The following is a 57,671-nucleotide window of genomic DNA, read 5'->3' on the forward strand; positions in this document are numbered from 1 at the left end:
CGCTTGCGCGCGATGGGGGTTACCGCACCCCATCGCGCGCAAGCGCGCTCCTACACACGGGACTTAGAAGAACTTGTAGTTGAACGAGACCGTCCAGGTGGCACCCGGCGCGTAGTACAGGTTGCTGTAATCGTCCAGCACGAAGTACTTGCGGTTGAGCAGGTTATCGCCGTTGAACTGTACCGACGCATGGTCGTTGAAGGCGTAGCGTGCCATCGCGTTGACCAGCGTCTGCGACGACTGGTACAGGCGGACCACGCCGTAGCCATCATCGATATCGGCCTTCGATGGCCCCTGCCAGTTCACGCCACCGCCCACGGTCAGGCCGCTCCACTCGCCAGGCAGCGTGTAGGTCGTGAACATGCGGACCAGCGTGCGCGGCAGCGACGGACGCAGCGCACCGCCTTCCGGCGCCTTGACGTTGAAATGCGACCAGCCGAACGTACCGTTCCAGTGACCCGACAACGCGCCCGAGGCTTCAAACTCGTAACCGCGTGACGTGGTGCCATCGACCGAGCGATAGGCCTGGGTGATGCCATCGGGCAGGTATACACCGGGCAAGGCATCCGCCACGTGGTCTTGCTTCGTCTCGAAGAACACCAGCGAGGTATTCAGGGCGCCATCGAAATGCCGACCCTTGATGCCGACTTCACGGCTCGTGCCCAGCACGGGTTCGAGGAAGCTGCCGTCCTGCTTTCGGTTGTTCTGCGGATCGAAGATCTGCGTGTAACTCGCGAAGGCCGAGTAGTTGGGCGTGATGTCATAGATCAGGCCTGCGTACGGAATGGTCTTGCTGGCGGTCTCGTGATAAATGCCGGCGGTGCTGTCGTTCGTGTCGTTCTTCCAGCGTGAATAACGTGCGCCGACGATGAGCTTCAGCGGATCAGCCAGCTGCAGGCGCGCCGCCGCATAGGCACCGCTCTGCTCCGTGCGCGCAATGGATACGCGCTGGGCCGTCGACGAGAAGTCGGGATACGGGTAGCTGCCGTTCCACTCAAGGAAGTTCCCGATATCCGGAAGGAAATCGCCGTGCGGGTATTCGAAGTAATCCGTGCGGTAGTGCGAATCACTGAGGCCCACGACGAGCTCATGCTCGCGGCCCCAGGCCTGGAACGGGCCCGAAGCAAACAGGTCGAGGTTGTTTTGGCTGCCGCGCTGGAAGCTCTTGTAGGCGTACGGTATCAGGCCCTCGCCCGTCTCGCGGTCTGGCGCGCCGTAGACGTAGAACAGCGACGAATCGGCATCGGTCTTGCGATGGCTGGCCAGCGCATGCAGCTGCCAGCCGTTGTCGAAGCTGTGCTTGAGGTCGGCGAAGGCGGTCTGCGTCGTATTGTTCCAGTGCGTCCAGTCAGCCGCTGAGGAGAAACCGCGTGGCCACTGGATGAAGCCGCCGTCCTGGTAGAGCACCGGGTACGAGCCCCAGGTGACACCGGTCGGCCGGGTCTTCTGCCAGTCATAGCCGACGCTCAGCGTCGTGTTCTCGTCGAGGTCGGCGTCGATCACGCCGTAGGCCACGTTCTTCTGATTGTGGTATCGATCGATGTAAGAATCGCCGTCTTCATGCGCGGCGACGAAGCGTCCGCGGATGCTTCCCGATGCATTCAACGGCGTCGACGCATCGACGGTTTCACGCTGCGTGTTCCACGAGCCATAGCTCACCGACACGTCGGCTTCCGGGGTACGGCTATCAGCATGCTTACGCACGAAGTTGATATTCGCGGAGGGGCTGCCGGCACCGCTCAGCAAGCCGGTCGCGCCGCGGATGATTTCAATGCGCTCATAAATCGACGGATCCAGCGAGGAGTCGGCCGAACTGATATTCAGGCTCGAAGCGATGGGGACGCCGTCGTACGACATATTCTCGACCTGGAAGCCGCGCGACCAGAACACCACACGTTCCGAGTCGTACGCCGTCGAAAATACGCCCGTGGTGTTGTCCAGCACCGCGCGCACGTTCGTCAGGTTCTGGTCCTTGATCCGCTGCTCGGTGAACACACTGATCGACTGTGGCGTGTCCTGCAGGGTTAGCGGAAGGCGCGTCGTCGAAGACGACTGGTCCGTCGTGTAGGTCGAGACGGCCTGGCCCTGGACGTTCACGGTGTCGAGGGTGGTGGCCTTCTTCGCCTTATCATCCTTATCGGCGTCGTCAGCGTTCGGGCCGGACTGGGCGTGCACCATGGCAGGCAACGCGGCGGCAAGCGCAAGGCAGAGAAGCGAAAGGCGCGGACGCCCGTGCATACGATGAGTCATGCTGAAAAACCCCAAGGCTAGAGAAACCCTGGACGCCCCAATGCAGGCGCCCGTGTCTGAATCACGACTAGGGCTTGCCTGGAGGCTGGCTCATCGATCTGGACCGCTATCTTAACAGGTTGAGAACATTCTTGTGCATTGCGGTGCTCGACCTGGTTTTTGCAGATGTCGTATGCAAACGCCCAGTGCCTCCGCGACGGGTCTTTTGTAGGAGCGCGCTTGCGCGCGATGGGGCTTGTCGCAAGAGTCATCGCGCGCAAGCGCGCTCCTACAAGGGGGCGGCGGGCTCTTGTCCAGGGGTAGTGCACGCATCTCATTTTCTCTCCTGTGGCTCATCCGGACAGCTAGCTGTCCTCCCGCGGGGTCCCCCTCTGGCGAATCCGTGCCTACCCTCCTGCGACATTCAGGACAGCACAGGGGCGCCCTCATGAAACGTTCGAATCGAAAAATCGTCAGCCGGGCCTGCACTGCCCTCCTCGGGAGCTTGGTGTTTCAGGCCACCGTGCAAGCGGCCACGTGCGTGCCCCAGTGGAGCAGTTCCGCCAAGGCCAACACCACCAGCCTCCAGGCAGCGATCAACCAATGCTCCGCCGCCGGCGGCGGGCTTGTCGACCTGCACGCGAACAATGGCATCGCTACCGCTGTGATCACCAGCGTCAACTTGGCTAACAACGTCGTCATCAAACTGGCGAAGGGATTCACACTTCAGGGCAGCACAGGCCTCTCGCCGAACAGTGCCGTCCTGGTCGGCAAGAAGGTGAGTAACGTAACGATTACCGGAACCGGTGCCATTGATGGCGATGGATCCGCATACTGGGCGTCTGCCGTGGGGCAGGACAACACGGAGCGGCCCAAGCTGATTGCGATCAGTGGGTCCCATATCAACATCGGGGCGAACTTCACGGACACCGGGGCGCCGCAGTCGCTGGTGACCTTCCCCAGCCCCTCGAACGATACGACGAACGCGCTGATTATCCGGAACTCGCCGAAAGAACAGCTCGTCATCGAATCGGGGTCCAGTGACGTCACTATTGATGGTGTATGGATCTATGCCAATCCTGCCAGGAACAGCAGCGGGGACAACCTGGCGCCCAATACCGATGCCATCGACATCATCGGCACCCATGTCGCGACCATCCAGAACTGCGTCCTGGACACGGGCGACGACGATATCGCCATCAAATCCAATGCGGGCGGTCCCCCGACCGCGAACGTCGCCGTGACCCATTGCGTCGTGGGCGGCGGCCACGGCATTTCAATCGGCGGCCAGGAGGCCGCGGGCCACACGCTGGCCGACCCAGGTGTCTCGGGAGTGATCGTAAACAACATTCTCTTCAACGGCACGGACTACGGTTACCGGATCAAAACCGACCTCACCAAGAAGGACAGTGGGGCGACCAACGACATCGACTATTCGGACACCTGCATGACCCATGTGGGTCAACCGTTTCTGTTCACCTATGCCTACGCTTCCGGAAAGGGCGGCCCGGCACCGATCATTTCGAATATCACCATCGATAACGTGATCGCCACCGCGACGAAATCGCAAGGTGCGATTCAGGGCGTGAGTGCTGACGAAATGGGGCGCCCAACCACTGACAATCTCGGCATTCGCATGACCAATACGCGGATCACTGGCGGAAGCAAGTTCAAGGTAACGTTCGGCGAGTTGCAACTCGGGTCAAGCAGCGTAGCCAACACCACCGTGGGTGAAAGCGGCCAGGTCATCCTGATGAAGGACAACGGACCGACGATCCAGTGCCCTGAAGAAATCCGCATCCCTGCCCAGATCTAAGTTCGGCAAGGGCATCCCAGGGGTGAAAAAATGAGAAGGCAGTCCACCGACTTACGCGCCCGGCGCCTGATGGCCGCATCCATCTGGACGGCGCTTGGTGCCAGCGCGGCGCCCGGTCTTTCGTCGGCGCGCGATTTCACGCAGACCATCACCGGCTCGCTAACCGACGACACCGCATACAGCGCGACTCAGGACAGCCAGGGCCGTCTCGTTTATCGATTCAATAGTGGCGACACGGTCACCGCATCGACCACGTTACCGCAGGATATCAGTGGCGTTCGGCTGATCGGGGTGGTGAATCCGCTTCTCATGCAGGTGGGTGATGGCTCCGGACAACTCAGCATCTCCGCGAAACGAGCCGCTGTTGGCGCATGGGGCGTCGCGCTTGGTGTGGATGTTGAACAGAGCGAGCTGACAGTCAATGGGGCTACCTCGATCGCAGCCGAGTCCGATGATGCCGTCCCCACGAGTTCGTCGATTGGGCTCCGTGTCTACCAAGGCACCGCCACCTTCAATGGGCAAACGACGATCCGGACCCAGACCCCCGGCTATTCCCAGGGAATATGGTCCTACCAGGGGGTTCTCACCTTCAACGGGCACACGACGGTCAACGTGGCGGCGCGCGGCGAAAACACGGCCGGGGTGTATAACTCGGGCGGTGGCCGCAGCAACATGCTCTTCAATGGCGGACTGACCGTGTCCTCGTTGGGAATCTATCCCAGCGACAATGTGCACGGAATCTACAACGACAACGTAAACACCCGCCTCACGGTCGATGGCGCGCTCGATCTCACGGCAACCTCGAATGGTTCCACGGTCTTTGGCATCCGTAATCAGGGCCGCCTTTCCGTCACAGGTGACGCTGCTATCACGGCGACCGGTCCTCGATCGTCTTTTGGCATCGCCAATACCTACCGAACAGCCACCATGAACCTGGGTGGCAACGTCGATATCCAGGTCAACAACGGTACCGGCTACACCCCTTTTGGTTTGCCGGCGGCCATCAGCAACACGTATGGCATGGGCTCGTCCATGACCTTTGCGAAGAACGTCACGGCATCGGTCCACGCGGCGACCGAGGCCTACGGCATCATCAATACCGGGGTGCTGAACTTTGTTGACCCCACGTCCCTGGTGACCCTGGATGCGCATACCCACTGTGACCACTGCAATACATTCGCCATCAACCAAACCGGCGGTCAAGTTACTTTCGCCGGTGGACTGGTCGCGAGCGCGACAACGGATGGCGACGGCAAGACGATCGTCCTCGCGAATACTGCCCAAAGTGACAGCAACGCGCGGGTAGACATCAACAGTACGGGCGCGGGTCGTGTCGCGTTGGTTGGTGATCTGGTTACTATCGATACGGCCGGTGCAAACAACGTTGTCCAGACCGCCACGACTCATGTCTTGCTGGACACCCTCGATTCGTCCTTTAAAGGAAGGGTGCTATCCGCCACCGATTCCGGGTTGGCCGGCACCGCATCAGCACAGACCACGGGCGACACCTCACTGACGTTCCTGAACGGTGCGACCTGGGTGCCCACCGGCACAGGCGTGGTGGCCAACGACTTCGGCAATGGCACGCTTCATATAGGCAGTGGCGGTGGCATCGATCTCGCATCGGCCTGGGGGACCTTTCTCCCTGGCGCGATTCCTTCTCACGCGTTTCGCACACTGGAAATCGGCAGCGCCGCGACCAGTCACACGACCGTAGCGCTGGGCGACGGCGCGATTTTCACCTTGCTCAGCGACGTGCGTGGCGGCGTAGCCGATCGCATCGTCCTGGGTCCCGGCGTATCGGCACTCCAGGTATCAGGTAAGGCAAGTGTCAAGATTGCGTACGATCCGGCCCTCGACGATACCCGCTGGGTCAATGCGTCGACGCTCAAGACGGGCGTAGTCATTCCCGCCTCCGCCCCTGTCACCATCCTCGACGCCAGCGGCCTCCCCGACGAAGCGGCCCGCCTCGGGGCGATCCAGGGCGCTTCCAGCCAGTGGACGAGCAGCTATGAGAATGCCTTGGTGCAGTTCAACTACGCGCCGCAAGTCGCGTTGAGCGCGGATCAGCGGCGTGTGCTTCTGACCGGACTGCAAATCTTTGGCGACGGTCAGCCGCAGGCCCCGACGTCGCCCACGACGAATGACGTGACCACCGACCAGACACCTCCACATAGCGCGAACACCGCCGGCATACCCTCCTCCGCCATCCGGCCGGCCAACAGCGTGCTGGCGGCGGGAGAAGCTGCCGCGATGACTAGCGACCTGTGGCTTATCGATGACCAGACCCTGGCTCGACGCGCCGACGCATTCCGAAACGACATCAGCCACGTCAACGGTGTCTGGATGGATGGCTCACAGGGAAATAGTGCGGGCTCGGCGGGTGACGACCAGGCCCATCGCCGGCCCTGGACTACGCGGAACGTCGGGCTCGACACGGCCTGGGAGACGGATCAAGGCAGCAACCTCTCGGGGTTGGTGTATTCCCATGCGGAATCCGATGCCGTCCTGAATGAGGGACGAGCACATCAACACGATCATGCCCTGGGCCTTTACGACACATGGCTCTCCAACCAGGGCTATTTTCTTGATGCCAACGTCCGCTTCGGTCGTGCCGCTTCTACCTATCGATCCGTCAGTTCGACTGGCGAAGTCATTCGCGGCGGATTGGGAAGTCATGCCGCAAGCGCTGCGGTGACGGCAGGATATCGCCTCGGAACGACGGAGAGCGGCTATATCGAACCCCAGGTGCAACTTGCCTACGGTACCGTTTCCGGCGCTACCTACAATGCAAGCAACGGTGTTCGTTTTCGACGCGCGCGATTCGCTTCGATGTCATCGCGTGCCGGCGTGTGGTTTGGCAAAGGCGTTCCGCTACCCCACGCCGCCATGGCAGATGTCTACGGCCGCCTGTCGGTTGTGCATCGCGCGGACGATGGCATGCAACTAGAGGCCTCGTATGAGGGCGGGACCCTGCCCCTCGATCTGCAGCCCAGACACACGACGGCCCTTGAAGCCGCACTCGGCGCGCGCGTCGCTGTCTCCCGTCGGGTGAGCGGCTTCGTCGAAGGTGCCCGCACGTCTGGCGATCGGCTCGCCAAAGGCTGGCGTGCGACTGCGGGACTCCGTGTGGCCATCTGATAAACCACCCGGCCCTGCCGACTCGGGGTGGCGGCGACCTCACGCGTTGACGCAGTTCTCACATATCGAACCGCCAACCCTGCGACACTCCGCGAATTCGCACGATCTAAATGGGGAAATTTAGACGTTTAAATGCGTTCGTGCGCGCGCTGTGCCAGGTCGGGTCATCGCCCGCGGTTCGGCCGGGGAGTGGCGGGGAGGAGGTGCTACCTCTAGCCCTATCGTGGGTATCCCAAAGGAGTGCTTCTACTCATGAAGCTCGGTGCATTACGCATGCGCGTGAAAACGCTGCTGGCTGTCGCCAGCCTGACGGCCCTGGCGGCCGCCTTCCCCGCCGCCGCGGCCCAACAAGCCCACCCAGCCAACGCCTTCACTGATGGCCCCGTCGCCATGGCCCGCGCCCGGGTGGCCGCGGATGTCCTGATGAGTTCGTATGAACCCAACAAGGCCTGGTTCCCTTCCAGCTGGTGGAATTCGGCGGTGGCCCTGCAAACCATCGGCGATTACATGCAGCGGACCGGTGACCGCCGTTATCTCGGCCAGTTGGACAACACCTTCGAGAAGGACAAGGGCGTCTTTCCGGCCGGTGTGCTGTCCGGCGATCCGCTACTGGGTAACTTCACCAGCCGGGCGATCGACGATTCCGAATGGTGGGGTCTCACCTGGATTCAGGCTTATGACCTAACCGGTAATCCCAAGTACCTCAACATGGCGGTGACTATCGCCAACTACGTGAATGGCTATTGGGATACGAGCACCTGCGGTGGTGGCGTTTGGTGGGATGGAGAGCGGACCTATAAGAACGCCATCACCAACGGCCTGTGGATCCGGCTCACTGCCGAGCTGCATAACCGTATCCACGGCGATACGCTGTGGCTGGGCCGTTCACGCACGGCCTGGAACTGGTTCCAGGGCAGCGGCATGGTGAATGCCAATGGCTTGGTCAACGATGGCCTCACCAACGCCTGCACCAACAACGGCCAGAACGTGTGGAGTTACAACCAGGGCCTCGCCATCGGTGGTGGACTCGAGCTGTACCGCGCCACGCGCGATCCGAAGGTCCTCGCCGCGGTGAAACGCCTCGCGGATGCTGCCATCGGCCCGAACGCCCTGGTCACCAACGGCACGCTGACGGAAATCTGCGACGCCACTGACCAGACCTGCGACGACAACGGCAAGCAGTTCAAGGGCATCTTCATGCGCTACTGGACTGACCTGGTCGATACGACGCACGACACACGGTATGCCGACTTCCTCTCGCAACAGGCCGAAGGCATCTGGAACAACGACCGCGACGCCGCCGGGCGACTGGGTACGCGTTGGTCTGGTGCGACCAGCGACGATCACCCCAATGTGTTCGACTGGCGCACGCAGGCCAGTGCGCTCAGCGCCCTGATCGGCGATGTGCCGACCTTCACGCCGATCACCTCGCTGGCAGGCACCCTGTCCCCGGCCCAACCGGTGGTTATGCCCGCTGCCACCGGCACCACGACCCTTCCTGTCACGCTTAGCGCGTCGGCCACGGGTTACATCCCGTTGCTCACCCTGACGTCAGTGGATGTGCCGGCGGGCTGGTCCGCCACGCCGCGTGCTTCGCTGCTGCCCCTGCAGCCGCGTGGCAATGCCAGCCCGGTAAGCAAGACCCTGCCGCTCAAGATCACTGTGCCGAGCTCGGCAAGCGACGGCCACCACATGGTCGCCGTAAACCTGACCGCGGCCGGGCTGCGCTTCACGACGCAGGCTGATGTGCTCATCGCTCATGCCATCGACTTTGATACGGGGACGGTGGATGAAAATCCGTGGTTGTTCGATCCCGATGGCTCGCAGAGCAACGGCGTGCAGAATCGTTTCGCTGATGGTAATGCGCACTTTACGTATCGGTTTCCGTTCCCGGGCGATACGAAGGCTGCGACTGTCACGCTGACGATCGATGCAGAGTTCATGGTCCAGGCCAGTTCGGATAACCAGACGTGGACGACCGTGTTGGAAGAGACACGGCCAATTACTGATGGGTCGAATAAGGAAGACCGGACTGTGGATCTGACGCCGTTCCTGAAGGCTGCGGCGGATGGGTCGAAGCCGGTTTATCTGAAGGTGTCGGATTCGTTTCCCAACGATGGTTGGGGTGGGCGGGTTTATCATGTGACTGCGAATATTACGCAGTAACGGATGGTTGCGCTCCCGCCTGTGCTTGTCACGGGCGGGAGTGTAATCCCGTGCATTCGAGATCCTTCTTTCGCTGACTTCGGCGCTCTTGCGTGTCAATACCCACGTTTGGTCCATCGATTTTGTGTTTGACCGCACCGCCGAAGGGCGCGTTATCAAATGCCTGACGATCGTCGACGACGCGACGCATGAGGCCGTCGCCATCGAAATCGAGCGGGCCATTTCGGGTGTAGGCGTAACGCGCGTCATGGACCGCCTGGCCGGAACGCGCGGTCTGCCAAGGGTGATTCGTAGTGACAACGGAAAGGAGTTCTGTGGCAAGGCCATGGTCGCCTAGGCGCACGAACGCGGGGTGCAACTAAGAGTTATCGAGCCGGGGAAGCCGAACCAGAACGCCTACATCGAGTCATTCAACGGGCGACTGCGCGACGAATGCCTCAACGAACACTGGTTTCCCAGCCTTCTGCACGCCCGAACGGAGATCGAAAACTGGCGCCGTGAATACAACGAGGAGCGACCGAAAAGAGCACTAGGCGGGCTGACGCCCGCTGCCTACGCGAAACAGTTACAGTAATTCTGGGCTCCAAATCGGACACTACTGAAGGTGGGGGGACGTCGAGAGATCCGTATCAAAGATCGCGTCTAAAGCAACGTGTAATGAAATTTGTCCGGCCATCGGGCAGCCCTATCAAACTCAACCACCCTATCCAACACTGCCACAATCGCCTGGAATTCTTCCCGCAGCACATCCCTGGATCGCTCAGAATCCACCCACGAAATGCTCAACGGCCGCTCAACGCTTGCGCTCAAGAGGTCCCACAGTGCATCTAAGTTTCTTCCGTACGAGTGTAGGTCCAGCCCAGCCGCCAACTGCCGGTAGAAGTCATCCGACGAAGTGATCTTTGAGCCATCGAGAACTACATTCATTTCCAGCTTCCAATCGGGGAGTCGACAAACAATGATGTTCATCGCCCAGGTTCGCCACTTATTCCCTTGACCGGGTAGCGCGCTTCATTTCAACTACCTTGCCAATAATGAACAGAATGGCAGTGTAGAGAGTGCCAACAATGATTCCGAAGGCCACGAATATGGCAACCCGCCGTGGGGCGTGATCTAACCAGAACCACCGCGTTACCAACTTATTCCAGTCCTTCGGAAAGATCGGGGCATCCATAAGTATCCAGAAGACAAGACCATATAGCGCACCACCAACTATGTAGCGGCCAATGAAGTTAAACCACAGGTCTACGATATATAGAAGTGGCAGGCCGATGAACGCAGTAACGCCGACACCGATGCAGAAGAACGCTAGCAAGCCCCACCACTCGCCAGGCTCTGCTTCCGAGCTGATCAACGCCGGGATCCATATCAGTGACGCGGCAAGGCCGCCGATTACCAGCAGTGCAATCTGGCGCTGCTTACGAGATGTTGGATGCCTCCTCATTACTGACATACCCTTACCGAAGCGAACTTACTTTCGATTAGCACACACTACCCTCCAAAGCTGGCTTGGAAGTTAGCCTAACTACTCTTTAGGTTATCCAACGCAGAAATCAACGCAGCGGGGGCAGACGTCTCCCCGCCCAGTAGGGCGTACACGAAGCACACCCATTTTGCAGCGATGATGTACTGGCCACGCGACAACCAATCATCCAGATCATCCCGTAACACCTGCTTACCCCAAGCAAACAACTCTTCGCGACTATCGCCATCCCCATCACGACTCCATGCCCTAGCCACGGCATATCCGTACTTGCGGGGCGAAACAGACGTCCCGCTCTTAACTGGGACCGCGCTATGGCTGGCCTCGTACTCCCTGACCGCAATGGACGGCGCGTTAGCCAACATAGCTACTGGAATAAGCTGATCCAGTCTCAACGTCCTTAGGTCACCCTGACAGTATGCATTGGTTTCACGAACAGCAGATATCTCGCCATCTAGTGTCTCTTGCCAGAGAGCTTCCTCGATGCGACCGGTAGAAAGCCAGCTCGCTACCGCCCTTGCCTCTCGCAGCTGATACAAATGAAACTTTGGCGCCATCCCAAAATTCTCATTCGACTCAATGGCATCTTCAAGCCATGATTCGCATTTGGGCAAGCTCGACTCTATATCAGAAAATAAACCTACAAATCCCGCTGACACAATGAATCCAACCAAACTCTTGGCCACGTTCACGACATCAAACGCACCATTCACCAAATTTGGCGCGATCTGCAGTCCCTGATAGTACGAAATGACGTCACTTCCCGTCCTCGTGAAGCCATCGTCACGATCGTGGCTTCTTATCCCACACGGAGCGAAACTGCACCATACTCGGTTCTGATAGATCGTGCTTATCGAAGAAATCCTCGAAGATAGTCCTGACAGTGTCAAACGAGTAGCACACGGTCCTGTTGTCGAAGGGATGATCGTTGAACACCATGGTTCCCGAGAACGGCAGATCGTTTGACTGCCACCACTCGTGAATCCTGCTCTTCTCACCGAGCTCCTCCACTGGTGAGTACACGATCCGACAGTTGCCCGGGTGGGCATTCATGGTCATGGACAATCCCAGCCTAATCCTACTGTCCGTTTCGGGATAGCCAATTTCTAGTTGCACGCCGCCGCCAAATGTAAACGCACGCCGAAGACGGTCTTCAACATGCGACCACACCGGGGATTTAACATAGATCCCCATCTGCCCCGCCACTTCGCGGTCGACAGCGCTCATCAAGATAATCTCGTTCATCATAGTCGCTTGGCCTTAGGCAACTGCTCTTCCTTAATAGTAACCCAGTCGCTTGAACCTCTGGACCACTGCATCACCTTACCAGTGGTTCCGTCTACCACCGTTAAGACGTTCAGACCCGCACGGTCAGCCATCGCTTTAAGGTTCTTTGCACAGTAGCCACAAGGGTCCTGGCCCCGAACAACGATTGTCATGTCCTGGCCCTTCGTCAATCCAGCGTCGTAAGCCTGCTGAATTGTCCCGATCTCGGCATGAGCGTCCGCGTAAGTACCATTCGGTGCATCTTCGCCGATCAAGTCGGCAATTAACGTCGGCGTGTTCGACTGATCAGCTAAGGGGCGTGCCGTCTGATTAACATCGGAGAATGTCTTCCCTCCTACGCTACCCTCGGCCGTAACCTTAACAGGTGCCAATGCACCCGGTAACGTGGTTCCAATCAGGGGGTCCACCGACTGCTGCGCCGCGAGCGCGAGGCTCAGCCGCCAACCTGCCATGGAATCCGCCGTTCCCATGGAGGTTGCGATCTGAGAAAGCGCACCTGCGATCTGCCCACCATTTGTTCCCCCGGTGAGCAGTAGCGGGACATCTCCCCCAGCAGAAGCAATGGGGTAATAGCCCAAAGTAGCAGCCCCGCCCCCTGACCAAGTGGACGACGACCATTCTGAAATCCACGAGGGGGTCTGGTACAACGCACCTGCACCACCGCCTGATGCCATGGCGGGTGCGGCCAGAGCGGCCGTCAATGCTGTCGTGTACGCCATGACCCCACTGTTGTAGGCCGTCGGCACTCCATACTGATCGTGGGTCTGCTGTGCCAACGTCCACGCCGGCACATCGCTTGACAGATAGTCTGCCGCATTACTCGCTGCTTTCTTTATGCCGCCATATACAGCGCCTACCACCGCACCAGGTATTTCGTTCGGATAGTCGCCATAGTGATCTAGCTTAAGATCTACCGCTTTTCGAGCATCATCGAAGCCCGCTACAACCTGGCGAAACTGGTACATCAAATCATTGGAAGGCTCGTATTCAGCATCAATGCGTGCACCCGGAGAAATGCCGTAGTACGAGTAGTACGCTTTCGCTGCAGCATCCTTGTCGCCTTCAGTCAAGACGCCGTACTTCTGAGCCACGTTTGCAAAATAGCTATTCGAGAATTGCTCGCGCTCATAGTCTCGCTCGAGACTTAGCTTTTCCATGGCCGCAGTGATCTGATCTTTACACGCCTGATCGCTGCCGCATTCAGCTCTCTTCTTGTCCGCCCATTCAACTTCACTGTGAAGTAGCCAGTTGTTCTGCGTGGCCGACTCGGCGACAACCGCACCCGTTGAACCGCCAGCTGCCAGACCTATGGCGGAACTCCCGAGCTTCATTAACGAAGCGAATTCGGGGGTTCCCGGTAGGTAGCCAGCATCCTGAAGTGACTGAGACAACGCATTGATCGCCAGCTGGTTTGCCGTCGCACCTGCTACCGCCTGTCCCACGTCACCACCGCCCAAGCTCGCCATCGCGGCCGCGACAGCACCGTGCAGCGCAACTTTCTCGGGGCTGCCTTCCTTAAGATCAAAGACTTCGCCGATATCACCCGCGACACGAAAACCGACCTGCCCAGCGACTTGACCTAGTTCCTCGCGCTCCGCAACTTTCTTTGCATCGAAGATCGGCCTAAGGCCACCTGCATCGAGGTCAGGGTTGCGGTCTAGGCCGCTGAGATCAATGCTCGGCTGGTTGCGCACATCTAACATGCCATCGGCAATTCCCGCGCGCGTAGTACTGCTGGCATCCTTCGATTGCGGAACACTCATACTTCCGGAAAAACTACCGCCGCTTCCCACCGAGGCCGAGCCGCTTACTGAGTGGTAGTCGGCCTTATTCTCGACATCACTGAAGCTGAGCGAGCCAGTGCTTAGAGCATTCTTCGCAGCGTCAGCCGCGCTGGCGATAACGCCACCCTTAAGATCAGTGTTGCCGCTAACGTAGATATTGTATCCACCGCTGCCTGCCCCAATACCGCTGATCTCGTCGACGCTCTTATAGTTGCTTGTCGTTTTTCCTGCGGCGATGTTGACCTGGCTTCCGTACCCATAAACATAGGTACCACCGACCTGCCAGTACTGGCTCGCGTAATCGTTAGTCACCTGTTGGCTCGCAATATTGAGATCGCCCCCGATCGCCGCCACCACCGACTCGCCCTTTGCCTGGGCGCCGCGGATATTGGTGTCGTTGCCGGAGACAAGGCTTAATGTGTCTGACGCGTTGACCGATGTGTTCGCGTTCGTGGTGCCGTTGCCATGGGTAATCCCCTTGCCAATGCTCGCGGTAACGTAGATACCAGTTTGGCTACCAACACTGATCCCGAACTCACCGCTCGCATTGGCGCTATTGCTCTTTTGCGTGTGCGCCTCAAGTTGGCTCAACAAATTCAGGTCGCCAGTGGCGGCAAGAGAGACATTCTTACCATCTATCTGGCTTCCAATGACGTTTAGATTGCCGTTCATTGCAGCAATAGTGACGCTTCCGTCGCTCCGGATGGCGCTCCCGGTGGTCGTGTCATCGTGCGTGTTCGTGTGGCTGTTAACCGTGCTGGCACCGAGGCCCACTCGCACGCTGATTCCATTCGAGTTTCCACTGTCGCCATCTTTAGGTGCGGATGGACCCACGCCAAGTGCGTCCATCACGCCATAAGTGGTCTTCATCGCATACAGCGCCTTCAACCGGTCATCATCGACCTGGCCGGCACGATGCGCGGATGCGTAGATACCCTGCGCCGTGTCCACCACGCCCCCCGTGAGGCCGACGTTGATACCCCCAGAATGCGCAGACTGCGTCTGCCGCGAATCCACCGTCCCCAGCCCGGCATCAATCGTGACGTTCTGCCCCACAATCGACGTGCCGGTGTGGCTAAGCACATCCGACCCGGTGATATGCACATCCTGCCCGGCCGCCAGCGTGACGCGACCATCCGTGCTGCCGATCAGGCTGCCGGTTGAATCGATCTGGGTGACGTCCAGCGTGCCCTTGGTCTTCTGATTGCCGATCGTGACGTGCAGACCGTCCTGGATGAAGCCCGAAGTGGAGACCTTCTGTTCATGGCCTTCGGCGTGCGTGCTTAGCGCCGTCCCGATGTTCAGGTCGTGACCCGCCGCCAGGGTCACGTCGTGGGTACCCGCGATCTGTGCCGCCTGGGTGTTGATGTCGTGGTTGGCGCTGACCGTGACCGAGTCACCGCTCAACGTCGTACCCACGGCCACCCGGTCTTCGCTGGTATCGGCGTTGGCCTTGGCCTGCGTCTGGTAGTTCCAGTCTGCTGGCAGCGTGCCGCGGGTCATGCCCGAGCGCTTCACCGTCCGGCTGTGACTTTCGTCGTAGACATCTTCGCCGGCCAGCAGATTCACGTCGTGGCCGGCGCTGAGGGCGATGCCGCCATCCGCCTTGACCGTGGCGGCCGTGGCCGTCAGATCGTTGCCCGCGATCAGGTGCACGTTGTCGCCGCTCAGCGACGTGCCGATCCCGTAGGTCGACGACACCTCGTCATGCGTGGTGGTGGTCTTGCTGCTGAGCAGGCCGCTCTTCTTTTTCTTGGTATCGGTGACGACCGTGTGGTTCTCGTCCTCGGTGGTGAGGGTCAGGTCGTGGCCCGCCGCCAGGGTGAGGTCACCGGTCTTGGTGCCGATGGTCGCGGCATCGAGCGTCGCGTCGTGGCCTGCCACGATCTGGACGCCCGTGCCCGCATCGAGTGTCACCCCACGCACCGTTTCGTCGGTGGTGGTCTGGGTGATGTGCTTCTTACCTTCCTTCCAGCTCGCCGTCGTGGTCTGGCTGTCGGTCACCGTGGTCAGGTTGAGGTCGTTGCCCGCCTGCAACGCCGCAGCGCCGCCCGCCTTGAGCTGTGTACCTTCAAGCGTGGCGTCGTGACCCGCGACGATGGCGAGGTTGCCGCCCGCATCGACCGAGGTGACGTCGTGGGTGACCTTGGTTGCGCTGCCATTCGTCGTCGCAGTCAACGCGAGGTCGTTACCCGCCAGCAGGGCCACATCGCCGCCCGCCTTGAGCGTCCCCGCCTGCACACCGAGATCATGGCCGGCCTGAAGCACCAGCGAACCGCCCGCGTCGATCGAGCTGCCCGTGGTTTCGGTTTTCCAACGCGTACCGCTCTGCACGGCACCGACCGTGAGGTCATTGCCTGCCTGCAGCGCTGCATTGCCGCCGGCCTTCAGGGTGGATGCCGACAGACTCAGGTCGTTACCGGCGACCAGCGAGAGATCCTTACCCGCGCTGAGCGTGATGCCCGAGGCCTGGGTGCCGGTGAGCGTGCTGCTCCACGCGTACGGATGCGTCGTGGTGAGGCTGGATTCCAGCGACAGGTTGTTGCCCGCCGCCAACGCCAGGCTCCCGCCCGCGGAGACCCCCTGCCCGGCCAGTGTCAGGTCATGCCCAGCGGAGAGAAGCGCATCGCCGCCTGCATTGACGACGGTGTGATCCAGCGAGAGATTGTTGCCCGCGCTGATCTGCAGGCCCTGGGTCGCTGTGATGCTCGCCCCATCCATGCCGCGGCCGACCAGACCGCCCACATTCTCCGAACGAATATCGCCGCCAGCGACCAGGCTGACGCCCGCGCCGTCGATGCGCCCATTGAGGTTGGTGATATTCCCGGACGTACTGATCGCGGTCAGGCCATCACTCGAGATGCGCCCGCTGTTAAGCAAGTCCTTCGCCGTGAGCAACGTGCTGTTCTCACCCCGGATCGTTCCGTCGTTCGACAGCGTGCCCGTGGCGTTGATGCTCACATCGCTACCCGCGATCACCGCACCCTGCGTGGTCAGCCCCAGGTTGCCGCTGGCCAGGTACACCACCGGCACCAGCACCTCATGACCATCCACGGTCTGCTGCACCATCCAGACCATATCCTGGGTGAGCGCGCTGACCTGGTCGGCGGTGAGCGCCACGCCGACGCTCAGGTTCATGGCCTGGGCGACATGCGTGGCGTTGTTCATCAGCGACGGGTATTCCTCCAGGCCGCTGCTGTAGTCGGAAAGGTACGCACGGCCCGTGAGCTGGGTCACCTGGTTGGTCACCAGCTGCTGCTCATAGAAGCCATCGCCAAGGCGCATCATCGTCCGCGCCGGATCGATACCGAGCTTGTCGAGCAGATAATCACTGCTGATGAACTGGCTGAAGTCGGTGAAGCGCGAGTTGGTTTCGATCAGGTAGTTGCGGCTCGGCGCATGGCCGAGCAAAGCGGCGAGGAAGGCGTTGCCCATCAGGCCGACGTAGCGCGCCGAGGCGCCCGTCGCCGATGCGGAAAGCGCGCCAGCATCCACCGTACCGACGGTGCTGCGCTCACCCGCCGACGCGGCGACGATCTGCCCGCCCGCAGTGGGGCCATCCACGGCCACGCTGTCGCCACCACGGACGCTATAGATGCCGCCGGTCGGCAGGGTCACACCCGCCAGCGGCTGCCCTGCGCCACCAAGCACCTGCGGCGCATGGCCGGTGGCCGGGTCCACCTGCGCGCCGACCGGCAGTCCGCCCGCACCCTGTGCGTTGCCCTTGTTCACCGAGGCCAAGCCGATGGCCTGCGCGTTCGGATCCAGGCGTGAATTGCCGACCGAACGGCCATCCGCGGTCACGCCGCCATTGGAAACGTTGACACCGCCAATGGAGACACCTTGCGCGCCGGACATCACCGCGCCAAGGGCGGTGTAGTTATCGTGGATGTACGTCGACGGATCGGTGTTCGGCCGGCGGGAGTACGACTCTTCATCGCCGCCCGCGTTGTTGCACAGGCTCTGATCCGTGCCACAACCAATGTGGTGTGTCACGGCCACGGTCTGGATCGTGCGGCCAGCCGCCAGCGACTGGTTGGCGACGTTCTCGTTGCCGGCGATCATCCCGGTACCGCCGCCCGCACCTTGCTGGTTCACCGCGAGGAAGCCGCCAGCGGCGATCGTCGAGGTGTTGTTCGTCACCGAGCCATACAGCGAGATACTACCGCCCGCCACGATCTGCGACTGGGCGCTCGCGGCGTTCACCACCGTCTCGTCGATGGTGTGGTACTCGGTCCAGGTCTCGTACTCCTGAACCTTGTTGATCGCGTACTTGTAATCCGAGCGCGGCAGCGGCTGTGACGCGGCGGATTCATCGGCGGTGAGCGTGTGGCTCGTCGTATTCAGCACGCGGCGCACGTTGTTGATCTGGTTCGCTGCGAGAAGGATGTTGCCCTGCGCCTGGATCGAACCGGAGATATTGTCGATCTGGCCTGCGCGCGTATCGAACAGGCCTTGCCCGTTGCGCCCCGCACCCGCCACGTTGATGCTGCCGAGGCTGAAGATCTGTGCGTCGCGGTTGAGCAGGTAGTTGGTGTAGATATCGACGCTGTTAGTCGCGGCGATCGTGCCGCTCTGGTAGGCCGCGTTACCGGTCCCCTGGCCAAAGTCCGCACCGTTGATCACGGTGCCGGCCTGGATCGTGACGTTGCCGCCCATGATGCTGCCGGTGTTGTTCACCACGCCCGCATGCAGGCCGACCGTGTTGCCTTCGATGTCGCCGGCGTTGGTGATCGTGCCACCGGTGTTGAGCTGCGTGTTCGCCGAGTTCAGCAGCGCACCTGCGTTGTTGGTGATATTCGCGGCGCTGATCGTCAGCCCGTTCACCGCCTGGATGCTGCCGTTATTGGTGAACTGGCCATCCACGGCCAGGTTGAAACCACCGTTCGCCTTGATGCTGGAACCCGCGGCCTGGATGTAATCGCCTACCAGATGCATGCCAAGCGTGTTGTTGGCGATGATGCTGCCCTGGCCGGTGATGTTCCGCACATCGAGCGATACGTTGCCCACGCCACCGACGCCGTCGATACCGGCCTGTACGGTGCCGCCCGCGTTATTGAGTGTCGCAAGGGTGAGATTGAGCTGATGGCCGGCGGTGATCTTGCCGCCCGCGTTCACGGCGGTGGCGCTGCCGTTGACGAAGTTGAACGTGTTGCCCGCATACACCGTGCCGCTGGTGTTATCGAGCAGGCCCGTGCCGAGAGTCAGGTTGTTCGCGGCGACCAGGGTGCCACCCTGCGCATTGGAAATCGATGTACCCGACAGGCTGACATCGCCCTGCCCGCCCAGCGTGCCACCGCGGTTGTCGATGCCACCGCCGGAGGTCACCTGGGTAAGCGCGGCGCTGGCGTTCGCGATGCGGCCGCCGACGTTGGAGATCGATGCCGAGTTCAGCGTGGTCGCGCCGTTGGCTTCGATGCGGCCACCGTTGTTATTGAGGCCGTTGGTCGCGCGTAGATCAAGGGCACCCAAGCTCTGCAAGGCCCCCGTGTTGGCGACGGTGTCGGTGGCCTGCACGCTGAGCTGCCCACCGGAGATGGTGCCCGCGTTGATGAGGCGAGCCGCGTTGAGGGTCGTCAGACCACCGGCCGCGATGACCCCGCTGCCGTTATCGAGCACGCCACTGACACCCAACGTCGCCGCACCCGGCACCGACTGGATCGTTCCGCCACTGTTCGTCAGGCTGGCGGCGCTGATGCCGATGTTGCCGCCGGTTGCCTGCAACAGGCCACCCGCGTTGTTCACGCCGTTGGTGACAGTGAGGCTGAGCGTCTTGCCGGAGATCGCGCCGTTCGCGGTGTTACCCAGCGATGCCGCCGTGATCGTCGTCGCGCCCTGAGCATTGATGAGGCCGCCATCGTTGGCGAGCGCCGTGGTGGCCACCACGCGGGTGGCCCCATTGCTGATGATCGTGCCCTGGCGGTTGTCGACGTCCTGGTCGGCGCCTACATCCAGCAGGCCGGTGCCTGCGAGCTGCACATTGCCGCTGGCATTCACCACGCGGCCACCATGCAAGGTGAGGTCACTGCCGTTGCTGGCGATCGTGCCGCCCGTGTTATCGATCGTCCCCGCCGTACGGATCGCCAGCGCGGAGGTGCCTGTCTGCAGCAGCTTGCCGCGACTGTTGTCGATCGCCGCCGCCGAGAGCAGCAAGGCGTTCGCCTGCAGGCGGGCGTCATGCCCATCCAGGCCACGATTGACCAGCGTGCCGCTGGCTTGCGCGGTCAGCGCGCCACCGATGGCGAGATCGCCGCCCGTATGATCGATGTTACCCGCGCGGGCGATGAGCCCGGCATCACCGCCGGCACGCTGCGTGCCATACGAGAGATCCAGGGCATTGCCCTGCACATCGAGCGTGCGCCCGGCAAGCAGGCTGCCATGCGCAGTCAGCGCGGTATCCGCGAGCACATGCAGGTCGCCGGCCGTATCCAGCGTACCGTCATCCTTGACGCCTGCGGCGAGCGTACCCGCGACGTCGATCGTTTCACCGCGCGCGGTGAGGTTGCCGGACGACAAGGTGCGGCCGGCGTTGCTGATCGCCTTGCCGTCGAGGGTGATGGTGTCTGCGCTGAGGGTGCCACCCTGGCTGAGGGTAGCGGCGCTGGAAAGCGAAGCCGTCTTCGCGGCGACATCGCCCTGGGTCGTCAGGTCACCCTCGGCACGCAAGGTCAGGCCGGTGGCGTTGAGCTGGCCACTCTGGCGCAGTGCGCCTGCGGCGGTCGCATCGAGGTCAGAAGCAGAGACAACGGTCCCGCCAAGCACCAGGTCACCCTGGCGGGTGAGCAGATGCACATTGCCCTGCTGCGTGCCTAGCGTACCCGTGTTGCTGAGGCTACCGCCCTTCAGGTCCAGGGTCTTTGCAGCGATCAGCTTGCCCGCATTGGTCAGGGCGCCCGAAACGTCGATCGTGAGATCGTCACCACTGGACAGCGTCGCGGCTGCACCCTGGGCGAAGGTCGCGCCGCCGAGCGTCAGCGCCTTTCCGGTGTAGATGTTGCCCTGATTGTCCAGCGTGTCGGCAGCATGCAGCCCGAGCGCCCCGTCGGTCGAGATGTCGCCGGTGTTGCCGATGGTCGCCGCATGCAAGGTCAGGTCGGACGATGCAAGCAGCTTGCCGGCATTCGTCAGTGCACCCACGGTGTCGACACCCAGCGTGCCGCCCGCCTGGGTCGTGCCGGAGAGAACGGTGTCACCCTGCGAGGTCAAGGACACATCGTGCGCGCTCGCCAGCAGGCCGGCGCTGTCGATGCGGCCGGCGGCAACAGTAAGCGCTGCGTTCGACTGCAGCTTCCCGCTCGCATCCTGGGTGAGGGTGCCCTCCGCGCGCGCTGTCAGCGCCTGCTCGGCACCGATACTGCCGCGGTTGTCGATATCGCGGGATGCATGGGCGTCAAGGGTACCCGCGGCATAGACGCTACCGGTGTTGCGCAAGTCACGGCCCGCCTCGAGGCTTAGTGCACCGTCGACCGACGTATCACCACCCAGCGTAAGGTCGCCCGATGAGCCAAGCGCGGCCGCGGCTGCACTCAGCGAACCCGCCTGCGTCAGGTCGCCTGCTGAGGTGGCATCGATCCGGCCGGCCGACACCGTCGTACCAGCCAGGCTCAGGGCACTCTGCGTCGTGGTCAGCGAAAGATCGCCGCCCGCAGTGCCTAGCTGGCCGCCACTACGAAGGCTGCCCGCTCGCACGGTGAGCCCATTGCCACCGATGATGGCGCCATCGCTATCGACAGCGCCAGCCACCGTAAGTGACAGGCCCTGCCCGCCATTGAGCTGGCCCGTCGCGGCCTGGGCGAAGCTCGATGCATCGAGGTTCAACACGTTGCCGGCGTAGAGCAGCCCGGCATTGGCAATGTCCTGCGCCGCGTTCAGCGTAAGGTCGTGGCCGGCCTGCGCCCGACCCGCGAACGAGAGACTATCCGCATGCAGTGCGAGATCCCGTGTGGCGTCCAGCGTACCCTGCGTCGTGATGCTGGCCGCCTGCAGCGACAGATCGCCACCCGCATGGGTCGTGCCCGACTGTGCGAGCGTCGTCGCCGCATGCAGGGTCAGCGCGCCGTCGGCATAGGCGTCACCACCCAGCGCCATCGCCTGCCCCGCATCGAACACGGCGTTGCTGGCGGCATAGAAGGAACCCGCCAGCGTCATGGCGCTGGCCGAGGCGACATCCAGCGTCGCACCAGTGAGCTTGCCGTCGATCAACAGATCGCGCGCGGAGCGAACCTGGAAACTGCCGGCCGCCGAGGCGAGACCGCCGAGGTGGATGTCACCGCCGGTCGTCGTCAGCGTGGCCGCACCCTGGGTGCTACCCAGTGAGCCCGTGGAATCGATCGATGCCGCGGTGATGCGGAGTGTGTTGGTCCCGACGACGTTGCCCGCGTTCTGCATGCCATCGCGAACGCGCAACGTCACCGCATCGCCTGCACTGACCGAACCGCCGGTTCCGACGGCCAGCGTCCCTGCATCTGCCGTGAGTGCCTGGCCGGCGTAGAGCTGACCTGCCCCCGCAAGGTCCCCAGCAACGGAAAGCGTGAGGTTATGGTTCGCCGACAAAGCGCCCGCGTTCGCGACCGATCCGGCAGTCACCGCCATGTCACGACCCGCGACGACCGTGGCGGCGTTATCGAGCGTACCGCCAGTAACAAGCGCCACGTCGCGGCCACCCTGCACATTGCCCGCCAGCTGGATCGACTGCGCGCTAAGGGAAACGTCGCGCGCCGCGTCGATCTGCTTGCGGTTGTCGAGCGTGCCCGCCTTAAGCGCGAGGTCGGTGCCCGCGTGCAGCGTGCCCGTATTGCTCACCGCGCCGTTCGCGCTAAGCGCGAGGCGGCCATCGGCATAGAGGGAGCCGTTGTTGCTCACGTCACCGGCGACCTGCACCTGCCCATCGCCGCGTGCGTAGAAATCACCCTGGTTGCCGAGCGCACCGACGTTGGCGTCGACGCCGCCCGCTGTCAGCTGGCCCTGCTGGGTCACCGTACCCGGCGTGCGAAGACTGAGCGTGCCAGCGGCGACCGTCGTGCCTGCCAGCGTCATGTCCGCACTACTGGCCAGCGAGGCATTGCCCTGCTGGGTGCCGAGCTCACCGCGGCTCGCGATGCCGCGCGCCGTCACGCCAAGGCCGTTCCCGCCGACCAGGATGCCATCATTGATGAGGTCGCCCGTGGCGCTAAGCACCAGCTCGCCGCCCGACGACACGACGCCACCCGCGCGGTTCGTAAAACCGCCTGTGCGTATGTCGAAGCGCCCGCCCGATACTGCGATACCCGCGTTATCGACACCCGACGCAGCATCCAAAGCCAGCGAGCCCGCTGCAATCACACGGCCGCGCACGGCGAATGGGCCGAGCGCAGCAAGGTACACGTTGCCAGCCTGGGTACCGAACGTGCCATCGATCGTGACCGGTCCGGCGGCACGGAGCGTCGCGTTGTTCAGCGCCACCGTCGTGCCACCCAGGCGCACTTCGCCCGCACTGGTCAGTTCCAGATCACCGGCCTGTGCGGCGATGGCGCCACTGCTGACCACACCCACACCCGCCTCGGTGCCCACCAGACGGATCTTCTCTGCATACATGCCACCCAGCGCAGCGACGTCGATCGCCACGCCCGGACGCGCCGCGTCCGCCGCATTCGCACGTACGCCGGCATCCGCGTAGTTGGCGTCGTTGGCGCCCGCGACAACGTTGAGTTCCTTGGCCCAGATCTGGCCGTTTACCTGTACCGCGCGGGCGATCAGGTCGGTGCGATCGACCACCGAACCGTCAAGGCCACCGCTGCCGATCGCGATGCTGCCGCCGGCAACATGGAAGGCATCGAGGCTGCCGCTGCCGCCGAACACGGGCGTGCCGGTGGTCAGGGTAAAGCGCTGGCTGTTGATCACGCCGCAGCCGTCGCAGGTGATGCCGTAGGGGTTGGCGATCACCACCGGCGCAGCCTTGCCGCCGACTTCGATATAGCCACGCAGGCTGCTGGGCAGTGCCGAGGTCACCTCATTGAGGATCAGCGAGGCCTCGCCACCCTTGAGGTTATCGTTGCCGGCGATGTATCCGCCGAGCTGCGTCTTCACGATCGAGGCGCTGTTATTGAGGATCACGCCGCGCTGGTCGACGTCGAAGCGCTGGTACTTGTTGTGCGATACGCCGCGCGCATTCGGCGCGACGATATCCACGACCGGCACACCGTTCGCCGCCGAATCCATCTTCGGCCGATTCGCCCCTGCCGCGGCATCGGGCACCTGCTGCGCCCACGACACCACCGGGATGCCTACCGTCGCGAAGGCGACCGCGAGCACGAGGGCCCGCATCGCAGCCATCGCCGTCGCGCCACGCGGGCGCGCCATCATTTCCTTGATCGTCATCATGACTCTTTCCTGTGTCGGGCCACCCGCCTTGGGCGCCCCTGCCCGTGCTTAGTACTGGTAGATCAACTGGAAGCCCGTCGTGGGCTGCTCCGTGTCGAAACCGCGTGGCGCATGGATGCGCCGCCCGATGAAGAGATCCCAACTCAAACCGCTGTAGCTGCCGCGCAGGCCGAGCACACCGCCGGTGAGCTGCCGGTGCCCTTCCTGGGTGGAGGGACCCGCCACGCGGCCGACATCGATGCCGAGGTAAGGCGCAAGCGCACCGAGCGGCAAGGTCAACGTGTTGCGCAGATACGCGCCGCGCTCACCGGCCAGGGTCTGCTCACCGTCGTAGCCGCGCACCGAATAGCGCCCACCGATCGTGATCAGCTCGGCGGCCGGCAGGTGGTCCGTGGAGCGCTGCATACGCAGGCTGCTATCCCAGATAGCCTGGCGGCCACCCAGCGTGATCGGCTGGCTGAGCGAGAGATCGAGCGTGGTCAGGCCATAGCGGTTCGTGGGAAAGCCCACATCGGCGTCGTACGCATTCCACTGGCTGCCAAGCCACGGCGTGCCTCGCTGGTATCCCAGCCGTGCGTCGAGCTGGGCCTGACCGATGTAATGGCGATGGATCAACGCAAGCTCGGCGCTGGCAACGCGTTGCCGCTGGATGCCGACTTCCACGCCCTGGATGTAGCTGTGAGCGTTACGGGTCGCCACGCGCGCTTCGAGCGAGGTCTTGCTCGACGTGCCACGCGTGAGCAGGCGCTGCACGGTGATGTCGCTTGAGGTGGACGTACCGGTCGAGCGGAAGCGGCTGGCGAACCCTTCGATCCATTGCCGATAGCGATAGTTCGAGACCGATCCGCTGAACGTCCACCAGCCCCAGGGAATACTGTAGGTCGCGTTCTCGCTGAAGGTGCTGCCGCCATCGCGGTGGGTAAACAACGCATGGCCCGCACCGATCGAGAACAGGTCGTTCAACCCGAACGGGTTGTCCAGCGCGACGTTCAGATTGCCCTGGTAGCGTCCGGTGCCCTTCAGCCCGGAATCACCCGCATCAGCGACGACATGCCAGCGCCGGGTCGTGTGCGTCGTAAGCACCACATCGGATTCACCCACCTGTTCGGCGGGCGCGATATCCATGCTCACGTCCTGCGACGGTACCCGCTTGAGCTGCTCCAGCCCCTGCTCAATCGCGTGCAGATTGAGCAGATCGCCCTCGCGGATCGGGAACGCCGTGCGCCAGTTGAGTTCCGGCGAACCATTGGCAAAGCGGATGTGCCGGAGGATGCCCGGCACCAGCAACATGCGCAGGTGACCCTTGGAAATATCCTGGGCAGGCACACCGACGCGCGTGGTCACGTAACCGCGCGCGATCATCAGGTTCGATAAGCGGCGCTGCAACGTTTCCAGGCCGTCGCGGCCGACGCACTGGCCGACGAAGCGATCAAGGTAGTGCTGGGCCCAGCCGAACTCCGCCACCCGCTCGCCTTCCAGACGCAAGGTCTGCAGGGGGAAGCAAGGGGTGTCCTTCGGCAACGGCGCATCGAGCCGCTCGACCTGGGCCGACGGCGAGGATTGGAACGGCGCCTGCTGGCGCTGCTCTTCCTTCTGCTCAAGCTGCTGTGCGCGACGCAGCTGCTCTTGCTTGTCCAGCGTTGTCTGCTGTGCCACCGCCGTACCACTGGCCGTGACCGCGAGCAGGGAAATCAGCCCGTATGCCGTTGTGCGCCAACGGCCTCTCCCTAAAAACACCATGTTCTGTACGACTCCAACCGTCCTGGTTTGGCGCGCGGCACCCCGTCCCGGGAACCTACGGCCGCCCTTCAATCGCACTTTGTCGGCCGGGATCGCAAGAACTTTAGGGTGTGATCTGCACGGCGTTGCGCTTGGCGATGAGCTTTGGCGGGCCGTCAGGAGGGTCTTTTGCGGGGGCGATGGACTCGTGCATACGGCCTATCCCACCGGGGCGCGTCGGACACACAGGGAGAAACGGCTCATCAATTACTTGAGGCCTTCCCGCGGGCTTCGAGCCGCAAAAAGCGCACGCATGTCAAAGCAAATCAGCAGGCTAGGCGACGTTGTTTTCGATCGCATCCACGGTGAGAAAAAGCCGCCGGCTGAGAAGAAGATTCGCCGCGCGGCCTAATTCGAAAGTTATTACGAATAACGTGAAGAAACCGGCTCACACCAACGATTTACGTCAACCGGCCTACGCCAAAGGTGAGAGTAAAACGCCGGAATCCCGGGCGTATAACCGTCCTCGGCAGCTTATGACACGCACACGATGCGTGGCTCCGAAGGGTGACCGCCCATGACCGCTTCCAGTACGCCGTTGATCTCACTGGCATGGGATGACTTCGATCCCATGCGCGTCACACCGCTCACGCATACGTTCACCGAGCACCCGCTCCTGCAACGCGAGGCCCTGGTCGAGCTGGGCAAGCGTTGCCGCGGTACGAACCGCTGGTACAGCTTCGCGAGTGGCGTACAGCCCGGCACCGATTTCGACGAAGCGGCCGCGCTGTATCCGTCGAGACAATCGGCCGTGGCGGCGCTGAGTGCCATCGAAGATGCCAAGTCATGGGTCCTCCTGCGACACATCCAGGCCGACCCCACTTACCGCACGCTCGTCGACGAGGCGTTCGCGCCCATCGTCGACAAAATCGAGCGCGTGGATCCCGGCGTTTACTATCGCGCCGGCTGGATCTTCTCAGCCTCGCCCAACACGTGCACACCGTTCCACATCGATCGCAGCCACGTGCTGCTCCTGCAGGTGTCTGGCACGAAAACCGTCTACGTATGGGATCCAACCGACCGCGCCACACTGGACGACCTCGTACGCGATGACTTCCATGCCCGGCACGACCTGAGTCATGCCCACTGGCAGGAAGAGTTTCGTTCCCGTGCACACGTGTTCCACCTGAAACCAGGTACGGGCGTCTACATGCCGCTGACCAGCCCACACATGGTCGAGACCAGCCAGGAGGCGTCGCGAACTGTCAGTTTCACCTACAACACCGCGGCGACACGGCGCAGGGGCCGGATCCACGTCCTACGCGACGCGCTACGCCGCGTAGGCCTGAAGTCCCCGCCCGTCGGCTCGCACATCGCGTTCGATACCGCGGCGTGGATGGCCTCTTCCGCGCTGATCGCCTGCGGGGGGCCGGGCGGGCACCCGCCGGCGTGCCCCTCGTTGCGTCACGCGCACACGTATGCGGTCGATGACTGAATCAGTGCTGATGTTATGAGTGCCGATGCTATTAGTGGTGATGTTCGCCCTGCGCGAGCAACGCCATGAACAGGACACCGCCCAGCACCCCCAGCACGGGCGCGAGCCTCGCCTTGCCGGAGGCGCGCGACCAGACCCCGGGCAGGATATCCGCGAGCGCGACATAGAGAATCGTGCCCGCGGCAAAGGCCGACACCAGCGATGTGGCACGCGTATCGAGTGCCAGCCACTGGACGCCGACCGCGACCACCGGCACCACCGAGGCCATGGCGACCGAGAGCAGGAACGCACGGGCAGGCGTGTAACCCATCGCGACCAACACGCCCGCGCTACTCATCTCACGCGGTATCTCATGCAACGCGATCGCGACCAGGGCCGCATAGCCGGGCGCCGCTCCCGCCGCGAAGGCACCGGCCAGGATCATCCCATCCACCGCGTGGTGGATGAGATCACCGAGCAACGTCACCCGCGCAGCGGGCATGCCTGGTGCAAGGTCCCTGCCGGCGCTACGCATGGCGAACTCAATGAAGAACAGCATGACGACCCCAGCGACCGTTGCCGTCAACGCGGTCGCCGCGTCACCGCCTTCTTCAAGCGCATGTGGCAAGACGTGCATGAACGCATCGCCCAGCAGCAAGCCGACGGCGAGCGCCTGAAGCCACGGCAACCATCGCAGCCGTCGCGCGGAGGGCAACCACACCACGGCGCGCGACGATAGCGATGTCGCGGCCAGCAGAAGCGACGACACAAGAAGATCTAGCGTAAGAGGCAGCACGATATTCCGTCCTGTAGAAGACTCACGCGCCCTTGCCGAGCGGCAATTCAACCACCGTGCCACCCTTGCCGGTCACGATGTGCTCGGTCGCAGGGATGAAGTCGGCGGGTTCGGCGAGGAGGATGTTCGGAACGAATTTCTGCGGGTTCCGGTCGTAAAGAGGGAACCAGCTCGACTGCACCTGAAGCATGATGCGGTGGCCGGGCAGGAACACATGGTTGGCGTTCGGCAGGGAGAAGTCATACGGCAGCACGGCGCCCGCGGTCACCGGCCGGGCTTCGGCGAAGCCTTCTCGGTAGCGGCCACGGAAAATATCCATGCTGATACCCAGCTGGTAGCCACCCATCTCCGGCTGTTCGGCGACCTGGTCGGGGTAGACGTCGATGAGTTTCACGACCCAGTCCGCGTCCGTGCCGGTGGTACTCGCCATCAGATGAACCTTCGGTGCGCCACTGATGCGAACAGGCGCGGTCAGGACCGGTGACGTGAACGTGACCACGTCAGGGCGTGACGACGCCTCGCGCTGGTCATTCGTCAGCCAATGCTGCCAACCCTTCCCCGCCATGGGTCCAACCGGGCGGGCGCGATACGGCACCGGATGCGAAGGATCCGAGACATACTCGACCGAGCCGGAGGTGCCCTGCCCGCTGTCGTCTTCCGCGCCCAGATGCAGGGTGCGATCGGCACCGGGAACAAGGGTAAGCGAACCCCCCGCCGACACCGGCCACGCCGCGGCGGTTTCCCACCGGTTCTCGCCGGTGACAAACGCGTTGACCGGTGCGGGAACGGTGGGCGCATCCTTCAGGTAATGCGCGAGGAAGGGGCGCAGGATGTTCTGGCGGAAATACAGCCCCGTATCGGTGCCAAAACGCACGGCACCGAGCGCGCTTCCATCACCGACTTCCTGCCCGTGGAACCAGGGACCGGCGACCAGGAAAAGACGATGCGCGTCATCGTGCGGCGCCATGGCCTTGTAGACCGCGAAAGCACCATAGATATCTTCCTGGTCCCACAGGCTGGCGACCACCATGGTGGGGACGCTTACCGGCTCCTTGCCAAGGATCTTATCGACGGCCTGCTGCGACCAGAACGCGTCATAAGCGGGGTGCGCGACCACCTTGTTCCAGAACCCGAGCTGATCCATGCCGTAGCGCTTTGCGATGGCGCCCGCCGATGTGCCTTCGAGAAAGAACTGGTAATCGTCGGCGTAGTTCGACCACCACTTGAAGTGATTCTTGCGCGAGGCGGTTTGTTCGTAGATGTACTCGAGGTTCTGCTGCCGAAACGCGCCGTGATGGAACCAGTCGTCACCCATCCAGCCATCGACCATGGGATTCATGGGTACGGCGGCTTTCAGCGCCGGGTGCGGGTGGATGATCGCCATCAACGGCTCGAAGCCATCGTACGAAATGCCGAGGATAGCGACCCGGCCATTGCTCTCGGGAACGTGATGCACCAGCCAGTCGATCGTGTCGTACGCGTCGGTCGAATCATCCACCGGCGTCGGGTTGAGCGGACCATGCAGGGGACGATTCATGACGTAATCGCCCTCGGAGCCGTACTTGCCGCGGATGTCCTGTACCACGCGGATATAGCCATCCTGGACAAGTACGTCGCTGGCATCGTCATCGTGACTGACGGCCACCGCCAGGTGTCCGCTTTCGATGGCACTGGTCATCTCGGTCGCGTCATACGGCGTACGGGTGAACAGGATGCCCGCGCCCCGGGCACCCTTCGGCACCAGGATCACGGTGTGCAACTTCACACCGTCGCGCATGGGAATCATGACGTCGCGCTTCACATAGTCGAACGTGCCGGTCACCGGCTTGAAGTCGGCCGGCGTCTCGCTCGGGAGCGCCGCATACCGTCCGTCCTTCGGCGGTTCGGCCATGGCGGGTACGGCGAGCGCCGCCAGGAGTGCGAAGGTCAGCGTACGAACCGTCGGATGGGCAATGGCTTTCACGTGGATCCCCTTGGTTATTGGCAAGTGGCAGGCAGGCTGCCGATGAGGTGATGGATATCAACAGCCGCCTGGTCGGGCGAGGCCCCTTCGCGTTGGCAGAGCCTGAGAATGGAAGAACGGGCGTCCGCACGAAGGCCCGCGCACTGCCACGCACGTGCCGCGTCGAGCGGGAGCGTCGCATAAGCGACAGGGGTACAGCGATCGGCCACCCTTTGTGCGAGCGACATGCCCTTGAACTCGGATGGTACGGCCGATAGCTCTGGAGCGAAGTAGCTATCGGGAAACGCTTCGGCATAGATATCGGGGGCGAGCTCGCGCGTATAGGTTCCGATGTGAAGCGCTACCGGTCCGCGGCAGCTGGCCTGGCCAACGACCGCGTTCACCACATGGCTGACATCGCGTCTCAGGCCGTCCGGTGCGTGCTCTCCACCGCCTGCGGCAAGCGCTGGCACATGTGCCATCACCGCCATCCGGGGCAGATCGTGGGCATGCGCCGGCTCACAGCGGCCGCGAAGCGCAGCCGCGATAAGAAAGACGACGTCATTCGCCACGCCCTCGTCCTGGCGCATCCGCGCGCCCAGCCGCACCGCTTCGTCCCCCGCCACGACGACGTCCTCGACAGGACCTGTCGCGGCAGATGCGGCGGAGCCGGGCGTTGCCTTCGCGGACGTCGCTGCGGTGCGTTGCACAGGTACGTGACGCAAGAAAAGCATCAGGAGCGCGAGGCACGCCACGAGCGCGGCACTGCCAGCCAAGAGCACCGACCCCCTCATTCGAACGCCTGGCGGAGCCTGTCGGCATCCGCATCGTGATAGGGCTCGAGCACGGCCTCATCCATGCCGTAGGCGGAGTTCGCCATGCTGTTCTGGGTGACCACGGTATGCAGCACGCCCTTCAGCGTCAGCGGGTCGTACAGGCTGGGTGTATCGATGCCATGGACCAGCTTGACGTGGATAAGCATGTTTGGCGGCGGAGGCGGCACGTGAATGCAAGCACCATAGAACGGGACGAAAAAGAATTCGAGCATGCGTCCTTCGTTATCCGACTCCAGAGGCACGATGTACCCGGACAGTTTGACCTTCTGGTCATTGAGTGCCTGCACCGTATGCAAGGTGCCGACCTGCTTCATCCGCTGGTTACCCACGTGCAGCACGGGCGGCGCATCCTCAAGCGTCTTGATGTCCTCAGGCGGAACCATATGACTCCAGTCAAGATCCGCGTAGCCATCCGCATCCGGTTGACCGAGCAGCCCGGCGTCCTTTGAAGAGGCCAGCTTGGGCGCGCCATGCGCCGCCGCGAACGCACGTGCCGCGACGATGCCGTCCACCTGCGCTTTAGCCCGTGCTGCGCGTGTCGCGTCCGCTTCGGCCTGGGCCGATGCCAGGGCGGATGTCGCGCTGCGGGCGGGCCCGGCGCCTGGCGACGCCGCGGGATCGCTACAGCCGGCAAGAACGGTACAGGTGGCCAGCCAGAGGATGGTGGACGCCTTCATCACAGACGCACCTGCAAGCCATCGGCCAGCGAGCGGCGGTAAGCAACCCAGCCAGGAATACAGCCGGCAAGTGACCCCAGCGCGATCACGATGAGTAACAACAACCACTCGCCACGCGCCGGCGCCGCATCGATAAGCAGCCCTGCCGTGCTCAGCAGGTAGTCGTGCGCCAACCAAGTGGCCACATCGAGCAGGATGACACCCGCAAGGATGCCGGCCATCGTCAGCAGCGTGCTTTCCATCACCAGCAGGGCAAACACGCTGAGCGGCGATGCACCTACGGCGCGAAGCACCGCCATCTCGCGCCGCCGCTCACCGAGCATGCCAAGCAGCGCCGTAAGCATGCCGGCCATCCCCACGAGCAAGACCATGCCGCTGACGACCCGCAAGGCACTTTCCGCGGCCCCGACCAGGTGCCAGAGTTCGCCAAGGGCGACGCCGGGCAGCACCGCGAGCAAGGGTTCTTCAGGGTAGTCGTCGATCGCCCGCTGCACCGCGAAGGCGGAGAGACGGGAGCGCAGGCCCACCAGTGTGGCGGTGATCGCCTTCGGCGTGAGGTCCCTATGCCGTGCCTGGTCAGCGGACGCTTCCATGCCCGGCAAGCGGATACCGGCATGCCAGTCGATATGGATCGCTTCGATCGCTTCCAGGCTCACGGCAATCGTCGCGTCCACCGGCGTTCCGGTCGGCGCCAGCACACCGCTGATGTGAAACGGCTTGTCAGCATGGGACGCGAGGTTGGGACCGCCCAGGCCATGCGACAGGACGATGCGATCACCGACTCTGTAGTGAAGCTGCCGGGCCACTTCCGAACCGATGACCGCATCATAGAGATCGGCAAACGGTGCGCCACGGGCAAACGCGAGCGCATTGCCCCGCCCGTAACGATAGTGGCTGAAGAAATCGGTCGACGTGCCGGTCACGCGGAAACCCCGATGCGAATCGCCGAGTGAGAGCGGCACGGTCCACGCTACCTCGGGCATCGCCCTGATGTCCTGGTAGCTCTTCCACGTGATGTTGTTCGTCGCCTCACCGATATGAAAAATGGCATAGAGCAACAAGGTCACCGGACCACTGCGCGCGCCGACCAACAGGTCCGTGCCCGACACCGTACTGGCGAAGTTCTGCCGCGCGTCAGTGCGGATGCGTTCGACGCCTAGCAGAAGAAAAACGCTCAAGGCCACGGTGAACACGGTCAACGCGACGCCGGCCTTGCGCTGGCGCAGGCTTTTCAGTGTCAGGTAGAACAACGTCATGGATCAGGACTCCCACATGCCCGGCGCGGCGCGGCCAAGCGCCAGGCTGTGTTCAAAATGCGCGGCAAGCGCCAGGTCATGGCTGACGAAGACCACGCCAGTTCCGTGCCGCTCGCATTCCTCGAGCAGCAGCCGCAGGAAGGCATCGCGGCTGCTTGTGTCCAGCGCGGAGGTGGGCTCGTCGGCCAACAGGAGTTCGGGGCCGCCGATAAGCGCGCGCGCTGCCGCCACGCGTTGCTGCTGCCCTACGCTCAGCTCACCCGTGCGCGCGCGTGTCCATATCGCTTCGCCAAGACCGAGCGCACGCAAGAGCCGGGTGGCCTCCGCGGTCATCAGGCTGCGGGTCGCGCCCGCACGACGGCTGCGCTCCGCGGACCAGGCGCACCCCAGCAACACGTTCTCGACAGGCGTCAAGAACGGGAGCAAGTTAAATTGCTGGAAGATGTAGCCGATGTGATGGGCACGGAAGCGATCGCGTGCACGTGATCGCAACGTGGCGAGGGAGGTACCAAGAATCCGCACATCCCCCATTTGCGTCGCGAGCACACCCGAGAGCAGGCCGAGCACCGTGCTCTTTCCGCAACCGCTAGGCCCATGGAGGAACAAGCGCTGCGCTGGCGCCAGTTCGAAGTCATCAAGCGTTATGACCGCGTCTGAACCAGGCCACGCGTGAGCAACCGAACGCGCGCTTATGAGCGGAAGGACACCACGCATCATCATGGCTGCACGTCGACGTGGCTGGCCGTTCCATCGAGCTCCTGTTGGTCGCTGCCCGCCGCGGTGATGATCCTGACAACCACCTTCTGCACCGCCGGAAACGCGACGGCCAATCGGATATCCAGTTGGTCGAGCCGGGCACTTCGCCCGCAGGTGAAGTGATAACTTGCATCAAAGTCGGCGTGTCCACCGGGTTCGGCGTTACCGCCAAACCCATGCGGCGAAATCCTGGCTAAGGCAAGTGTGCAATTCGCGGCCGGCGCGGGTACCAGCCACGCGGCGTCTTTCAGCAACTGCGCGGCCTTTTCGATCGCGGCGCTTTCCTGCGGCGAGCCCGAGGGGTGCTCAAAACCCACCGCATCGTGTCCCGGCAGGCTCACCTGCACGTCCATGCTCCCCGCATCCACCGACACGTCGACTTGGGCTTGCCCATGAACGTGCGGGCCCAGCTGCCGTTCCACTGCGCCGCCCGTGAGTGGAAGGACGGCAAGCAGGAAGGGAAAAACCATCATGAGCGGCTTCACGCAAGGAGCGTCCAAGTGTTATGTTATAACATAAGTTACACGACACCCTTGCACGCCTGCTAGTCCCATTTTTTCTTGCGAACGCGTCATCACCCAGGTCCTGCTTATGCGCCCGACTACCTCACCATGGAACAGCCGAATCCACGCGATCGCCCTTTGCCTGGCGACCTTCGTGGCGCTCATGCCTGAAACGAGTCACGCAAAAACCACGACGCCACCTGTGGCATTCGAATGGGTGGAGAGCGTTCCCGAAGGAACGGTCTATGGCCTCGCCGATACCGCGCGTACCGCGCCCACATGGCTGGCCATGGTGAACGGCGCGAAGGACCACATCGACATCGCCGCGTTCTATCTGACGAATCCGCCGGGCGGCGCACTCGCGCCGGTCGTCGACGCGCTCGTGGCGCAAGGCAGGCGAGGTGTGAAGGTGAACCTGCTCGTCGACAGCAGCTTCATGCATGAGAGCCAGCCTTCGATCGATGCATTGAAGGCGTCGCCCGGCATCACCATCCGCCAGATGCCGGTGAAGGACATCACCGGTGGCGTGTTGCACGTGAAGTTCATGGAAGTCGATGGCCGCGAGGTCTTCGTGGGTAGCCAGAACTGGGACTGGCGAGCCATCCAGCACATCCACGAAGTTGGCGTGCGCATCGCCGAGCCGCGTATCGGTGCCACGTTCAAGGCCGAGTTCGACCATCTGTGGAAGCTCGCCGGGGAACCCGCGGATGCCCGTATGGCATCACCGCTGGTGCCACCCCCTTCATTCGAACCGGTGACAGCGCTATCGCCCGTCGTCGTGAATGGATCCGGCGGATCGAGCACCGTGTTTCCGGCATTCAGCCCTCCGGTCATGCAACCGGCCTGGCTGACCAGCGAAGCACCGGCGCTAGCTCAACTGCTTAGCCAGGCCCGCGAGCGCATCCGCATCCAGGTCATGACCCTGTCGGCGTTCAAGGACTTTGGCCCGAAGGGTTACTGGGGCACGCTCGACCTTGCCATGCGTGATGCGGCAACGCGCGGCGTCAAGGTGCAGATCATCGTGGCCGACTGGGCGCTTCGCGGAAAGGATCTTGCCTACCTGCAAAGCCTCGCGGCGATACCAGGCATCGATATCCGCTACTCCACGGTCCCACAGGCGTCGTCTGGCCCGATTCCCTATGCACGGGTGGAACACGCGAAGTACGCCCTGGTCGATGACGAACTCGGTTTTGTCGGGACGGGAAACTGGAGCTGGAGCTATTTCGAGAGCACGGTGGATGCCTCACTCTTTATCCACGGTCCACTGGCCAGGCCGTTGGGACGGATCTTTGATGCGGACTGGAGTGGCCCCTATGTGAAGCCGCTAAGTGCGTTCGTCCCGAAGCCGTGAGCTCATCTCCGCCTGTAGAAAGTCCACGAAGCAGCGTACCCGCGGAGGCTGGAACGTGTTGGGGTGGTACATCGCGTGGATGGGTGCAGGTGCGGACCAGGTACCGGGATGGACCAGCATCAGTCGCCCTTCACGCACGTCGTTGGCTACGGCCCAGCGTTGCCGATAGGCGAACCCTCGACCCAACACGGCCCACGTTCGGATGACTTCGCTATCCGTGCATTCGTGATAACGCCGTACGCGGACCACGTCATCGCCAAGCCGCCACTCATTGCGCGGGCCCGCGTTCGTGGTGAGGACCAGGGTCGGCAACTCGGCCAGATCGGCAGGATGTTCCGGCATGCCGTGGGTGGCGATGCACTCAGGTGAGGCGCACACCACCCGCCAGCTGTCCGCGAGATGGCGCGCGACGAGATCGCTATCTTCCAGTGGCCCCACGCGAACGGCGACGTCGACGTCATCGGGTACGAAACGCGAAAGCGAATCCGAAAGCGTCAGCACGACACGCACCTCGGGATGCAGGACCATGAAGCGGTCGAGGATGTGAACCAGCAGGTTGCGTCCCAGATCCGAGGGCGCGGACACGCGCAACGTGCCGCTGACGCGGTCGGTGCCACTACGTACTGCTCGCTCGGCTTCACGCAGGGTCTCGATCGCGATTCGGCATGCCGCGATGTAGGAGCGTCCCTCGTCAGTCAGCCGCAACTGGCGCGTAGTCCGTTCGAACAGCCGGGCACCGAGCGATGCTTCGATCCGCTGGACACAGGCGCTCGCGGCTGCAGGCGAAAGCCCGGCCCGCCGCCCCGCCGAGGAGAGGCTGCCGAGGTCGGCCGCATCGACAAGGAGCTGCAGGTCGCTCAGGCGGTTCATGGTTTTCCGGCGGTCGGCTCGTAGTGGCAGCTCGATCATCTTCAAGTTCTATTTGAAGATCAATACACATCTGGGCCCATTATCAAAAGCAAACCCGCGGGAGACGATCCGGCTACCTCCCCACCCGCAAGGAAACGCCATGTCACGCCTGCCCCTCCCCCTGCTCGCTTCCGCCCTCGCCCTTGGCCTGGCCGCTGCACCGTCGTTTGTCCTGGCTGCCGAGATGATGCCGGTGCCCAAGACCCTGGTCGGTGCCTGGACCCTGGTCCGCTGTGACAACGTCTACCCCGATGGCCGGCGCGTCGAACTGTATGGCCCCTCGCCCGAGGGCATGTGGCTGATCGATGCGGATGGCGACTACATGATGCAGATCGTGCGGGCGAAGCGCATGCCGTTCGCCGTTAACGATAAATCGAAGGGCACGCCTGAGGAGTACAAGGCCGCCTCCATGGACAGCAACGCCCACTTCGGCCACGTCAGCGCCGACGAACACACGATGCACAGCAAGATTCTCCGAGCCTCGTTCCCGAACTGGGATGGCAAGGGTGGCGACTCGGCCTACACGCTGGTGGGCGATGAGTTGACCTATACCGTTGCCAAGCCCTCGAGCGGTGCAGCGGAAGGTGCACATGGTGAGGTGGTCTGGCGGCGCGTTCGTTAGTGCGGGTTCGCGATCGAAGGATTCGCGCCGAATGAGTACCTGCACGCCCGGGCGCGAACGTGTCCGGGTGTCCGCCATGCGCCGTCCGCGGACAGGCGCTCATCGCGTTCTAAAGCCCTTTTCCGACTGGCCTGCTCCTTGCTTATCCCCGAAGTGGCATCAGGGAGACGCTACGTGGCCAACAAGGCAGACATTCCGTGGGCAAGCACGGCCTGGGGGCGTGTGCCCTGGGGAATGCAGAACTACATCTTCTTTTATCTACGGTCGCACCATTTCCCGGTGACGCCCCACAACACGGAGTTGCTCGCGCAGGCGATCGCCAATCGTCTCCAAGCCGGACCGGTCCTGCATCGGGATCTTGAGATCGTCATCGATCGAAGCGCCGTCGAATACCTGCTGGATGACGACGCGGACGAACCCTAGCGGCAACGAACCCTAGCGGCAACCGATCAGGCTGCCGCTGCCTTCCGGCTGTTCCACCAGAACCCGACAAACAGCGCGACGATCATGAGGCCCTGGGCGACGAGGGTCTCGATCGTGGGGAAGATGCCAAGCACGCTCAGCCGCGGCGCACCGGTAAGGGGCATGATGCCGATGATGCCGGCCTCCTGCAGCGCTGACACGCCCTTCCCCGCCAGCACTACGGTCAAGAGCGCCATTAGCCACGAGCTGTAGTTGAAGAACTTGCCGATGGGCAACGAGCGGCTGTAGCGGAGCATGAGCCAGGCAATGATGGCCAGGGCCAACGTGGCGCTACCCGCACCCGCAAGCATGGCGCCGCCGTTGCCCTGCGTCCAAAGTGCGGCATAAAACAGGATGGTTTCGAAGACTTCGCGGTAAACCACGACAAAGGCCAGGCCAAACAGGAACCAGGCCGAACGGCCTGAGAGGGCCTTGGACATCTTCTCGCGGATGTAACGCTGCCATTGCCCGGCTTGCGCCTTGCCGTGCATCCAGATGCCGACCGAAAGCAACACCAGCGCGGCGAAGACCGAACCAAAGCCTTCGGTCAACTCGCGGCTCGCGCCACTGATGCCGATCACCCAGGTGGCCACTACCCAGGTGAGCAAGCCCGCCAACAGCGCGCCGACCCAGCCCGCGTGGACGTACGGCATAACCTCGTTGCGTTCGGCCTTGCGCAGGAAGGCGATCATGGCGACGACGATGAGCAGCGCTTCCAGGCCTTCGCGCAGCAGGATCGTGGCTGCGCCAAGGAAGGTAGACAGGGCGCTTGCCGCTTGCGGGGACAACGCGGTTTCCGAGGCTTCCAATAGCGCATCAAGCGACTTGGCGCGCTCGGCGAGACGGGCCGGATCTTCCCTGCGCTGGATCGCGCCGCGGAATTCACCCATGGCGCGTTCAACGCGCTCGAGCAGTTCTGGCGTGCGTGCACCAAGGGTCGGTTCAATCGGCTCGAAGCCATCCAGATAAGCCGAGAGGGCGAGGCGCGAAGCGGCCTCCTGATCGCCGCGCGCGTAGGCGGCCACGCTGTCGGCAAGGCGTTGCCGTGCCAGGGCCAATGGCGCGTCGGTCGAGATGGGTGCGGCTACCGCGTCCGGGTGTCGGCGTAGATAACCCATGATGGCATCCGCTCGCTCCGCGCCAAGCTGCGATTCAAGCGTTGCCGGCGTCATGGCGCTCAGCGCATTGAGGTCAGGTATCACTTGCGACAGGGCCTTGTCGCCTTTCCACACCTGCTCACCGCGAGCCGCCATGTCGTCGGAGAACGCGAAGTGCCCCGCATAAAACGCCAACGCCCAACGATCATCGTCTGGCATTGCGGCGAAGCTGGCCATGGGCGTGCCATCGAGCCCCTGGGTAATGACCTGGTACAGCGCGAACACACTGCGCTGGCGCGCTCGCTCCATGTCGGTAAAGGCAACTGGTTGCGTCGGCAACGCGGCCGCACCCGGGCCATGGCCATCACCGGAGGCACCATGGCATACGGCGCAATTCTGGTTATAGAGTGCCTGTCCGCGCGCAAACGTCGGCGGCACCTTGGGCGCCAATGGCACGGGGTAAGCGGCAAGCAACGCGGCGGCCAATGCGTGCGCGGCGTCGGCGACCCGGGCGCTATCGACCTTGTCCGCGATGGCCTTTTGCAAGGCACCCGCATCCTTCTGCAGCGCATTCTTGGCCGCCGTCGGCGGCAACGCCGCGAGCTTCGTCGCGACAGTGGCGGCAAATTCGCCCTGTTCGGCGTACTCAGCCTGGCTCGTGACCTGGCCGTTCTTGACCGCGCCGGCATAGTCGACCGCGATGTAATCGAGCAGACGCCAGGCAGTCTGAGCGTCCACGTTCGGCGCCGCGGGTGTGACGGGCGCCGGCGGGTCGGCGGCCACCGCAACCGATACGCCAGACAGGCTTGCGATGAAGGTCAGGGAGAGCAGGAAGTTACGAAACATGAATGTTTCTCATTATCACCTCAAGCCAGTATAGCTGAAGGGATAACGACTGCCTTTGGCGGATCACACCTCAACCCGTTCAATCGCGACGTTCCGCCGCACTCAGCAAGTCCCTAAACCGTGTCAGTTCACCGCGATCCATGTCCGAAACAATCGCAGCAGCCTGCCCTCCAAGGCTGGTGGTTTCCAACACATAGCCCTCGGACTGAATCTCGTTGCGACTCTCCGAACCGGCCTTCCACGGCAGCACGAACACATCGATGAAGTGCTTGCCGTGCTTATACACAAGCACGGGAACCCGTTCGCCACCGGCATAGTCGATACGCCCGCCGATCAACGCATAGCCTTCTGCAGCGAAGTCCTGCACGACAGGCGCGATAGCGACCTTCCCCGCGAACCAGGGCTTCACCGTATGTTGGTCCGTCGACACCACATCGATCGGTGAGGTCGCGGCCAGGGCGCGCAAATGGCTGGCGAAAAGGTCACGCGTCAGTTGCGCTTCCTCGTTTCCGGCGACGGACGCATGGTTCCACATACCCAGCGTCACCCCACCCGCGACAAACGCAAGGACCCAGGACGCAGCGAGTGCGAACCAGGCCCGTGGCCGCCGCCGAGCGACCGGACGCACAGGCGTTGCTTCCGCACTTTTCTCGATGCGTGCGCGCAGTGCGTCGGGCGCGCTATAGCGCGGCACGTCGTGGCGCAACGCGCGCCGTAGCGCATCCAGCTCAACCAGCGTGGCCTGGCAAGCGGTACATTCGTCGAGGTGGGCTTCGAATTCCCGACTGGTTGCGCGATCCAGCTCACCATCGAAGTACAACGGCAACAGATCGCTAGCGGTCTTACAGTCCATGCGGGGCCTCCACGGTGCCGTTATCGGTCAGCGCCTTTTGCAGCAACGCCCGTCCGCGGGCGAGGCGCGACATGACGGTTCCGATCGGCATCTCCAGCACATCGGCAATCTCACGGTACGACAGCTCTTCGATCTCGCGCAGGACCAGCACCTCGCGAAAGGTCACTGGCAGGTCGCGCAAAAGCGCAGCGATGAGCTGCCTGCGCCGTGAGCTATCGACCTGCTCCTCGATCTCCTCCGCCTCGGCGCGCGGCATCCAGTGTTCCGCGGCGAGCGGATGGTCATCGATCGCAACGTTCTTCTTTTCCTTGTTGCGCACCGCCAGGCGCGCCAGGCAGCAGTTGCGTACGATCGCGAGCCACCACGCGCGGGCATTCCCGCCAGCGTACGTGTCGGCAGCACGCGCCGCGCGCAGATACGCATCATGCACGGCATCGGCGGCATCCTGCTCGCTGCCCAGCAGCCACCGACCCAGGTTGTAGGCAGCATCAAGGTGGCGTAATGCCAGGTCATCGACCACCGCACGACTACCTGTCGAAATCATGTCCGCTGCATTCTCATGCCAGGCACACCCCATGCGCCGCCATAGCCGTTATACGCCCAACATGCGCTGGATGACGCGGTCGCGGTCGATGAACCGGTGTTTCAGGGCGGCACCGATATGCCCCACCACGAGGATGCACAACACCCAGACCAGGGTCACATGCAGGGTATCCGTGAGCAGGCGGAGCGGCTCGTTCTTGCCGATAAGCACGGGCAAGTCGCCCATGCCGAAGAAGCTGACCGGATGCCCGCCCGCCATGCGATGCAGGTAACCGGTCAGCGGCACGACGAACATCAGCGTGTACAGAACCCAATGCAGGACATGCGCGATCGTCTGCTGCCAGGAAGGAATATGGGAAGGCAACGCCGGTGGTTTGTGCGTGGAACGCCAGAACAGGCGAAACACCGCCAGCCCGAAGATCAAGCTGCCGAACGAGGCGTGATAGAACAGGACCTGATCGTGTCCCGGGTTGCTCTTCGGAAAGGTTTCCATCAGGAAGCCGAGAAAGACGTTCAGGAAGATCAGGATCGCGATACTCCAATGCATGGCGATCGCCACCTTGGTGTACGACGTGGAGCGCGCCGTCGACACGGCATTCAGGGCTTGGGCTGGCATGGACATGGCTGGGACCTCGGGTTCGGGGGCACCGGAGGCGTGCCCACGACTACCTAGATCATCAGCGCGCGACTTTTATTCCCGACCACCCAGAGGAGTCGCGGCTCAAGCCGCTGCGTACAGGTCATCGAAGCTTGCCAACAGTGCGTCAAACGCGTCGTCCAGGACTTCGGGCGCGAGGAAGGCGGTCGCCTGGAGCGGCAGGAAATGCAGCGATGCCAGGCCGATGCAGCCCAGGGCGGCCACCAGGTAGGGCCGGAGGAAGTCGGGCTGGTTCGCACGCTCGCCGGCGAACACCCCGCCAGAGGCAATGGCGACATACACCGGGCGATCCTTCAGCAGGCCGATCTTCTGACCCGAGCCCGCCGAGGTAAAGGTGCGCTCATAACGGAGCACCTGGTCGATCCATGCCTTCAATACGGAGGGTACGGTGAAGTTATTCATCGGTGTGCCGATGACCACGACGTCCGCCGCTTCTACTTCGCGGATGAGTTCCTCAGACAGCGCGAGCTCATCGCTGCCCTCGGCCATCGCGACGTTCGCGGGCGTCGCTAGTGCTCGTGCATAGTCCTCGGTGGCATGCGGAAGGGGATGCCAGCCGAGATCGCGCCGGATGACCCATGCGGAGGGGTTCGCGTCGAGCAGGCGATCGACGATGCCAGCCGACAAGGCGCGGCTGTAGGATTCGATGCGCGGGCTGCAATCGATGTGCAGGATGTTCACAGGCGTGGCTCCAGGGGTGTCAGGGGCTGGCTGAAATGCATGCCATGCGCGAGCAGGCCCTGGCGGAAGTAGAAACGCTGCCCCAGGGCATTCGCTAACGCGGTATCGAGGACGAGGTACGCGCATCCCTGCCGCCGGCCTTCTTCGCGCAACTCTGCAATGAGGTCGCCCCCGATGCCCTGGCCACGGGCCGCCGTGTTCGCGACCAGGTCATCCACATAAAGAAACTGGCCATAGAGCAGGTTCTCGGTGATGCGGTAGCCGGCTAGCGCCACCGCGCGATCGCGATGCCAGGCCGCAAGCAACCTGTAGCCATGCGTGGCCTGCCGGCGCACCCGGGTGGCGAACGCCGCGGCATCGGTCAGGTGCGGGCGAAGCTCGCGCATCACCTCGAAGCAGGCCTCGTAGTCCTGGTCGGTCTCGACAGGACCGATGAGATACGTGTTCACGGCGGTTTCCTTGTGGTGTGGGGGGCACTGTAGGAGACTGATGACCCATGCCATAGGTGCAAGAACTGACTTTATGACTAGGACATCGGCCAACCCCCTATACCTGCAGCTCTACGACCACTTCCGCGAGGCCATCGCGCACGGCCGGCTCAGCCCCGGTGACCGCGTTCCATCGGTGCGTAGCCTGGCCAGCGAGCTGGGTCTCGCGCGCGGTACGGTCGAACTGGCGTTCCAGGTGCTGGTCAGCGAGGGCTACTTCATGACGCGCGGAGCCGCGGGGACCATCGTTGCCCCGGGCCTTGGCGCGCTCACCGAACCCGCGCATCCTGTGCCAGCGCTACCGACATCGCACACGCGTCCGGCGCAAGGCCTTGACGAGACCGGCGCCGCGCCCTTCCAGCTCGGCCTGCCCGCACTCGATGCGTTCCCGCGGAAGACCTGGGCACGCCTTTGCGGACGCCACCAACGCACGCTGCAGACCGCTGGCATGACCTACCCCGACCCGGCCGGCCACGAAGCACTGCGGCGGGCGATCGCCACCTACCTCGGCATATCGCGCGGCATCTCCTGCTCGCACGAACAGGTCTTCGTCACCACCGGCTACCGCGGCGCGCTGGATCTCGTACGCCACACGCTCCTGCGGGCCGGCGATGTCGGCTGGTATGAAGACCCCGGTTATCTCCTTGCACGGATATTCCTGGAACGTGCCGGGCTAAAGCTCCAACCCGTGCCGGTCGATGACGAGGGTCTCAACGTCAACGAAGGCAAGAAGCTCGCGCCGAAAGCACGCTTCGCCGTGGTGACACCGACGCACCAGAGCCCGATGGGCATGGCGCTATCGCTGCCGCGCCGGCTCGAACTGCTCGACTGGGCCAGCAGCCGCAAGGCCTGGATCATCGAAGACGATTACGACAGCGAGTTCCGCTACCACGGGCGGCCCCTGCCCGCGCTGAAAAGCCTCGACCATGATGAGCGGGTGCTCTACACCGGCACGTTCAGCAAGGTGCTCATCCCGGGATTACGCCTGGCCTACCTCGTCGTGCCGGCATCGCTCGTCGGCACGTTCCGCGACGAGGTCACCCATCTGCCCGGCCCGGGCTCCATCGTGCCCCAGGCCATGATCGCCGACTTCATGACCGCGGGGCATTTCGCCCTGCACCTGCGCAAGATGCGCGCGCTATACGCAACCCGGCGCCGTTACGTCGTCGATGCGCTCACCGAGATACTCGGCGATCGCCTGTTCGTGCAGCCGCAAGCGGGCGGCATCCATATCCTCGCGCACCTCAAGGCACGCCGGAACGACAAACACCTCGCATCAACCGCCTGCGCCAATGGCCTGGCCATCCGCGCGTTGAGCGACTGGCGTCTGCGCAAGGCTTCCAGCGGCGGATTGTTGATGGGCTTTGCCAACTTCGCCAGCGCCGCTGATGCGTCGGCGGCCGTGCAGCGGCTCGACGCCGTATGGCGCGCCGCCTGATCCATACCACCCTTACTTGGTACAGCCGACACGCAAGAAGTTGGTGCTTTTTTCGCACCAGGACCGCGGCCATTCTGTTTGACTCCCCTCCCCGTGGCCTTCCCCCATGGTCAAACATGTCTCCCGGTTGGCGTTGCCTGGCATTCCCCTGGCCGCGCTCGTGCTCCTTACCGCGTGCCACAAACCCACCGCAAGTGGCACCGGCGCGCCGCCGCCCGATGTCGGCGTAGCGGCCCTGGTCAGCAAGCCGATCCGTTCCGTCGATGAATTCAACGGCCGGGTCGAAGCGATCCAGTCGGTCGAGATCCGGCCACGCGTCAGCGGCTATATCGATCGCATCGCCTACACCGAAGGTGCCGAGGTCAAGGCGGGCGATCTGCTTTTCGTCATCGATCCGCGTCCCTACCGCGATGCGCTGAATACCGCACACGCGCAGCGCGAAAGCGCCGTCGCCGCCTCCCGGCTCGCGCAAAGCCGCTTCGCACGGGCGAGCAAGCTGGTGGAAACCCACTACATCTCGAAGGAAGACTTCGACACCAGCAAGTCCAGCCTCGAGCAAACCGCGGCCGACGTACATGCCGCCGACGCCGCCGTCGCCACCGCCTCGCTCAACCTCGCGTTCACCCAGGTCCGCGCACCCGTCGCCGGCCGTGCGGGTCGCGCGCTGTTGACCCTCGGCAACCTGGCGCGCATCGACGACAGCCTGCTTACGACCGTCGTTTCGCAAGACGCCATGTACGTCTACTTCGATTGCGACGAGCACAGCTACCTGCGTTACGGCAACGGCGCCAACCACACGGCCAGCGCCCGGGTGGCGCTGGCCGACGAGAACGGCTTCCCACGCGAGGCCAGGGTCGATTTCCTCGATAACCGCCTCGACCCGGCCACCGGCACGATCCGCGCCCGCGCCGTCGTCGCCAATACCGATCACGAGCTCACGCCCGGCCTGTTCGCCCGCGTGCGCTTTGAAAGCGGTGCACCGGTCGATACGCAGCTGATCGATGACAAGGCCATCCTGACCGACCAGGACCGCCGCTATGTGTACGTGGTCGATGCGAAGGGACAAGCCATACGCAAGGACGTCACCCTCGGGCGCGATATCGCGGGCATGCGTGTCGTTCTCTCCGGCCTCGATGCCACCGATAAGGTCGTCGTGAGCGGTGCGCAGAAGATCTACTTCTCGGGTATGCCGGTGCACGCGGTACCCGCGACGCCGGTTGATGTATCCACGGCCACGGCCCTTGCGGCACCCAAGGATCGCTGACGATGGATTTCTCGAAATGCTTCATCGATCGCCCGATCTTCGCGATCGTGCTCTCGGCCATCATTTTCGCGGCTGGCCTGATCGCGATCCCGCTCTTGCCGATCGGCGAGTATCCCGAGGTGGTACCCACCAGCGTCGTAGTCCGCGCTACCTACCCGGGCGCCAACCCCAAGGAGATCGCCGACTCGGTGGCCGTGCCGCTCGAAGAAGCGATCAACGGCGTCGAAGGCATCATGTACATGAAGTCGGTGGCCGGCTCGGACGGCAGCCTGCAGCTGACCGTGACCTTCACCCCCGGCGTCGATGGCGACACCGCCGCGGTGCGCGTGCAGAACCGGGTATCGCAGGCGCTTAGCCGCTTGCCCGATGATGTACGCCTGTTCGGCGTGACCACACAGAAGCAATCGCCGACGCCCTTGATGTACGTGAGCGTCGAATCGAGCGACCATCGCTTCGACCGCCTCTACCTGCGCAACTACCTCACCCTGCACGTCAAGGATGAACTTTCCCGCCTGCCTGGCATCGGCGACGTCGGCCTGTATGGTTCGGGCGACTACGCGATGCGCCTGTGGCTCGACCCGCACAAGCTCGCTACCCGTGGCCTGACCGCCAGCGACGTGGTCAACGCCGTGCGCGAGCAGAACGTCCAGGTATCCGCTGGCCAGCTGGGCGCCGAGCCCTCGCCGAACAAGAGCGACTTCCTCGTGCCGATCAACGTGCGCGGACGCCTGCGTAGCCCGGAGGAGTTCGGGAATATCGTGCTGAAAAACGATGAGCAGGGCCGCGTGGTGCGCGTCAGCGACGTGGCGCGTGTGGAACTCGGTTCCAGCGATTACACCACCCGCACCTCGGTCGATGGCCACGAGAGCACCAGTGTCGGCATCTTCCTCACTCCAGGGGCAAACTCACTGGAGGTCGCCAGCGCGGTGTACGCGAAGTTCGACGAGCTTGCCAAATCGTTTCCGCCGGGCGTGACCTGGAAACCCGTATGGGATCCCACGGTGTTTGTCCGTGAATCGATCAGTGCGGTGGGACACACGCTGCTTGAGGCCGTGCTCCTCGTGGTCCTGGTCGTGATCCTGTTCCTGCAGAGCTGGCGGGCCTCGATCATCCCGCTGGTGGCCGTGCCCGTATCGATCATCGGCACCTTCGCCTGGCTGCTCGTACTGGGCTACTCGATCAATACGCTGACCTTGTTCGGCCTGGTCCTCGCCATTGGCATCGTGGTCGACGATGCGATCGTCGTGGTCGAGAACGTCGAGCGTTACATCGAACAGGGCATGCCGGCGCGCGATGCGGCGCACCAGGCGATGCGCGAGGTCTCCGGGCCGATCATCGCCATTGCGCTTGTACTTTGCGCGGTGTTCGTGCCTATGGCCTTCCTGTCGGGTGTCACCGGTGAGTTCTACAAACAGTTTGCGGTAACCATCGCGATCTCGACCGTGATTTCGGCAATCAACTCCCTGACCCTTTCCCCCGCACTCGCCGCGAAGCTACTGCGCGGCCATGATGCCCCGAAAGATGCCTTGACCCGCGGCATGGACCGCACGTTCGGCTGGTTCTTCCGCCGCTTCAACCGCTTCTTTTCACGCGCTTCGGACAACTACCATTCCGTCGTCGGGCGCACGCTGGGCCGGCGTGGGGTGATCTTCGGTGTGTATGCCACCTTGCTCATCCTGGCCGGCCTGCTCTTCAACGTGGTCCCGGGCGGCTTCATCCCGACCCAGGACAAGCTCTACCTGTTCGCGGGTGCCAAGCTGCCTGAGGGCGCCTCGCTGGCCCGCACGGCGGATGTCACGCAGACGATCGCAAAGATCGCCAGCAGCGTCGATGGCGTGGAGATGACCAACGGCTACGCTGGCCTCAACGCGCTGCAATCGACCAACACGCCGAACCAGACCGCGTCCTATGTGATCCTCAAGCCGTTTGATGAGCGTCGCCGCTCCGCCGCCGAGATCTCCGCCGAACTTTCGCGCAAGCTCGCCGGCGTCAAGGATGGCTTCGCCTACGCGTTGCAGCCGCCGCCGATCCAGGGCCTTGGCAATGGTTCGGGCTACGCGCTGTATCTCGAAGACCGCGCCGGCCTCGGCTACGGCGCGCTGCAGGACGCCGTAAACGCCTTCCAGGCCGAAGTGGCCAAGACGCCTGGCATGACCTTCCCGGTCACCAGCTACCAGGCAAACATCCCGCAGCTCGAAGTGCAGGTTGACCGGCAGAAAGCCAAGGCTCAGGGCGTGGCCCTTACCGACCTGTTTAACACGCTGCAGGTGTACCTCGGCTCGGTGTACATCAACGATTTCAACCTGTACGGCCGCGTCTATCGGGTGATGGCCCAGGCGGATGCGGAGTTCCGCCAGCACACCACCGACATCGGCAACCTGTATACCCGCAATAACGTGGGTGGCATGGTTCCCGTGAGTTCGATGGTGACCGTCACCCAGGCCTATGGGCCGGATCCGGTGATTCGCTATAACGGCTATGCCGCCGCGGACATCATCGGCGACACCGATCCGCGCGTGCTCTCATCCGGCGAGGCGATCGCAAAGCTCCGCCAGATCGCAAGCAAGGTGCTGCCCCGCGGCATCACGCTGGAATGGACCGACCTGAGTTACCAGCAGGTGACCCAGAGCCATGCGGCCGCGGTTGTCTTCCCCGTGTCGATCCTGCTGGTGTTCCTCGTATTGGCCTCGCTTTACGAGAGCTGGACGCTGCCGCTGGCGGTGATCCTGATCGTTCCCGTCTGCCTGTGTGCGGCATTGTTTGGTGTGTGGTTGACCGGTGGCGACAACAACGTGTTCGTCCAGGTCGGCCTGGTCGTGCTGATGGGCCTGGCCTGCAAGAACGCCATCCTGATCGTCGAGTTCGCCCGCGAGCTGGAGATCCACGGTGCTAACACAGTCGACGCGGCACTTGAGGCCTGCAAACTGCGCCTGCGCCCGATCGTCATGACCTCGATCGCTTTCATCGCCGGCTCGGTACCGCTCCTGCTCGGCCACGGTGCGGGTAGCGAGGTGCGCGCGGCCACTGGTGTGACCGTATTTGCAGGCATGCTCGGCGTAACGCTGTTCGGCTTGTTCCTGACGCCGGTGTTTTACGTCGCATTACGCAAGGCCTCGGGGACGAGGCTGACCTGAGCGATCGTAGCCCGGAAGACGGCGAGTCTGACTGCGAAATATCTTGCACGCGTCCTCGCGCTGGACGTGTAAGGCTACGACTACGCAACGGCGCGGGCACAGCCTTTCGATCCTTGACGTAAGATGGATTTAGTACATCGAACACGGCGTAAGGAGAGCAAATGGCAGTGGAATATCGTGAAACCAAGGTCGTCAATTCACGTCGGTCTCATGCGTCGAGCCTTGCCTCGCCGCTCGCGCCACTTGATGATAGGACGATGGAAAAACGACTGACACATGTAGAGCACGCGATCGAAGTCATCCAGCAAGATGTGGCTGAAGTTAAAGTCGATGTTCGCGAGGTGAAGGAGCGAGTCGGCCGAATCGAATGCGCCGTATCCAGCATCGACGGCAAGATCGAAGGCGTGCGCGAAGGCCTTGAAGGCAAGATGGAAGGCATGCGCGAAGGCCTTGAAGGCAAGATCGAAGGCGTGCGCGAAGGCCTTGAAAGCAAGATGGAAGGCATGCGCGAAGGCCTTGAAGGCAAGATGGAGGGCATGCGTGTAGGCCTTGAAGGCAAGATGGAAGGCATGCGCGAAGGCCTTGAAAACAAGATAGAAGGCAAGATCGAAGGTTTGCGGGGAAGCCTGGAAGCCAAGATCGACGGCCTCGAAGCCAGGATCGATGCAAAATTCGATGTGATCATTGGTATGTTCGACAACGTGCCGACGAAACTTCAGCTATGGCGCTGGGGTTCCTGCCTACTGCTCACGATGCTCCTGCTTACCGTGGGCTTTAGCTCCTATCTTCTGCGGATTTCCGGGAACCCCGCGGCGGCCGATGCCATCGATGCCGTCCGCGGCAAGTGACTGCCTCGCCGCCAGCTTGCCGCATCACTTCCGGTCGAGGTTCTCGGTAAGAATCCGACGGACCTCAAGCACCGCCTGAGGTGTTTCTTGAACGCTGTGCCCGGAAACGATGACCTTCTCGCTTTCCGCGCCAGCGAGGTGTGAACTCCAGTAAGGCACGAGGCCGTCATCGGTGTCCTCCAAGGCCCCATCCGGGCTGCGCCTCGCAATGATCGAGTGATAGTGAACCCTCGGATCAATCGGCAGGTTGGCCGCAGCGCGGATGAACGAGTCATCCGAACGGAGATTGTCGATACTGTTGGGTACCAGCGCCACTTTCTTCCCCTGCGCATCCCCATCGTCACCGGCGAGGTCGGCAAGCATGCCGCCGAATCGTGTGACAACGGCTGCAGGAAGGCGGATGAGGTTCGATATCAGGCGTGAGAGGCGATTAGTCGCGAAGTCCGTACCGCGATGCGGTGCCGCAATGAAGACCGCCTCGTCGAAATTAGGTAGCGCATCGAAGCGCAGGTAAGGGCTCACTTCCTTGGCACGCCGGGCCAGGAACGCGCGCCGGCGTTCACTTCCCTGCGCGACCTCGTCCAGGATCGTATCGCCCGACGAGGAAACCATCAGCCGGGCGAGAACGCCGCCCATGCTGTGGCCAATAATAATCATGTGCTGGGACGCCACCGCCTGCCCCGTCGGGTCGAAGTGCGCCAGCGTGCGCGCGAACGCATCGCGTATGGCGCGGTTGTTCAGTGCGAGCGGCATATTGGTCGGGTAGTAGACCTGCCACACCTGGAAATGCCGGCGTAGTCGCTCATCACCCAGGATATCGTTGGCGACGTTCACCCATGCTTCGGGGCTGGACGCCAGTCCATGCAAAAGAAGAATGACCCGTCGGCTTGGATCGTACGGTTGCATCAGGTAGATGCGCGGAGCGCTGATGCCGCCGCTCCTCCCGAATAGAGTGGATAACGACTGCGTGGCAAAACCCGAACGCGCCAGCCAAAGCCCGTACCCCGCGGTGAAGTTACCGGCCAACGGAACGGTGGTCTCGCCAACAGATACGGTGGCATCCTGGAACGGATCGTGTCCTTCAAGCACCGCATCGCGGGCATGCAGTACCGCGTCGAGGCTGTCCCCGGAGAACCTCAGGAACGCGGTCGCCGAGGGCGTCGGCATGGCCTGGTATGCCCGATCGACGACCGCGCCGTCCTCCGGCCTCACGTCTACGACGAGCTCCGCACCCAGGCCATCGCGCCGATAGGTGCTGCGGATACCCTGGAAGCGCAAGGCGGATGCGGCGACCACTTCGCGCGGCCGTTCGTTCGCCCACGACAAGGTATGCAGGTCGACGGTGACGTGGGTCTGCCCTACGTCGGTCGCCAGCGCCGTGCCCGGTTTCTCCCGGGCACGATGGCCCAGCGCGATAGCGAATTGCTGCACGGCGTAGTTGTAGTAATCACGGACCTGGGTCTGGCGATCCTCGAATGCACGCGCCGAGGCGGTGCGCTCGGTAAAGAACAGATAGGCGTAGGCGTGGCGCGCGACCTCGAAGTAGGCCGCGTCACGCGCCTGGTCCGCTTGCGGACCCATGCCCAGGCTACGTCCCGTCGCCCGGGCAAGCCACAGCTCGGCGATGGCGGATTGGCGCCGCTCTTCCGCCATAGGCGAAACCGCCGTGAGGGCATCGATACAGGGGATCGGTGCACGCTCGCACGGTTCGTCATCAAGGCCTGCCATGGCGAGGGTCTCGGCCGTCTGCCCACTCAGGTGGCGGCCAGAAAGAATGTCACCGCGACGCTGGGCGATATATTCGCGGGGGCTGACATCACCCACCGTGACCATGGCGCAGCCCGCGGAAGCCAGGGCCGTAACGAGAATGAGGATCCTGGCGAACCACCGGTAAACGGGCATTCCCTGCTCCATGTCGCGACCTACTGGCCGGATTTCAGGCGGCCACGACGGATAAGCGCAACAGGCGGGGCATCCCCCGCCGGATCAGAGCGAACCTGCGCCGGGACGTCCCTAGCCTGGGCCTTACCCGCCGGAGCATCGTTCACGCCAGCAGACACCGGAGCCACGGTAGCCGCGCGCGTTCGACAGGTGGAACACTGGCCGCAGTGGCACGCCGCCTGGGATTCGGTGTGGTCGGGGAGCATGGGGAGGGTTCGGGAGAAGGTGTGGCCTATCTTACGGGGTGCGGCATCCGCTGTTTAGGGCGCAGACACAAGGACATGGTCAGGATCGAGGCCAGACTTAACATCTATTCATGTACTAACGGGTATAGTTATCCCAAGGTTGCCGAGAGGCACCAGTCCCACGCATCTCCGGCGGTTCCCCTGCTGCCTTTGCAAAGACGGATATACCCCCGAAGCCCGCGGTCCCCTCCGCGGGCTTTTTTTATGGGTTTCTAGTCTGCATCACCCTCGCGGGCCCCGTCGTCCAGGACACCTCGCCGGGCGGACTCGGCCTTGCTCAGGTAGACCTTGCGAATACGATCCAGCTCCTTCTCATCCAACTCCTCCAGGTCCAGCAGCGATTCATTGGTGCCCTGCAAGGCGTTGATCAATTCGTCGAGTTTGATTTGCAGGGCTTCCGTATCGCGGTTCTGGCTGGCCTGAATCAGGAACACCATCAGGAAGGTGATGATGGTCGTGCCGGTGTTAATGACGAGCTGCCAGGTGTCCCCGAACTTGAAGAACGGCCCACTAAGCGCCCAGACGATGACGACGCCCACAGCGAGGGCAAACGTGATGGGTTTACCAGCCGCTCTGGATACCGCCATGGCCATGCGGGTAAACCAACTCTGTTGAGAACGTGCCATGGAGTCGCCTCGCGGTTCGCCAACCATTGGACCGGCACGCATTACTGCGCGCGTTCAGATGGACTTAGGCCACGTTAGGCCGTTCGCTGCGCGGTATACGTGAAGGCTGACCGCGGCGAGCCACCCGCTAATCCCAGTGCAGCGTGCATCCACGGCAAGATGCGCATTCAATGGGACGCCGGATGATTCAAGACGCGGATTTGCCGCCAGCGTACGATGGACTTATGTTTCCATCCGATATCCGGCAAGCACTCGACGAACACTGGCTCGCCTCGGCGAGGGGTGACCTGGACGCTGAGCATGCGATCTATCACGACGACGCGATCTGTGAGTATCCGCAGTCGGGGGAAATCATCTGCGGGCGGCAGAACCTCCAGGCGTTGCGCAGCCACCACCCCGGGAAGCCATCGGGTTTCAAGGTCCGTCGGATCCATGGCGAGGGTGACCTCTGGGTTACTGAGTACACCATCGACTATCAGGGCAAGCAGGCTTTCACGGTGAGCATCATGACCTTCAAGGGCGGCAAGGTCGCCCACGAGGTGCAGTACTTCGCTGATCCGTTTGATGCGCCTGCGTGGCGGGCGCAGTGGGTGTCTGTGCCTGGTTGACCGCTTAGGTGTCTTCTGGAACAGCGATACCAAATCGTGTCACGTCCTCTCGGCTCCGTCGCAGGTCGGCCTCGTAAGTAAAAGCGTTCAATAACGGCGATTCGGGTAATGCAATCAACGTTACTTGAATGAAGCGGAATGCGACTTGCACAGACCATCTGCAAAATCGCACATCGTCAATCAAGTTCAGCCAGCTTTCGCTAACCGATGGCTTGTTAATTAAACCCTTACCCCAAAGCGTATGCACGAACGACGGTATTCCGTTCGGATTTCCGTGGGTCTTGCCACCTTTCAGACGCTGGCTGATGTGCTCTGACTTCGGATGAATAATGCTATTTCTTACGGAAATAAGCAGGCTAACGTCAGCCAATGCTTCAGGCTGCCTATCCAACTCACCGCATCCGACCGCTTTGTGAAGCAGCTTGTACTTCTCGATGAGCTTCTCCTTATCGAAATCCAAGCTATCAGTCAGGCGGTATATCGTTTCCTCAGCATCGTCCAGACGGTGGCGGCCAAACATCCCCTCACACAACTCACTGACGTTCGGCAACTTCGGAACTTCCGGGTTATTTATGCACGTTTCCCAGTGCACCTTCATGAGATTCAGTGCTACCCACATATCGTACGGAAGCGCTTCAATAGCTGCCACCGCCAGAACGGGGGTGGTCACTCCGTCACCAAAGCCAGAGGCCAACAGAGCCCTGTCAAACAAATTGACAGCGTGATTAAACGTTCTGTCCCGCCTGTCGTATTTCTTATTCAACACGTTCGCCTTTCCTCGACCGGCATCGTGATGTCAAAGGATTCGCCCTGACACGCACGCATGGCCCTCCAGGCGATCACTATACAATCCTGGCTGCGGAGATAGATGGCGCCTTCCGTGGTCATGACCGGATCACCGGCGGACGGCATACGCCTCTCGGCTGATGTTTCCGTCACGAGCTCCCGCCTATGCTCAGGCCATGGCCCACGTAGACGAAGAAATCATCCTGACCCGCGCCCACCTCGCGCTCGAGGCGTCGGCGATCGGGCATGCCATGCTCGATGGTGACTACGAGGAAGCACGGTTCCGGGCCTACCTGCTGCACAGCCAGGCGTGTGACCTGGCCCTGGATGAGGTGGCGGATGCCGCCCGGGATGTCCTCGGCTTCATGCCCGTCGAAGGGCAACCAAAAACAGGCGTTGGCCGGGCGTTGCTCCGGCTTTGTGATGCCGTTAGCGCGGCCCGCTGAGGCGTTATAAAAGCAGCCTGAGAACACTCCGCGATACCTCACGGCTTAGGTGGCGATTTGTGATCGCAAACGCCATTTATCGTCGCGCGCCAAATTCCCGTCACGCTTACCAAGCATTTCTCCCCTGCTCCGCGTACCGCTAGACTCGGTAACGGGAACGTATGGTTTGGGTAGGGAGCAGGGATTTTGACGGATCAAGAGCGCATCGTTCGGTACTGGCACGCAGTCGAATTGCTGCAACCCCAGGCGGCGCCCGAATTGAAGAGGCAAACAGGTCGACGCGATGCACTTATCCATGCGACGTCCGTAGGCGCCCCTGTCCTCCCCTGGGATTCCACCAGCATCATCCAGGGCAAAACGCTTCCCAAGGGCTTCGTCTGGAGCCATACCGTTTATGTGCATATCTACGACAGCCGCGTCGTTGCCGCGGAGCTGGATAAGATTTTTGTCCCCGAACGCGGTTACAGCGAACCCCAGGAAAGAAAATCCGCGGTCTTCGCCGCCAAGTTCGATGAAAGCGGCGCGATGGTGGCCGACTCCTTCGTGCTTTCCAGTGAAGCCTGGTTTCTCGGCAAGGCACTGAGCGGAGGCGACTGGACCTGGGGCTTTGATGCGGACCAGAAAATGGCTCGCGAGCACGCCGAGACCGTGCTCGAAAATCCGGCGAATAGCAGGACCTTAAGGACCCTGACCCACTGGGTCATCGACTTCCTCCGTATTCGTGATGTATTCGGCGACACCGATGCGGCTCGTATCCATATCCGCTCGCAGCCGATCCGGAAGAAGAAGCCCGAGCGTGAGGACGACCCGCTCAATAGCTTCATCCTGGACGACCTGGCGGGTATCGCCGCAAGCATCCGCGATGGCGTGACGAGTGAACCGCTTCGCCAGTATCTGGCCAGGCACGAAGGCAACGATCGCTTCACCATCGACGCCCCTGCTTCAGGCCTCGCTTGTATCGAAAGCCTGCTTCCGCACACCTATGCACCCGGTTGCTGGCCTTCGGAGCGGAACCTCGGTCTCGTCCACTCACAGCAGCTGGCGGTGAACCGGATCCTTTCCACCTTAGGAAACGCACAAGGCCTGCTCGGCATTAACGGGCCGCCGGGCACCGGTAAGACCACCCTGCTCCGCGACCTGATCGCTGCCATCGTGACACAGCGTGCCGATGTCCTTGCTGGGTTGAAACGCGCTTCCGATGCGTTCGTCGGTACACCCGAGAAGGCAAGTAGCCAGGGCGAGGACTACACAGGCTACAAGCTGATCGACAAGCTCTTCGGGTTTGAGATCGTCGTGGCCTCCTCCAACAATGGTGCCGTCGAGAACGTCACGCTGGAGCTTCCCCAGCGCGACAAAGTCGATAGCAGCTGGTTGCCCGAGGTAGAGCACTTCGCCGATGTCGCGGCCTTACTGACGGACCGGCCCGCCTGGGGGCTCATTTCCGGTGCACTCGGCAGCAAGTCACGTCGAACAGTTTTCCTGGATCGCTATTTCCTCGGTAAGCGACCGCGCAAGAAAACTGCGGACGAAGCCGCCGCCGAAGCACTGGCCGACGAATCGATCGAGGACGAAGAGGAGCTTAGTCCCGTCTCCGATCTGTTCGCCACGGCGGACATGGCGGCGGCCCGCGACGCGGATCCGACGGAAGAAGAGAAGCCGAAGGGCATCCTCGCTTATCTCAAGGAGTACGTCGCTGCGAACGACGAGCGCTCATCCGATGATCGACGGGCGATCTGGAAGGATGCCGTCGCGGCCTATGCAGCAGCGAAAGCCGCCGTCGAGCGCTGCCGTGCCGATGCCGACCGTATCCAGCAACTGATCCCTGACTTCGCGCGGGCGGCGGATGAGATCGCATCCCAGAAAGAAGCTCTCGCTGCGCTCCGGCTCGCGCTAGCCGATATCGGCGTCCGCGAAGAGGCGCTGGATAGCACCGAAGGTGTCGAAACGCGCAAGCGACTCAGGGCCTTGCTGGATGATCTGGACCGTCACGATGCGACCCGTCCAGGGTGGTGGAGCAACCTACTGAGCCTCTGGAAGGCCGGTCGCGAATGGTCGGTGGCGAAGCGTCGCCTCGTGCAGAAACACGACCTCGCCGCTGCCGACGTCGAGCGCGTGTCCCGCCGGCTGGAACGATTCGCACGCGACAAGGTCACCACCGAGGCCGCCATCGGCAAGGCCTTGCAGGCGTTGGCCGAGCTGGAAGGCCTGCACGCCACCTTGCGAAACGACATTGTCGCTTTGGCCATGGCGCATCGTGCCGAACACATTACGTCGTGGGCCAACGATGGCGCGCTTACCCTTACGGCCGACATTGAGCTTGCGGAACCCTGGATCATCGAGGGGCACCGGCGAGCGCGCGCCAAGGTGTTTATTGAAGCCTTGAAGCTGCACCGCACCTTCATGCAGCTTGAGGCGAAACGCGTCCGCTACAACCTGTTCCTGGCGAACGCCATGGTCATGGGCGCGCGCTACCAGGGCCTGTCCCACGAGGTGATCCGCTCGGCCTGGGCGACGCTGTTCATGGTCGTCCCCGTGTTGAGTAGCACCTTTGCGTCCTTCGCCCGTTCGTTCGGCTCGTTGAAGGAAGGCGATATCGGCTGGCTGCTCGTCGACGAGGCGGGTCAGGCCACGCCACAGGCGGCTGTCGGTGCGCTGTGGCGGTCTCGTCGCGCGGTGCTGGTCGGCGATCCCCTACAGCTCAAGCCGATCATCACCGTCTCCGACGCGGTGCTGGAAGGCATGCGGGCGACGTACCACGTGGATCCCCACTGGTTTCCGAATCGTCAATCGGCACAGACACTAGCCGATGAGGCGACCACCTGGGGTCGACGGATCGGACCGGCCGACGGGAAGGCATGGGTCGGCCTCCCCCTGGTGGTCCACCGCCGGTGCGACCGTCCCATGTACGCGCTGGCCAACCAGATCGCCTACGACGGCGCAATGGTCTACGGGACGATCGCGCCATCGCCCGAAAAAGACACGCCCGCCCGCCTTCCCACCGGCTGGCTCAACGCGCGAGGCCCCTCCCAGGACAACTGGGTGCCGGCCGAGGGTGACGTCTTACTGCGGCTACTCGCGCACCTCGCCAGCGAAGGCGTGCAGGCCGCGGATATCGCCGTGGTGACGCCGTTCAAGGTCGTGAAGCGCGAGCTCTCGCGCTTGCTGCCTAAAGGCATGGTTGCCGGCACCATCCATACGATGCAGGGCAAGGAAGCGGCTGTCGTGATCATGGTGCTCGGTGGCAACACCGAGGGATCGGGTGCTCGCGATTGGGCTGTGTCGGAACCTAATTTGTTGAACGTGGCGGCGACACGTGCCAAGCGGCGTTTCTATGTAATCGGTGACCAGGATGATTGGCGGGAGCGTAAGTTGTTCTGTGAGGTGATGGGGCTTTTGCCGGTGCAGAGGGTGCCGGCTGGCGCGACCGAATCGATAGAAGGAACTACCTTGTCATGATGCTTAAGTCCGAGCCGTCAAAGCTCGATGCGATTATTCACAAGTTCTGTGCCCCGCTCTTTGCTACGGAATGGAACGCTGTAGGTGGTCACAACGCTCAATCGCTGAACGCCACCGTCACCTTCATAAAACGGAAAGGCAAATA

Annotated in this window: 39 protein-coding genes and 1 pseudogene (1 of these 40 running past the window's edge); 16 read left to right on the top strand and 24 right to left on the bottom strand. The window is 62.8% G+C overall.

The genetic code is table 11. The annotated features are described in order from the left end of the window. Nucleotides 1–63: 63 nt before the first annotated feature. Nucleotides 64–2,250: a TonB-dependent siderophore receptor gene (locus VGN46_RS13905; RefSeq protein ID WP_331644313.1), complete on the bottom strand. Its 2,187-nt coding sequence runs from the start codon at nt 2,248–2,250 to the stop codon at nt 64–66. A gap of 427 nt (nt 2,251–2,677) precedes the next feature. Here VGN46_RS13905 and VGN46_RS13910 point away from each other — a divergent pair, with 427 nt between their 5' ends. The 4 genes and pseudogenes from VGN46_RS13910 to VGN46_RS13925 all read left to right on the top strand — a co-directional run. Continuing rightward, nucleotides 2,678–4,045 (top strand): glycoside hydrolase family 28 protein, encoded by a 1,368-nt coding sequence (locus VGN46_RS13910; RefSeq protein ID WP_331644314.1) that lies wholly within the window; start codon nt 2,678–2,680, stop codon nt 4,043–4,045. 69 nt (nt 4,046–4,114) lie between these two features. Beyond that, the gene (locus tag VGN46_RS13915; protein WP_331644315.1) at nt 4,115–7,186 is read left to right on the top strand and encodes an autotransporter outer membrane beta-barrel domain-containing protein; all 3,072 of its coding nucleotides are present in this window, start codon (nt 4,115–4,117) and stop codon (nt 7,184–7,186) included. Nucleotides 7,187–7,438: 252 nt separating this feature from the next. Then, complete coding sequence (locus tag VGN46_RS13920) at nt 7,439–9,352, top strand: glycoside hydrolase family 76 protein (RefSeq protein WP_331644316.1); 1,914 nt, start codon at nt 7,439–7,441, stop codon at nt 9,350–9,352. Nucleotides 9,353–9,458: 106 nt separating this feature from the next. Then, nucleotides 9,459–9,926, top strand: a pseudogene (locus VGN46_RS13925) (integrase core domain-containing protein); the annotation flags it as partial. Between the two features lie 68 nt (nt 9,927–9,994). Here VGN46_RS13925 and VGN46_RS20370 read toward each other — a convergent pair. The 6 genes from VGN46_RS20370 to VGN46_RS13950 all read right to left on the bottom strand — a co-directional run bounded on the left by VGN46_RS20370 (nt 9,995) and on the right by VGN46_RS13950 (nt 25,921). Then, the gene (locus VGN46_RS20370) at nt 9,995–10,321 is read right to left on the bottom strand and encodes a barstar family protein (RefSeq protein WP_414675258.1); all 327 of its coding nucleotides are present in this window, start codon (nt 10,319–10,321) and stop codon (nt 9,995–9,997) included. A gap of 16 nt (nt 10,322–10,337) precedes the next feature. After that, the gene (locus tag VGN46_RS13930) at nt 10,338–10,796 is read right to left on the bottom strand and encodes a hypothetical protein (RefSeq protein ID WP_331644317.1); all 459 of its coding nucleotides are present in this window, start codon (nt 10,794–10,796) and stop codon (nt 10,338–10,340) included. 77 nt (nt 10,797–10,873) lie between these two features. Then, on the bottom strand, nt 10,874–11,527 hold the full coding sequence (locus VGN46_RS13935; protein WP_331644318.1) for a hypothetical protein: 654 nt from the start codon (nt 11,525–11,527) through the stop codon (nt 10,874–10,876). Between the two features lie 91 nt (nt 11,528–11,618). Beyond that, nucleotides 11,619–12,080 carry a DUF6911 family protein gene (locus VGN46_RS13940; RefSeq protein WP_331644319.1) on the bottom strand — a complete coding sequence of 154 codons (462 nt, stop codon included), beginning with the start codon at nt 12,078–12,080 and terminating at the stop codon, nt 11,619–11,621. Then, a complete protein-coding gene (locus tag VGN46_RS13945) occupies nt 12,080–24,265 on the bottom strand; it encodes a hemagglutinin repeat-containing protein (RefSeq protein WP_331644320.1) in 12,186 nt (4,061 codons plus the stop codon). The genes VGN46_RS13940 and VGN46_RS13945 overlap by 1 nt, the downstream gene beginning before the upstream one ends. Nucleotides 24,266–24,313: 48 nt before the next feature. Further along, entirely contained in the window at nt 24,314–25,921 is a 1,608-nt protein-coding gene (locus VGN46_RS13950) for a ShlB/FhaC/HecB family hemolysin secretion/activation protein (protein ID WP_331644321.1), read from the bottom strand. Nucleotides 25,922–26,561: 640 nt separating this feature from the next. Here VGN46_RS13950 and VGN46_RS13955 point away from each other — a divergent pair. Next, nucleotides 26,562–27,479, top strand: a complete 918-nt coding sequence (locus VGN46_RS13955) for a JmjC domain-containing protein (RefSeq protein ID WP_331644322.1) — start codon at nt 26,562–26,564, stop codon at nt 27,477–27,479. A 31-nt stretch (nt 27,480–27,510) separates the two neighbouring features. Here VGN46_RS13955 and VGN46_RS13960 read toward each other — a convergent pair whose 3' ends face one another. From VGN46_RS13960 to VGN46_RS13990, 7 genes are all read right to left on the bottom strand, one after another. Continuing rightward, nucleotides 27,511–28,227 carry a ZIP family metal transporter gene (locus VGN46_RS13960; RefSeq protein ID WP_331644323.1) on the bottom strand — a complete coding sequence of 239 codons (717 nt, stop codon included), beginning with the start codon at nt 28,225–28,227 and terminating at the stop codon, nt 27,511–27,513. Between the two features lie 49 nt (nt 28,228–28,276). Continuing rightward, nucleotides 28,277–30,145 (bottom strand): CocE/NonD family hydrolase, encoded by a 1,869-nt coding sequence (locus VGN46_RS13965; RefSeq protein WP_414675260.1) that lies wholly within the window; start codon nt 30,143–30,145, stop codon nt 28,277–28,279. A gap of 86 nt (nt 30,146–30,231) precedes the next feature. Next, nucleotides 30,232–30,822 carry a hypothetical protein gene (locus tag VGN46_RS13970; RefSeq protein ID WP_331644325.1) on the bottom strand — a complete coding sequence of 197 codons (591 nt, stop codon included), beginning with the start codon at nt 30,820–30,822 and terminating at the stop codon, nt 30,232–30,234. A gap of 164 nt (nt 30,823–30,986) precedes the next feature. Continuing rightward, nucleotides 30,987–31,709, bottom strand: coding sequence for a DUF3299 domain-containing protein (locus tag VGN46_RS13975; RefSeq protein ID WP_331644326.1), 723 nt, complete (start codon nt 31,707–31,709; stop codon nt 30,987–30,989). Beyond that, nucleotides 31,709–32,965: an ABC transporter permease gene (locus VGN46_RS13980; protein ID WP_331644327.1), complete on the bottom strand. Its 1,257-nt coding sequence runs from the start codon at nt 32,963–32,965 to the stop codon at nt 31,709–31,711. Before VGN46_RS13980 ends, VGN46_RS13975 begins: the two co-directional genes overlap by 1 nt. Before the next feature lie 3 nt (nt 32,966–32,968). Beyond that, nucleotides 32,969–33,685 carry an ABC transporter ATP-binding protein gene (locus VGN46_RS13985; RefSeq protein ID WP_331644328.1) on the bottom strand — a complete coding sequence of 239 codons (717 nt, stop codon included), beginning with the start codon at nt 33,683–33,685 and terminating at the stop codon, nt 32,969–32,971. Further along, nucleotides 33,682–34,206: a ZrgA family zinc uptake protein gene (locus VGN46_RS13990; protein WP_331644329.1), complete on the bottom strand. Its 525-nt coding sequence runs from the start codon at nt 34,204–34,206 to the stop codon at nt 33,682–33,684. Before VGN46_RS13990 ends, VGN46_RS13985 begins: the two co-directional genes overlap by 4 nt. A gap of 106 nt (nt 34,207–34,312) precedes the next feature. Between VGN46_RS13990 and VGN46_RS13995 the strand changes: the two genes are divergently transcribed. Next, on the top strand, nt 34,313–35,575 hold the full coding sequence (locus VGN46_RS13995) for a phospholipase D-like domain-containing protein (RefSeq protein WP_331644330.1): 1,263 nt from the start codon (nt 34,313–34,315) through the stop codon (nt 35,573–35,575). Here the strand turns inward: VGN46_RS13995 and VGN46_RS14000 are convergent. Continuing rightward, nucleotides 35,549–36,445, bottom strand: coding sequence for a LysR family transcriptional regulator (locus VGN46_RS14000; protein WP_331644331.1), 897 nt, complete (start codon nt 36,443–36,445; stop codon nt 35,549–35,551). The genes VGN46_RS13995 and VGN46_RS14000 overlap by 27 nt on opposite strands. Nucleotides 36,446–36,584: 139 nt before the next feature. Between VGN46_RS14000 and VGN46_RS14005 the strand changes: the two genes are divergently transcribed. Together VGN46_RS14005 and VGN46_RS14010 are read left to right on the top strand one after the other, a co-directional pair. After that, entirely contained in the window at nt 36,585–37,106 is a 522-nt protein-coding gene (locus tag VGN46_RS14005) for a lipocalin-like domain-containing protein (protein ID WP_331644332.1), read from the top strand. 174 nt (nt 37,107–37,280) lie between these two features. Beyond that, nucleotides 37,281–37,529 carry a hypothetical protein gene (locus VGN46_RS14010; protein ID WP_331644333.1) on the top strand — a complete coding sequence of 83 codons (249 nt, stop codon included), beginning with the start codon at nt 37,281–37,283 and terminating at the stop codon, nt 37,527–37,529. Nucleotides 37,530–37,555: 26 nt separating this feature from the next. On the opposite strand, the gene VGN46_RS14015 is transcribed toward VGN46_RS14010, so the two are convergent. From VGN46_RS14015 to VGN46_RS14040, 6 genes are all read right to left on the bottom strand, one after another. Then, nucleotides 37,556–39,511, bottom strand: coding sequence for a cytochrome c/FTR1 family iron permease (locus tag VGN46_RS14015; RefSeq protein ID WP_331644334.1), 1,956 nt, complete (start codon nt 39,509–39,511; stop codon nt 37,556–37,558). Nucleotides 39,512–39,590: 79 nt separating this feature from the next. Beyond that, entirely contained in the window at nt 39,591–40,364 is a 774-nt protein-coding gene (locus VGN46_RS14020) for an anti-sigma factor family protein (protein ID WP_331644335.1), read from the bottom strand. Further along, complete coding sequence (locus tag VGN46_RS14025) at nt 40,354–40,908, bottom strand: sigma-70 family RNA polymerase sigma factor (protein WP_331644336.1); 555 nt, start codon at nt 40,906–40,908, stop codon at nt 40,354–40,356. The genes VGN46_RS14020 and VGN46_RS14025 overlap by 11 nt, the downstream gene beginning before the upstream one ends. 48 nt (nt 40,909–40,956) lie before the next feature. Next, on the bottom strand, nt 40,957–41,529 hold the full coding sequence (locus tag VGN46_RS14030; protein WP_331644337.1) for a cytochrome b: 573 nt from the start codon (nt 41,527–41,529) through the stop codon (nt 40,957–40,959). 99 nt (nt 41,530–41,628) lie between these two features. After that, nucleotides 41,629–42,246 (bottom strand): NAD(P)H-dependent oxidoreductase, encoded by a 618-nt coding sequence (locus tag VGN46_RS14035; RefSeq protein WP_331644338.1) that lies wholly within the window; start codon nt 42,244–42,246, stop codon nt 41,629–41,631. Beyond that, nucleotides 42,243–42,695, bottom strand: a complete 453-nt coding sequence (locus tag VGN46_RS14040; protein ID WP_331644339.1) for a GNAT family N-acetyltransferase — start codon at nt 42,693–42,695, stop codon at nt 42,243–42,245. Before VGN46_RS14040 ends, VGN46_RS14035 begins: the two co-directional genes overlap by 4 nt. A 73-nt stretch (nt 42,696–42,768) precedes the next feature. Here VGN46_RS14040 and VGN46_RS14045 point away from each other — a divergent pair, with 73 nt between their 5' ends. The 4 genes from VGN46_RS14045 (at nt 42,769) to VGN46_RS14060 (ending at nt 49,418) form a co-directional block, all read left to right on the top strand. Next, nucleotides 42,769–44,172, top strand: coding sequence for a PLP-dependent aminotransferase family protein (locus VGN46_RS14045; RefSeq protein WP_331644340.1), 1,404 nt, complete (start codon nt 42,769–42,771; stop codon nt 44,170–44,172). A 106-nt stretch (nt 44,173–44,278) separates the two neighbouring features. Further along, a complete protein-coding gene (locus tag VGN46_RS14050) occupies nt 44,279–45,436 on the top strand; it encodes an efflux RND transporter periplasmic adaptor subunit (RefSeq protein WP_331644341.1) in 1,158 nt (385 codons plus the stop codon). A gap of 2 nt (nt 45,437–45,438) precedes the next feature. Beyond that, complete coding sequence (locus VGN46_RS14055) at nt 45,439–48,570, top strand: multidrug efflux RND transporter permease subunit (RefSeq protein WP_331644342.1); 3,132 nt, start codon at nt 45,439–45,441, stop codon at nt 48,568–48,570. A gap of 161 nt (nt 48,571–48,731) precedes the next feature. Beyond that, nucleotides 48,732–49,418 (top strand): hypothetical protein, encoded by a 687-nt coding sequence (locus VGN46_RS14060; RefSeq protein WP_331644343.1) that lies wholly within the window; start codon nt 48,732–48,734, stop codon nt 49,416–49,418. 24 nt (nt 49,419–49,442) lie between these two features. Here VGN46_RS14060 and VGN46_RS14065 read toward each other — a convergent pair whose 3' ends face one another. Continuing rightward, nucleotides 49,443–51,320: an esterase/lipase family protein gene (locus VGN46_RS14065; RefSeq protein ID WP_331644344.1), complete on the bottom strand. Its 1,878-nt coding sequence runs from the start codon at nt 51,318–51,320 to the stop codon at nt 49,443–49,445. A gap of 496 nt (nt 51,321–51,816) precedes the next feature. Beyond that, a complete protein-coding gene (locus VGN46_RS14070) occupies nt 51,817–52,230 on the bottom strand; it encodes a low affinity iron permease family protein (protein ID WP_331644345.1) in 414 nt (137 codons plus the stop codon). Between the two features lie 224 nt (nt 52,231–52,454). On the opposite strand from VGN46_RS14070, the gene VGN46_RS14075 reads away from it, so the two are divergent. After that, nucleotides 52,455–52,838 (top strand): nuclear transport factor 2 family protein, encoded by a 384-nt coding sequence (locus VGN46_RS14075; RefSeq protein ID WP_331644346.1) that lies wholly within the window; start codon nt 52,455–52,457, stop codon nt 52,836–52,838. Nucleotides 52,839–52,842: 4 nt separating this feature from the next. Here the strand turns inward: VGN46_RS14075 and VGN46_RS14080 are convergent, their stop codons facing one another. Next, nucleotides 52,843–53,604, bottom strand: a complete 762-nt coding sequence (locus VGN46_RS14080; protein ID WP_331644347.1) for a hypothetical protein — start codon at nt 53,602–53,604, stop codon at nt 52,843–52,845. A gap of 196 nt (nt 53,605–53,800) precedes the next feature. On the opposite strand from VGN46_RS14080, the gene VGN46_RS14085 reads away from it, so the two are divergent. The 3 genes from VGN46_RS14085 to VGN46_RS14095 all read left to right on the top strand — a co-directional run. Continuing rightward, the gene (locus VGN46_RS14085) at nt 53,801–54,070 is read left to right on the top strand and encodes a hypothetical protein (RefSeq protein ID WP_331644348.1); all 270 of its coding nucleotides are present in this window, start codon (nt 53,801–53,803) and stop codon (nt 54,068–54,070) included. Nucleotides 54,071–54,328: 258 nt separating this feature from the next. Further along, the gene (locus tag VGN46_RS14090; RefSeq protein WP_331644349.1) at nt 54,329–57,526 is read left to right on the top strand and encodes an ATP-binding protein; all 3,198 of its coding nucleotides are present in this window, start codon (nt 54,329–54,331) and stop codon (nt 57,524–57,526) included. Continuing rightward, nucleotides 57,523–57,671, top strand: partial view of a hypothetical protein gene (locus VGN46_RS14095; protein ID WP_331644350.1) — the 5' end (the start) only. 751 nt of this gene lie beyond the right edge of the window; the window shows 149 of its 900 coding nt (coding positions 1–149); the start codon lies at nt 57,523–57,525; its stop codon lies beyond the right edge, outside the window. The genes VGN46_RS14090 and VGN46_RS14095 overlap by 4 nt, the downstream gene beginning before the upstream one ends.

The sequence above is a fragment of the Luteibacter sp. genome (assembly GCF_036500425.1).
Taxonomy (GTDB): Bacteria; Pseudomonadota; Gammaproteobacteria; order Xanthomonadales; family Rhodanobacteraceae; genus Luteibacter.

Excerpts from the sequence above, each read along its gene's own strand:
- VGN46_RS13905 (WP_331644313.1), bottom strand. The coding sequence starts at position 2,250 with ATGACTCATCGTATGCACGGGCGTCCGCGCCTTTCGCTTCTCTGCCTT.
- VGN46_RS13910 (WP_331644314.1), top strand. The coding sequence starts at position 2,678 with ATGAAACGTTCGAATCGAAAAATCGTCAGCCGGGCCTGCACTGCCCTC.
- VGN46_RS13915 (WP_331644315.1), top strand. The coding sequence starts at position 4,115 with ATGGCCGCATCCATCTGGACGGCGCTTGGTGCCAGCGCGGCGCCCGGT.
- VGN46_RS13920 (WP_331644316.1), top strand. The coding sequence starts at position 7,439 with ATGAAGCTCGGTGCATTACGCATGCGCGTGAAAACGCTGCTGGCTGTC.
- VGN46_RS20370 (WP_414675258.1), bottom strand. The coding sequence starts at position 10,321 with ATGAACATCATTGTTTGTCGACTCCCCGATTGGAAGCTGGAAATGAAT.
- VGN46_RS13930 (WP_331644317.1), bottom strand. The coding sequence starts at position 10,796 with ATGAGGAGGCATCCAACATCTCGTAAGCAGCGCCAGATTGCACTGCTG.
- VGN46_RS13940 (WP_331644319.1), bottom strand. The coding sequence starts at position 12,080 with ATGAACGAGATTATCTTGATGAGCGCTGTCGACCGCGAAGTGGCGGGG.
- VGN46_RS13945 (WP_331644320.1), bottom strand. The coding sequence starts at position 24,265 with ATGATGACGATCAAGGAAATGATGGCGCGCCCGCGTGGCGCGACGGCG.
- VGN46_RS13955 (WP_331644322.1), top strand. The coding sequence starts at position 26,562 with ATGACCGCTTCCAGTACGCCGTTGATCTCACTGGCATGGGATGACTTC.
- VGN46_RS13965 (WP_414675260.1), bottom strand. The coding sequence starts at position 30,145 with ATGGCCGAACCGCCGAAGGACGGACGGTATGCGGCGCTCCCGAGCGAG.
- VGN46_RS13975 (WP_331644326.1), bottom strand. The coding sequence starts at position 31,709 with ATGAAGGCGTCCACCATCCTCTGGCTGGCCACCTGTACCGTTCTTGCC.
- VGN46_RS13980 (WP_331644327.1), bottom strand. The coding sequence starts at position 32,965 with ATGACGTTGTTCTACCTGACACTGAAAAGCCTGCGCCAGCGCAAGGCC.
- VGN46_RS13985 (WP_331644328.1), bottom strand. The coding sequence starts at position 33,685 with ATGATGATGCGTGGTGTCCTTCCGCTCATAAGCGCGCGTTCGGTTGCT.
- VGN46_RS13995 (WP_331644330.1), top strand. The coding sequence starts at position 34,313 with ATGCGCCCGACTACCTCACCATGGAACAGCCGAATCCACGCGATCGCC.
- VGN46_RS14000 (WP_331644331.1), bottom strand. The coding sequence starts at position 36,445 with ATGAACCGCCTGAGCGACCTGCAGCTCCTTGTCGATGCGGCCGACCTC.
- VGN46_RS14005 (WP_331644332.1), top strand. The coding sequence starts at position 36,585 with ATGTCACGCCTGCCCCTCCCCCTGCTCGCTTCCGCCCTCGCCCTTGGC.
- VGN46_RS14015 (WP_331644334.1), bottom strand. The coding sequence starts at position 39,511 with ATGTTTCGTAACTTCCTGCTCTCCCTGACCTTCATCGCAAGCCTGTCT.
- VGN46_RS14020 (WP_331644335.1), bottom strand. The coding sequence starts at position 40,364 with ATGGACTGTAAGACCGCTAGCGATCTGTTGCCGTTGTACTTCGATGGT.
- VGN46_RS14025 (WP_331644336.1), bottom strand. The coding sequence starts at position 40,908 with ATGATTTCGACAGGTAGTCGTGCGGTGGTCGATGACCTGGCATTACGC.
- VGN46_RS14030 (WP_331644337.1), bottom strand. The coding sequence starts at position 41,529 with ATGTCCATGCCAGCCCAAGCCCTGAATGCCGTGTCGACGGCGCGCTCC.
- VGN46_RS14045 (WP_331644340.1), top strand. The coding sequence starts at position 42,769 with ATGACTAGGACATCGGCCAACCCCCTATACCTGCAGCTCTACGACCAC.
- VGN46_RS14050 (WP_331644341.1), top strand. The coding sequence starts at position 44,279 with ATGGTCAAACATGTCTCCCGGTTGGCGTTGCCTGGCATTCCCCTGGCC.
- VGN46_RS14055 (WP_331644342.1), top strand. The coding sequence starts at position 45,439 with ATGGATTTCTCGAAATGCTTCATCGATCGCCCGATCTTCGCGATCGTG.
- VGN46_RS14060 (WP_331644343.1), top strand. The coding sequence starts at position 48,732 with ATGGCAGTGGAATATCGTGAAACCAAGGTCGTCAATTCACGTCGGTCT.
- VGN46_RS14065 (WP_331644344.1), bottom strand. The coding sequence starts at position 51,320 with ATGCCCGTTTACCGGTGGTTCGCCAGGATCCTCATTCTCGTTACGGCC.
- VGN46_RS14070 (WP_331644345.1), bottom strand. The coding sequence starts at position 52,230 with ATGGCACGTTCTCAACAGAGTTGGTTTACCCGCATGGCCATGGCGGTA.
- VGN46_RS14075 (WP_331644346.1), top strand. The coding sequence starts at position 52,455 with ATGTTTCCATCCGATATCCGGCAAGCACTCGACGAACACTGGCTCGCC.
- VGN46_RS14085 (WP_331644348.1), top strand. The coding sequence starts at position 53,801 with ATGGCCCACGTAGACGAAGAAATCATCCTGACCCGCGCCCACCTCGCG.